Here is a 54,398-nt window from a genome sequence, read left to right on the forward strand (position 1 = left end):
ACGTCACGGTGACGCTCGCGCTGCTCGCGCTGCTCTTGTTCGGCGGCCATGCCATCCACAGCTTCACCGCGGTGATGATGTTCGGCGTGGTGCTGGTCGGCACCTACACCTCGATCTTCATTGCAGCACCGATCCTGATCTATCTCGGCGTCGGCGAGCACCGCGAAGACGCGCCCGATACGGCGACGCCGGCGAAGAAAAGCAAGGCATGATCCGAACCTCATGCCCTTGCAGGCGTTTGCGAGGGCAGTAAGCCCATTCGGACGAAGCTCATGGCCGGCGATCCCAACGCTCCGCATTTTCCGCGCTCGGCGCCGATCGATGCCTATGGCAAGGGCGGCTTCGCCTTTGCCGGCATGTCGCATCGGGGCTCGCTGCTCTGTCTGCCCGACGCGATCTGGGCTTGGGACGTGACCGACCCCGCGAAGATCGACCGCTACTCGCTGGATCGGGTGTTCACGGCGGCCAACAGCATCGACACGCTCCTGGTCGGCACTGGAACGGGGCTGTGGCTGCCGCCGCCGGAGCTGCGTCAGGCGCTCAAGGCGGTGAGGGTTGTACTGGACACGATGCAGACCGGCCCGGCCGTGCGTACCTACAACATCATGATCGGCGAACGGCGGCGGGTTGCCGCCGCGCTGATCGCCGTGCCATGAGCAACCCGCCATCCGACTCCGCCGCGTTCTGCGCCGATCTCGTGCGCAGCCACGACTTTCCCCGCTACGCCGCGACCCTGTTCGCGCCGGCCGCCGAGCGCCGCGCGTTACTGGCGATCTATGCCTTCAACGTCGAGATCGTTCGCGTCCGCGACCAGGTGAGCCAGCCCCTGCCCGGCGAGATCCGCCTGCAATGGTGGACCGACATGCTGTCGGGCCACGTCCATGGCAGCGCCGAAGGCAATCCGGTGGCGGCCGAGCTGCTTCGCGCGATCCGCGATTTCGACCTGCCGGTCGAGCCGCTGTCGCTGCTTGCCGAGGAGCATCAGTTCGATCTCTACAACGACCCGATGCCGACGATGGCCGCGCTGGAAGGTTACCTCGCGGCGACCTCATCGGCGCTGTTCGCCCTGGCAGCGCAGGTCTTGGGACCGCCTTCGGAGGCGGCCGAGCATGTCGCCCGCCATGCCGGGCTGGCGCAGGGTATCGTGCAGGTCATCGCCAATCTGCCGCGCGATGCCGCGCACCGGCAATTGTTCGTGCCGCAGCAGGTGCTGGAGCAGCACGATTGCAGCATGGAGGACGTCTTCGCCGGCAAGGAAACACCCAATCTCCATGCGGTGCTTGAGCAACTGGCGGGTGAAGCCCGGCAGCATATGACCGCGGCTTCATCGCTGCTGGCGCAGCTGGCGCCGCCGTTGCGGCCGGCGTTTCTGCCGCTGCGCCAGGCGCAGGCCGATCTTGAGCGCCTGTCGCGCCCGGGACGCAATCCGTTTAGGTTGCAGCCGACCTCGCGGTTGCGCACGCTCTGGACGCTGTGGCGCGCCTCGCGATCGCGTGAATTTACCAAATAGACGCCGGCTTATCGCCTGGCCCGCCCAAATGCTCTATGCTGTCCTATGGCTGACATGTCCCAAAGCTCGTTCGATCTCAGCGGCCTTCCGGTCGCCCCTGAAGACATTCGCGCCGCCGCCAAGACCATCCAAGGCGCCGTTGTCGAGACGCCCTGTAGCCACAGCCGGACGCTGAGCAGCATCTGCGGCTGCGACATCTGGCTCAAATTCGAGAACCTGCAGTTCACCTCCTCGTTCAAGGAGCGCGGCGCGCTCAACCGGCTTACCGCGCTGACGGCGGAGGAGCGCGCGCGGGGCGTGATCGCGATGTCCGCGGGCAACCACGCGCAAGGCGTTGCCTACCATGCCAAGCGGCTCGGCATTCCCGCCACCATCGTGATGCCGATCGGCACGCCCATGGTGAAGATCGAGAACACCCGGCATCACGGCGCCGAGGTGGTGGTCACGGGCGCGACGCTGGAGGAGGCGGCCGCCTTTGCGCGCAGCCACGGTGAAGCGCACGGCATGGTCTTCGTCCATCCTTACGACGATCCGCTCGTCATCGCCGGGCAGGGCACGATCGGGCTGGAAATGCTGAAGGCGGTCCCGGAGCTCGACACGCTGGTCGTCCCGATCGGCGGCGGCGGTTTGATCAGCGGGATTGCCATTGCCGCGAAGTCGATCAAGCCGTCGCTCAGGATACTGGGCGTCGAGGCCTGGCTCTATCCCTCGATGTACAACGCCATTCACGACGGCAATCTGCCGGCGCGCGGCGATACGCTCGCCGAGGGCATCGCGGTGAAATCACCGGGCAAGATCACCACCGAAATCGTTCGGCGCCTCGTCGACGATATTGCGCTCGTCAACGAAGCCGAGCTCGAGCGTGCAGTCGCGACCCTGATCTCGATCGAGAAGACCGTCGTCGAGGGCGCCGGCGCCGCCGGCCTCGCCGCGCTGATGTCCGATCCGTCCCGCTTTGCCGGCGAGAAGGTCGGCCTCGTGCTGAGCGGAGGCAATATCGACACGCGGCTGATCGCCTCCGTGCTCACCCGCGAGCTCGCGCGCGAGGGGCGGCTGACGCAATTGTCGCTCGATATCCCCGACAGGCCGGGGCAGCTCGCCGCGGTAGCGGCACTGCTGGCCGAAGCGGGTGCGAATATCATCGAGGTCTCACACCAGCGGACCTTCTCCGACCTGCCGGCCAAGGCGACGCTGCTGCAGCTTGTCATCGAGACCCGCGATGCCGCCCATCTCAACGAGGTGATGGCCAGGCTCAGCGCATCCGGACTGAGCGCGCGCTGCACCTGAGCACGCGCTAACGTGACGCCAAATCCGCGACGTGGTCGATCAGCCGGTCGATCTCGGCTTGGGTGTTGTAGTAGTGGGGGGAAGCTCGGACGAGCGGCGGCAGCTCGCGGTTCTCGGCATCGATGCGGGTACTCGACGGGTCTGAAGCGCCGATTGTGATGCCCGCCGCCGCGGCGCTGCTGACAATGGCCTCCGCTTCATATCCATCCAAAGTGAAGCTGACGATGGCGCCAGGCTTGCGGCCAAGGTCGTGAATAGTGATGCCACGAATGGAAGCGAGGCCGCTGCGAAGGCGGCCCGCGAGCAGCCGGCAGCGCTCCTCGATGGCATCCATGCCGATGTCGAGCGCATAATCGACGGCAGCGCCGAGCCCAAGCCGGGCGGCGTAATTATTCTCCCATGTCTCGAAGCGGCGGGCATCGTCGCGGAGCCGATATTCATCGCGCGAGACCCAGGGCGCTGCAAAATGGTCGATCATCGGTGGCTCGAGCTGCTGCAGGAGCGCCCCGCGCACATAGAGAAAGCCGGTACCACGCGGTCCCCGCAGGAATTTGCGTCCCGTGGCCGACAGCATGTCGCAGCCGATGGCCTCGACGTCGACCTCCATCTGGCCGACCGCCTGGCAGGCATCGAGCAGATAGGGGATGCCGTGTGCTCGCGCAATTCTGCCGATGGCCGCTGCGGGATTGGTCAGCCCGCCATTGGTCGGAACCCAGGTGATGGCGATCAGCTTCACGCGTTCGTCGATCATACGTTCGAGTGCGCCGACATCGAACTCGCCCGTCGCATCGCTCGGCACCACATCGATGACCGCGCCTGTGCGTTTGGCGGCCTGAAGAAACGCAACATAGTTGGCGGCGTACTCCGCTTCGGCCGTCAGGATCCGGTCGCCCTCTCGAAATGAAAGCGAATAGAACGCCATCTGCCAGGCAACCGTCGCGTTCTCCACCAGGGCGATTTCATCCGGCGATGCGTTCAGGAGCCGGGCCACTGAGCCGTAAACGGCTTCGAGCCGATCTGACGCGCGATCGGCTGCGGCATAGCCGCCGATCTCGCTCTCGAGATCGATATGTCCTTTCATCGCCGCGACGACGGGCGCGGGCATGAGAGCCGCACCGGCATTGTGGAGATACGCGAGCCGGGAGGCAGCAGGCGTGTCGGCACGTATCTGGTTGATGTCGATCACGTCAGAGCCTCCATCTTCAGGTTCCTCGTAGACACAATGACGCACGCGAGCAAGCTCGGGCAAACGACTGTTCCAGCTGGAGCATGCAGATCGGGATGCCTATGCTGATCGGAAGCGCAATCTGGCACGGAATCACAGGGAATACCCAATGGCAAAGAACACGATCTGCCTCTGGTACGACAAGGATGCTGAAGCCGCGGCCCGCTTCTATGCCGAGACGTTTCCCGACAGCGCGGTGAGTGCGGTCCATCGCGCGCCCAGCGACTATCCGTCCGGCAAGGCAGGCGATGTCCTGACCGTCGAGTTCACGGTAGCCGGCGTTGCCTGTCTCGGTCTCAATGGCGGACCCGTCTTCAAGCACAACGAGGCCTTCTCGTTCCAGATCGCCACCGACGATCAGGCGGAGACCGATCGCTACTGGAACGCCATCGTCGGCAATGGCGGGCAGGAGAGTGCGTGCGGCTGGTGCAAGGACAGATGGGGAGTCTCCTGGCAGATCACGCCGCGGGTGCTGACCGAGGCGCTGGCCGCCGGTGGCACGGAGGCCAAGCGCGCCTTCGATGCGATGATGGGGATGACGAAGATCGACGTCGCCGCGATCGAAGCCGCGCGCCGCGGCTGAGACGGTCGCGCCTCAGATGCAGAGGCCGAGCAGCTTGACGTGACAGTTGCCGGACTTCGGCTTGCTCGCGGGCGGTACCTCGCGCTTCACCGCGACGACGGGCTCCTTGTCCTTTTTCTTGCCTTTGCCCTTCTCGTAGTCGCCGGCGATGACCATGGCCCAATAGGTGCGCTTGCCACTCGCATTCTTGGCGCTGGCAATGCCGACGCGGGAGGCATTGTGCAGCAACAGGTTCTTGCGGTGCCCGGAGGAGTCGATCCACTGGCCCAGCGTCTTGTCGAAACTGTCGTAGCCGTAGGCGATGTTCTCTGCGGCGCGGCCCGCGCCGGCCGGTGCGACGCGGCGATTGAATGGGCCGAGTGTGTCGTGGCTGAGGTCGTCCTTCGCCGCCATCGCGCGGGCCTGATCCATGGCGATGCGATCGAGGGTGGCGTCGCGCACGACGCGGGCCTCACCATGCTTGAGACGGAAGCTGGAGATCAGCTCTGCCGGTGAGTCGGCCAGCGCAGGCGCCCCTGCCAGCAGCACAAGGCCGGCGATCGTTCCGCCAACCATACGATGCATCATCGTCCCCCGAGCGCCCATGATCTCTGCCAACCCTTCCTGATCCAAGCGCTTCTCGATCGCCATTGTGGAGGCTTCAAGGCGCAGATTCCGCGCTAGCTCGTCGGGAGCTTCGCCTCGAAATTGAAGCGGTCGCGCAGGTTCTTGCGCTGCTCCAGGATATCCTTGAGGAAGGCGCGATCCTGCTCGTTCTTCATCATCGGCTCGATCAGGTCGAGCTGGTTCATGGCGACCAGTTGCAGGACCTCGATGCGTGGCTTGCCGCTGGCGTTGCGTGGCAGGGCGTGCACGACCTGGATGTGCTCGGGCGGCTTCGGTCCCTTGGAGGCGGCAAGCTCGCTGCGGAGCTGGCCCTCGAGCGCGGCCTGATCGGCTTCGACGAAGGCGTAAAGCCCGACACCGGAGCGACGGTCGGCAAAGGCGACGATGGCGGCGTCGCGCACGGCGGGATTCCGGCGGATCAGCTCGGCCAGCACCGGCGCGTCGTTGACGAGCCGACGGCCGCCGCCCTCGCGATCGGTGAAGTTGAACAGGCCGCGGGTGATGGCGCGATAGACCTTCTTGCCGGTGGCGAGCCATAGGCTCGCGGCGAACGACTTCCTCGCCAGGATCTTTCGCTCTCGCGGCGTCAGCGCCTCAGGCGCGTAGGAGCGCTTGTGCTTGAGCAGATGCCGGAGGTCCTCATAGGCGAGGATGCGATAGAGCCGGCCGCGGCGCTTGAAGCACGCGGCGAGCTGGAAGTCGGTGACATAGGCGCGGCCGTCGCGGCCGACCAGCCAGTTCTGCTCCTTGGCGAGATCGTTGTGGCAGATGCCGGCGCGGCGCAGCCGACGCAGTGCGGCCTTGGCGGAGCGGAAATAGGCGACATCGCCATGGGGCTTTGCCAGGTGCAGCGCGACGCCGTCGACGAAGCCGCGCACCAGAGCGCGGCGCCCGGCCCAGAGCAGCTCGGGGCCGACGTCGAGGCCTTTGGCCCGCACCAAGGCCTGCTTCTCGCGGGCGAACAGGTGGCGTGCCAGCAGAAACGACCACCATGGCACCTCGTCGAGCCGGCGCAGCACCGCGTCGATCTCGCCGCTTTCGCTGCGGAAACGGCCGCGCTCGACGGTCGAGAACACGTCGCGCTTGAGCATCACGCCTTCGGTCCAGCGCGCCGACAGCTCTGCCGCGTCGTCTTTGGGCAAGCTCATTGCAAACTCACGCGGCGGCGGCAATGCGCAGGTGATCGGCGATCCAGCGATCGAGATCGGCGAGCGCCCGTGCGCTCAGCGCCTGCTTCTTGGCCACCGTCTTCTCGTTGCCGCGCAGCCGCGTGCCGTCGGGCTTCTTCGTTGGCACGCTCGTGAGCGGTGGAAACAGGCCGAAATTGATGTTCATCGGCTGGAACGAGCGCGTGCCCGGCTCGATGGTCTCGATATGGCCGCCGGTGATGTGACCGAGCAGCGATCCCAGTGCGGTCGTAGCCGGCGGGCTGACAAGCGTCTCGCCGCGCGCTTCCGCGGCTGCATAGAGACCCGCGATCAAGCCGACGCTGGCGGATTCCACATAGCCTTCGCAGCCCGTCATCTGGCCGGCGAAGCGCAGCCGCGTCTGTGCGCGCAGCCGCAGCTGGCCGTCGAGCAGCTTCGGCGAGTTCAAGAAGGTGTTGCGATGCAGGCCGCCGAGGCGGGCGAATTCGGCGTTCTCCAACCCCGGAATGGTGCGGAAGATGCGCTGCTGCTCGCCATACTTCAGCTTGGTCTGGAAGCCGACGATGTTGTAGAGCGTGCCGAGCTTGTTGTCCTGGCGCAGTTGCACGATCGCGTACGGTTTCGTGGTGGGATCGTGCGGGTTGGTGAGGCCGACCGGCTTCATGGGACCATGGCGCAGCGTCTCGGGGCCACGTTCAGCCATCACCTCGATCGGCAGGCAGCCGTCGAAATAGGGCGTGTTGGTCTCCCATTCCTTGAACTCGGTCTTCTCGCCGGCGATCAGCGCGGCGACGAAGCCCTCATACTGCTCCTTGGTCATGGGGCAGTTGATGTAGTCGGCACCGTTGCCGCCGGGGCCGACCTTGTCGTAGCGCGATTGGAACCAGGCCACCGACATGTCGATGGACTCGCGGTGCACGATCGGCGCGATGGCGTCGAAGAAGGCGAGCGCGTTCTCGTCGGTGAGCTCGCGGATGGCGTCGGCCAGCGGCGCGGAGGTGAGGGGGCCGGTGGCGACGATGACGTTGCTCCACGCGGCCGGCGGCAGGCCCGCGATCTCGCCGCGCGCGATCTCGATCAGGGGATGATCGTTCAGCGCCTTGGTGACGGCCGCCGAGAAGCCGTCGCGATCGACCGCGAGTGCGCCGCCGGCGGGCACCTGGTTGGCGTCGGCCGCGCGCATGATCAGCGAGCCGAGGCGGCGCATCTCCGCATGCAGCAGGCCGACGGCGTTGTTGGCGGCGTCATCCGAGCGGAACGAGTTGGAGCAGACGAGCTCGGCAAGTCCGTCGGTGCGGTGCGCGTCGGTCATGCGGGTCGGCCGCATCTCGTGCAGCACCACGGGCACGCCGGACTTCGCAATCTGCCAGGCAGCTTCCGAACCGGCGAGGCCGGCACCGATCACGTGGACGAGGTTGGATTGGGGTCCTGTCATGGGGCGGACAGGTAGCGCTTTTCGGCGGAGAGTGGAATCGCCGAGATCGAGTTTTCTGCCACCAGATGCGACAACGCCCGCACGAGGCGGGCGCTATCGGTCCGTTCTAGTGAAGGGCTGAAGGGTATCAGCCCTGATACTGACCGGCGGCAACGCGCGGGATGTCCGAGCGATCGAGGCCGATATCGGCCAATTCGCGATCGCTGAGCTGGGACAGCTCGGCAACATTGCGCTGATAGTCCCGGAAGGCCTGGATCATGCGGATGAGCGAGAGCAGCATTGGTAGTCTCCTGTAGTTCGATTCAGCCTTTGCTTGAGGCCTCATCGTTGAAATGAATATAGGTGAGAGTGGTGCAGTGCGAAAGTTCCGATGTTGCGATGCAGCTAAGCGCTATGTGCATGGCATACGTAACGGATGCTTAACCGGAAGGCGCTCCCGCCCAGAGCTTGGCCAAGGTCGTCCGGTGTCGACGATAAGTACCCGTGAAATAACGGGTTTATGTCAAAGATTGATCTGGGTCATCGCGGAAATAGGTGGCCTATAAGCGGCCAGCAAGTTCAACCCAGCAGCTTATAGACTCAAGTCATGCCTGCCTGATTCGCATAGGACGCGACGCTATTATATGAATATAGATTCACTTTAAGATCCATTGAATACCGAAAATGCGCCCATGAGCGATGCGCTGGCGCCGCTACAGCGAGGCCCGCTTGCCGGGGTTCGGCAGCGGCGATTCGGCGCGCTTCGGCTGGGCTGAGATCTAAGGGGCGCGTGCGAGCTGGGCGGCAAAATAGGCCACGGTCTTGGAGTAGACCTCGCTCTTGTTCCACTGCTTGAGCACCTCAAAGTTCGGGCTGCCCGGCTGCCAGTCCTTGCCCTTCTGCCAGCCATAGCCGACCAGATAATTGGCCGTGGAGGCGAGCACGTCGGGCACGTTATGCAGAAGATCGCGCTTGCCGTTGCCGTCGAAGTCGATGGCATATTTCATCCAGGATGACGGCATGAACTGGGTCTGGCCGAGCTCGCCGGCCCAGGCGCCTTTCATGTCGGCAGGCGCAAGATCGCCGCGCTGGACGATGCGCAGCGCATCCAACAGCTCGGCGCGAAACTGCTCGGAGCGACGGCAATCGTAAGCGAGCGTTGCAAGCGAGCGGAACGTTGCAAACTTGCCGGTGTTGACGCCGAAATCGGTCTCCAGGCCCCAGATCGCGACCAGGACTTCGCCCGGCACGCCGTAAGCCTGCTCGATGCGCGACAGCACCGAGCCGTATTGCTTCATCCTGTTGGAGCCGCGCTCCAAGCGTGGCGGCACCATGCGGCCGGAGAACTCCTCGAAGCTCTGGGTGAAGACCTTTTGCGAGCGGTCGCGGTTGAGCACGCTCTGATCCAGTGTGACGCCGGCAAGCCCGGCAGTGATGGTCTGCTGCGAGATGCCCTTCGCCGCAGCGTCGGTTTTGAAATCAGCCAGCCAAGCGTCGAAATTGCCCGAGTCGCAGGCAACCGCGGCGGGCGCTGGCTGGACTGAGAGAAGGGACGCGGAGACGGCCAAGGCTGCGAGAGCAAGACGAGAAATCGTCGGAGTCATCAGATGAAATGGATTTCCGTGAATTGACCTGACCGGCAGCATAATCTCGGCTGTAACCGCGGCCAAAGCAAGGCGCGCGGCCCTGTCCGAACCGGCCAGGGCCGCACGTCACGAGATTGTCAGACGTCAGTCCGATTCCGCCACGGGAAAAGGTTGGCCGGGAAGTCGGCGGCCGGCTTGCGCGGCCGATGCGGCGGAGGGGGGACCGGACGTGCGCCCGGATCCGACGCGATCACCTTGCGGTAAAGGTGCCACGTGGCGTGCCCGAGCAGCGGGACCACAACGGCGAGGCCGAGGAAGGCCGGGATCGTGCCAAGCGCGAGCAGCACCGCCACGATCAGGCCCCAGGCCGCCATCGGCACCGGGTTTTTCGCGACCACGCGCAGCGAGGTGCTCATCGCCTCGAACGCACCGGCATGGCGGTCCAGCATCAAGGGGAACGACACGGCACTGAGACAGAGCGCGGCGAGCGCGAACAGGAATCCGGTGCCGCAGCCAACCACGATCAGCCACCAGCCTTGCTGCGTCGTCAGCACGCGCATCATGAAGTCCGAGAATCCGGTGACGCCCTCGTAGCCGAACGCCGCGATATAGATCGCCTGCGCGGTCGCCACCCAGGTGACGAACAGGGCGAGCAGCAACGTACCGAGGCCGAGCATCGCGCCGAACGACGGCGATCGCAGCACCTCCATGGCATCCCAGGCGCTGGCCGGTTCATAGCGCTCGCGCCGGCTGGAAAGCTCGTAGAGCCCGAGCGCAGCGAAAGGTCCGATCAGCGCGAAGCCCGCGGCGAGCGGAAACAGCAGCGGCAGCACCGAATAGCCCATCACCACACGGGCGAGCACGAGGCCGAGCACCGGGTAGATCACGCAGAGGATGATGGCGTGGCTCGGAACGGCCTTGAAATCCTCCCAGCCGCGCCTGAGCGCGTCGTGCAGATCGGACAATTGAATGGTTCGGATCACCGGTCCAGCCGCATCCGTGGGCTGGGCCATCGTGGGGACATTGCCCTGGTAGAGTGTGGCCATGGTCGCTAGCTCCCTTGCCAAGCGGCTGCATCCGGCGCCGGCAAACGGCGCAAGCGGCCGCCCATTCTCTTGAAATCCCACGATTCCGACCAGACGCGAATTCCGGATGGATCGCGAGCTGAACGGCAAGCATACTCCCAAGTCCGAGTCCTGTCCCTCACGCTGGGTGAAATTTCGATGCCGCGACGCAATCAATGCGGCGTCATTCTGTCGTCATTTCGCCGCAGATAAGCTGATGCTGCTGTCCGTTCGCGCAACTTCGCGGGCGCGGCGCACCAACTTCGTCTATAAGTGCCACGCAAGGCCCTTCCAACGGATTCCTTTTCGGGGAGCAGACATGAGCATTTTCGGGAAAATCATCAGCGCGATCTTCGGCGGCCAGCCGGCCTCCGCTGCGCCGGCCGGCGGCGCCGCTTCGCCGGGCGCCCCCGCAGGGTCGGCAAGTTCTTCGGCGCCGGCCGCCGCGCCCATGGCCGCGGTCGACGTGGCGGCGATCGTCGACAAGGCGGCCGCCGCGCACAAGGGCGAGAAGCTGGAATGGCGTACCTCCATCGTCGACCTCATGAAGGCGCTCGACATCGATTCCAGCCTCGCTGCGCGCAAGGATCTCGCCAAGGAGCTGGGCTACAGCGGCGACATGAACGACTCGGCGAGCATGAACGTCTGGCTGCACAAGCAGGTGATGTCCAAGCTCGCCGCTAATGGCGGCAAGCTGCCGCCGGAGATCAAGCACTGACCGGACCTGGGGTAGTGCCGCAGGGGCCCGCGATCGCCGCGGGCCCTTTTGCATTCAGGCGACCAGATCCGCATCCTCCGGATGCCGATCGAGATAGTCGACGACGAAGCCGCAGCCGGCGATCACCTTCTTGCCGTCGCGCCGGATCAGGTCGAGCGCGCCCTTGACCAGCTCGGAGCCGATGCCGCGCCCGCGCAACGCGCGCGGCGTCTCGGTGTGGGTGATGATTACGGCCGACGGCGTCAGCCGGTAATTGGCGAAGGCGATGTCGTCGCCGACATCGAGCTCGAAGCGGCTCCTGTCCTTGTTGTCGCGTACCGAAGCCGCCATGCGGGGTCCCTCCGAACTGCAGGTGCCTCCTGATCTAGGAGGCTGACACGGCCCTTGCCAAGGTGAGACCAGGGGGAGATTGCGCAGATGAGATATCTGCAAATGCGCGCCGCCCTGACCGCACTGCGGTATGGCCATGGCGCCCGGCGAGCATGGTCCCGCGACTCCGCAAATAATTCCCGATACCGCTCTTGCAAGCCGGAGTTCGGTTCCCACGTCCTGGAAAGGACATACGCCCGAATGCGGCCGGCAGGGTCGCCAGATATTCGGAGTGTCATGATCGCCAGCCGCAGACGTATGCCTCTTTTGCAGGAGGGTACGATGTCGGATTCTGGTTTTTTGAAGACTCATCGAACGTGGGAAGACTGGTGTGGGATGCTGCTGGGCGCGTTGATCGTGGCCTCGCCGTGGTTCCCGATCCAGGATCAGGCGATCTCCGGTCACCAGACGGCCATCCTGAACACCGTTGCGATCGGTCTCGTCGTATTTGGCATCAGCCAGCTCGAATATGTCGCCTTGCAGCGCTGGCAGGAGGTGATGACGATCCTGGCCGGACTGTGGCTCATCGCCTCGCCATACGTGATCGGCTATTCCGGTGAGGGATTTCTCCGCATCTATCACACGACCCTCGGTGCGGTGGTGGTGCTGCTCGGCATTCTCCAGCTATGGCAGGACTGGGATATGAATGACCAGGACTTGCTCAAGCACGGACAATAGACCGTAAGTACGGCAGGCCCGCCGGCCACGAGCGGCGGGCCTGTGCACTCACCGTGTCACGAGATCCGCATAGTCCGGGTGCTTGTCGATCCACGCCTTCACGAACGGGCATTGCGGGATTAGCTTCAATCCGTCGGCGCGGACCTGGTCGAGCGCGCCTTGCACCAGCTTCGAGCCAATGCCCTTGCCGCCAAGCTCCTTCGGCACGTCGGTGTGCTCGAAGGTGATGACACCGCCGTCGAGCCGGTAGTGCTCGGTCGCAAGATGACCCTCCACGTCGAGCTCATAGCGGTGATGGGCCTTGTTGTTGATGACGTCGCTCATATCATTGCCTTGCAGCTGCCGGCCTCGCGCACGAGATCGTAACGCGCGGTCCGGCCGGGGTTTCCAATCCGAAGCTGTTCCGTTCAATCGGTCGCTTTGGCGAGCCTGGAATCTTCGGCTTGTGGCTGCGGGCGGAGGCAGCCCTGGCAGATGACCAGGGAGCGGCTGACCCTGGCGTCCTGTTCGGCCTCGATGCCATCCTGCGCCTGCCACCGTTCCTTCGAATGGGGCTGAGCGTCGGCTTGCAACCTGTTGCGCTCGGAGCGGCTGGAGGTTCGTGTCGGCTGCGAGGCGGCGCGGGGCCGGTTGGGATCCTCGCCGGCGCCATCCCAGGCATAACGCGCAGGCTTGACGGCGAGATCGGATGCCAGATGCGCTTGCGGAGTCGCGGCACATCCGGCGAGCGCCAGTGACAACAGAAGGAGGGCAGGCGCTTTGACCATGATGCGGCACTCTGTACGCGAGAACTGAGCGAGGTTGCGTCGATCATGTTTAAGACTTCCTGAACGATATCGTTTGTGGTTGCGACCAACACCAATGCGATATCTGATCCTCCTGCTCAGCTTGCTCGTGACCGGCGCGCGTGCCGACGACGCAAAGCCGTTCAATCCGGCCGATTATCCGCCCGGCGTGCAGAAGGCTGTGCGCTTTGCCAATGAGGAATGCGAGAGCCAGCAAGGCGGCGAGGTGACCTTCGCGCATGATACGGTGCGCAGGATCGACCTGACCGGCGATGGTCGTGAGGACTACATCGTCGATTTCCAGGACACCAAATGCGGCGATCGCGAGACGACCTATTGCGGAACCGGCGGTTGCGTCATGAAGATCCTGGTGACGCTGCCGGACGGCAGCGTGCGCGAGGTGTTCGACGGCTACGTTCTTCGCTACAAGATCATGGCAGCGCCGGTGAAGCGCGGCGCCGCGCGCACCATCCGCTTCGATCTGCATGGCAGTTTCTGCGGCGGCTTTGGTCCGCAAGCCTGCTGGAAGACCAAGGCCATCACGGCGACGCCTTTTGCGTTCAAGCAGTAGGCCAAGTCCGCGGCAGCCGGCCTTGCAGGGCCGCTGGCGTTGGCGATAAATGGGCTGCAATGAACGGACGGCTTGCGTGCCGCCCGTCGTCGAAGAGGAAGCCCGATGCAGCCCCTGCGCATGTCCCGCCGCGTCATGAATCTCGCCTATATGCTGACCCAGAATGCGCGGCGGCATGGCGCGCGTCCCGGCTTCGTCTGGGGGGACAAGTCCTGGACCTGGCGCGAGATCGATGCGCAGGTCTCCGCCCTGGCCGCGGCGCTCGCCGCGCGGGGCATAGCCAAGGGCGACCGCATCCTCGTCCATTCCAAGAATGGCGATGAGATGTTTGTCTCGATGTTCGCCGCGTTTCGGCTCGGCGCGGTCTGGGTGCCCACCAATTTCCGTCTGATGCCGGATGAGGTCAGCTATCTCGCGCAGGCCTCCGGCGCCAAGGCGTTCCTGTGCCATGTCGATTTCCCCGAGCACGCCGCGGCGGTGAAGGACGGTGCGCTGGAGTTCACCTGGAGCGTCGACGGCAAGGCCGCGTTCGGCGAGCGCTCGGTGGCCGATGCGATCGCCTCGCATGCGGGCGCCGTTGTGGAGAATGTCGCGGTCGAGCATGACGATCCCTGCTGGTTCTTCTTCACCTCCGGCACCACCGGACGCTCCAAGGCGGCCGTGCTCACCCACGGCCAGATGGGATTCGTCGTTACCAATCATCTCGCCGATCTGACGCCCGGCACGACCGAGCAGGATGCCTCGCTGGTGGTGGCACCGTTGTCGCACGGCGCCGGCGTCCACCAATTGATGCAGACCGCGCGCGGCGCGCGCACCGTGCTGCTGCCGACCGAGAAATTCGACATCAACGAGGCGCTCCGCCTGATCGAGGCGCATCGCGTCAGCAATCTCTTCACCGTGCCGACCATCCTGAAGATGATGGTCGAGCATCCCGCCGCCGACAAATACGACCATTCCTCGCTGCGCTACGTCATCTATGCGGGCGCGCCGATGTATCGCGAGGACCAGAAGGCGGCGTTGAAGAAGCTCGGCAAGGTGATCGTGCAGTATTTCGGCCTCGGCGAGGTCACCGGCAACATCACCGTGCTGCCGGCGGCGCTGCACGACCCGGAGGACGGCCCGCACGCCAGGATCGGCACCTGCGGCTTCGAGCGCACCGGCATGCAGGTGTCGATTCAGGACGATGAGGGCCGCGAGCTCAAGGCTAACCAGAGCGGTGAGATCTGCGTGATCGGGCCTGCCGTGTTCGCCGGCTATTACAACAACCCCGAAGCCAATGCGAAGGCGTTCCGCAATGGCTGGTTCCGCACCGGCGACCTCGGCCACATGGACGAGGAGGGTTTTGTGTACATCACAGGACGTGCGTCGGACATGTACATCTCCGGCGGCTCCAATATCTATCCGCGCGAGATCGAGGAGAAGATCCTGACCCATCCCGGGATCGGCGAGGTCGCCGTGCTCGGCGTGCCCGACGCGACCTGGGGCGAGGTCGGCGTCGCCGTCTGCGTCGTCCGAGAAGGCGCGAAGGCGGTGACCGAAGCGGAGATGGCGGCGTTCTTGTCGCCGAAAGTGCCGCGCTACAAGATGCCGAAGCGCTTCTTCTTCTGGGACGCGCTGCCGAAATCGGGCTACGGCAAGGTGCCGAAGCGCATGGTGCGCGACGAGCTCGAAGCGCGCGGGCTGCTCGACCTCGACAAGGCGAGCTGAGCGCACCACATGCGGAGCATCAAGCAGCCGGGCGCGCCGCTTCCCGAACGCATTCAATGGGTGGAGGCGAGGGGACGCGCTTTCTCGTTCACACTTCAGGCCGGTCTGCCGCTGCTGGAGGCCGCGCGGCGCGGCTTTGCCGCGGAGGGCTTCGCCGGCGGCGTGCTGAACTTCCGCCGCGGCGCGCTCGGGCCGTTCGCCTATGTCATGCCGGCGCTGTCGAAGACCGGTGAGAATGCGGCGTTCTACAGCGATACGTTCCGGCCCGCCGGCGTGACGCGTTTGAGGCTCGGCAGCATGACGCTCGGCACGCGCGACGCTGCGCCGTTCTTTCATTGCCACGGACTGTGGACGGAGGCTGACGGCAAGACGAGCGGCGGCCACATGATGCCGGACGAGACCGTCGTCGCCGAGCCGTTCGAGGTCGGAGCCTTCGGTCTGAACGGTGCGGTGTTCACGGCCGAGCCTGATGCGGAGACCAACTTCAAGCTGTTCGGACCGGTCGCGGCTGCAAGCACCGGCGTGCTCACGACGAGCCGCGCCTTCGCGCTCCGCCTGCGCCCGAACCAGGATTTTGCCGGCGCACTCGAAGCGTTCTGCCGCACGAACGGCATCGCCCGCGCGAAGATCCATGGCGGCGTCGGATCGACCATCGGCGCGCGCTTCAGCCATGGCGGCGTGACCGAGCCGTTTGCGACGGAGCTGGCAATCACGGCAGGGACAATCGCGCCCGGCGCCTCCGGCGCGCTGGAAGCTGCGCTCGATGTCGCCCTGATCGACTATACCGGCGGCGTTGCGGAGGGGCGTCTGATCCGTGGCGACAATCCGGTGCTGATGACGATGGAGCTGGTGCTGGAGGAAGGGGATTAGCTCGTGAGCCGTGACGTGGCAGGTGCAAGATAGCGCTTTTGCAATCCGGATGTTCCTGTCATGTTCCGTTGCGGATACGAGTAGCGGCAGGACGTCATGGCACGAAGAGGCAATCGAACGATCAACCTTCCAGCGCCGTATCTGAAGCGGGTATGGCTCGACCCGTCGCAGGTTCGCGACCGCGAAGCCTATCCGTTTTGCTTGCCCATCTTCCCTGATGATTTCGAGCTTAGCTTCGACAGCCCCATCACGATCATCGTTGGAGAGAACGGCACCGGGAAGTCGACCATCCTCGAAGGCATCGCAGCGCTCGCCGGATATGACGATGCCGGAGGCGGCAAGGGCTACAGGCCGGTCGATCATTCCGAAGCGCGCGAGGAGATGGGCGGCCAACTCTCCAAGGCGCTGCGCGCAAGCTGGCTGCCGAAGATCACCAACGGCTGGTTCTTTCGTGCGGAGAGCTTTTTCTCGGTCGCGCGATATCTGGACAAGGCTGCGCGGGATGCCGGCCAGGTCGGCCCCGATTTCCTGTCGCACTCCCATGGCGAAGGCTTCCTGCGTTTCTTCGAGGAGCGTTGCCAGCGCCAGGGCATCTTCATCTTCGACGAGCCGGAATCGGCGTTGTCGCCGGCGCGCCAGATCGAATTCCTCAAGCTGCTGCGGCGCATGGAAGACTCCCGCATCTGCCAGGTCATCATGGCAACGCATTCGCCGATGCTCATGGCCTATCCCAACGCGCGGCTGCTGCGGCTCGGCAAATATGGCCTGGAGCCTGTCACGGTGGAGCAGACCGACCATTACCGGCTGATGCGCGAGTTTTGTGTCGATCCGCGCGGGTTCGTGGAGGCGACGCTGGGGGAGTAGGTAAGGGAATCCCCTAACACCAGCTCTCTCTGTCGTCGTTGCGAGCGCAGCGAAGCAATCCAGAATCTTTCCGCGGCAGCAGTCTGGATTGCTTCGCTGCGCTCGCAATGACGGAGTGTGGAGCAGCAGTGCGCCAACTCCCGTGTCCCGGACAAGCTGCAACGCGTGAGCATTGCGGCGCAGAGCCGGGACTCAGAAAGCCGCAGCATCGCGGATGCATGGGCTCCGGTTCTGCAGCGCATCACCATAGCGTCGAAGACGCGCGTGAACGCGCTTATGGTGCTGCGCAGCGTCTGTGGCACGAGACCGTTATCAATTCGCTGGCGCGGTTTCGCATCCTCGCGGCGGATTCCGCCCGAGCTTTGCTGCATTCGCCACCCTCGAGAGTGCCGAGGGCGCAGGGAAGGCCGGGTGCCGGCTGGCACCCGCGGTCCACTGTGCGAAGCGTGTGCTTGAAAAAGCTGCACAGCGGCATACAGGTGAAGCCAAACATCCGGCCTTCCCTGCGCAGTGGGTTGACGGCTTATGTCGTGCTCTCCCCGGGGAGCGATGCACTATTGCCCCCGTCGCCTTGCGGATGACTGACGGTGCGGGCCCGGTCGGCCCGCAACGTCACCGCAAGCCTTTGGCGCACAGACCCCGGGCGCCAGGACCACACGATTTTGCCGTACGCAGACTGCGCCCGTCGTGTGCGCGCCTCGCCTGCTCACGGAGTGATCCGCCCTGCAAACCGCCAGCGCGCGACGCTGCCTGCGTCCACCACCTCCCATCCCGCGTTCGTGACGATCGCGATGCGCCCCTCGGCCCGGGTTGGGGTAGGCGCAACATGCGATAATTCCGAATTCGAGTAAAGCGAATTATTTCGACTTGGCATGATTGACCCCGGTCTGGTGTTTTACCCGTCCGCCAACCCAATCAATGGTGTGCATTGGCTTTGCCACCGCCGTGCCACGAACGGGTCTCCCCATGGCCCAAAAATGCGCTAGCATGACCTCAGCGCGCGTTCCAAGTCGCGCAGATTGAGAAACGAGGAAACGAGATGAGGATGAGAAGCGGACCGGCGATCGCCGGGGTGGCGGCGCTGGCGGTGGCGGGGATGGCTCTGATGACCGCCTTCGAGCCGGTTTGGGCCCATGGGCCGACGCGGCAGAAGGTGCGGGAATCCATCGAGATCAACGCGGCCCCCGCCAAGGTGTGGGCGGTGATCGGCAATTTCCAGGACATGAGCTGGCTCCAGCCGGTCACCAAGACCGAAGGCGAGAAGGGCAACGAGATCGGCGCGACGCGCAAGCTGACCCTGACGGGCGGCGGGACGGTCGAGGAGGAGCTCTACAAATACGAGCCCGACATGCAGAGCTATTCGTACCGGATCACCAAGGTCGACGTGAAGGTGCTGCCTGTGACCAATTATTCCTCGACGCTGACGGTCTCGCCCGCGCCTGATGGCAAGGCCAAGCTGGAATGGGCCGGCGCGTTCTATCGCGGCTATCCCAACAACGACCCGCCGCCGGAGCTGAGCGACGAGGCCGCGATCAAGGCCGTGAGCGGGCTGTACAAGGCCGGGCTCGAGGCGCTCAAGAAGAAGATCGAGAGCGGCAGCTGATCGTGCGAGCGCTGGTTCTGGCGGCGCTCGCCGCCAGCCTTTGTTACGCCGGCTTTGGAGGCGCGCGCGCCGACGAGGCGTTCGTCACCAACCAGCTCAGCGAAGATCTGATGGTGGTGGATCTCGCTGGCGCGCGCGGCGTTGCGACCATCCCAATCGGCGGCAAGCCGGCCGGCGTCGCCGTCAGCGCCGACGGGCGCTTTGCCTATGTCACGAGCCCGGATGCCAAGGCGGTGACGGTGGTCGACGCTGCCACGCGGCAGGTCGCCGGCCGCGTCGAGGTCGGCGGCGGGCCGCTCGGCATTGCCGTGGCGCCCGATGGCAAGACGGTCTATGTCGCCGATTGGTACGCGGCCGCGGTGCGGGTGATCGATACGGCCTCGCGCAGCGTTGTCGCCAGCATCGCGGTCGGCGCCTCGCCGTCGGGTCTTGCGGTGACGCCCGACGGCAAGCTGCTGCTCTCGGCGGACCGCGACGACGACAGCGTCTCGGTGGTGGAAACGGCAACGCGCCAACGCAAGGCCGTGATCAAGGTCGGCACCCGCCCGTTCGGCGTCACCATCGATGCCGAGGGCAAGCGCGCCTACACCGCCAATGTCGGCTCCGACGATGTCTCCATGATCGATATCGCGGAAGGCCGCGAGATCGGCCGCGTGCCGGTCGGCATGCGCCCATATGCGGTGGCGCTGACGCTAGGCCGAGGCTTCGTCACCGACCAATATGGCGGCACCGTCAGCGTGTTCGACCTGGCGAGCCTCAAGCCGGTCAAGCGCATCCATGTCGGCGACTATCCCGAAGGCATTGCGGCGACTGCCGACGGCAAGCGCGTCATTGTCGCCTGCTGGGAAAGCAACACGCTAAGCATCATCGATGCGGCCGAGCTCAAGGTGATCGGCGAGATCAAGACCGGCGACGGCCCAAGGGCGTTCGGGGCGTTCCTGCGCAGGACGGAGTAGTTCGTCACAACCCGAGGCCGCTTGCTCCGGCCGGCCGAATTCAAGCGGCCATTCCGCCAGAGCTCAATTGACGTTCTGCGCTTCCAAGATTGTGTTCTCCGGCGCGCCTCGGTCGGTCCAGTCCGGCGGCAGCCCGATTCTTTCTCCGGCCAGGCCTGCCAATCCTGGCGCCCGGCCGAATGTTTCGCAGATCGCTTCCTTGGGCGCACCACCGAGAGAGGCGCTCAATCTGTCGACGGAAGGCGGCGTGGGGACCTTCCCGAACGGGCTCTCCGCGGCAACGAGAAACCTCCCGAAATCGCTTCCGAAAGCCTCGGCCAGGTCATAGGCGTCGCCATCGCTCGATACACGCGGAGCGCTGGTGAAGGAGTTCGCTCCGCGCGCCCAGATCATGGCCGCCTGTTGGTTGCCGCTGCGGTCACGGGCCTCGGCCTCGACGGACAGGCTTCCCAGTCCGATCGGAAGGCGCGGCACCGGAATGGGCACGCCGGGAGCGACGATGGACGGCACGACGCTCGCGACCTTGGAGACGCCGGCTGCCGCCGCATCGGTCGGCGCAATCTGTGTGATGACGGCGCGAACATTCAAGTCCGCAGCCTCCGTGGGAGCTACGATCCGGAAGCGCTCGCTGAGCGCAAGACACATCGCTCTGTTGATTGCGTTCTTGATCAGCCTGCGCTGCTGCGGCGTGAACGGCTGGCTGGCTGCGGTCGCCGTGAACGCGGTCGGCTCGATGCGAGCGGTCTTCGCGGCGAGAACATCAGCCTTGCTGATCCGGAGCTGCGACTTGGTCAAGAGACCATCGGACGGCGTGAGATCGTCGTAGGAGGCCAGCGACCCCGCTCGTTCCAGCGGAGCCGCCGCGCAACCGGCGGCCATCGAGCTCAAGACCGCAACTGCGAGCCACCTCATGGCGAGGGAACGAGACCGGTCGCCACTCCCTGGGCCACGCGCCGGGACTGCGCGACGGGCAGGGGAGAAGGGGCGGCGCCCGGCGCCGAGGCGAGCATGGGCTGCCAGGTCACGTTCCAGCGCGCCAGCGTGGCACCGTTGCCATCGAAAACCAGGTCGAGAAAGGCCAGGGTGAGCTCGGCCGTCGCGAGCTTCACCTTCGGGTTGAGCGCCGGACCACCGGTGAACGAGCGATCGGTGAAGATGCTGTGCGAGCCGCCTTCGAACACGGCAAGCAGCTTGCGCGGTGTGGCAATGGCGTTGAAGACCTCCAGCCGGTCGGCAGCGGGTGAGTAATATCCGGGGATCTGGATGACGTCCTTCGTCGCCGTCACGTGCAGGGTTGGAACGGTGATCCTGCTCAACACCGAGGCAAGATCGGGTTCGCCATAGAATGGAGGGGCCGAAATGACGATGGCGGCGGCAAAGCGCGGGTCGCGCGCCTCGACCCACTTGCCGTCGCGCATCACGCGGGCGCCAACCGCAACAAGCGCCGTGTTCGCCCCATAGGAATGCCCCGCCGCCATGATGCGCCGGCGGTCTACATGGGCACCATGGGGACTCGACAGCATGCGATCCAGGGCAAAGCGCAGATCCAGGGCTCGCGCCAGCGCCTCGCTCTCGTGAGCGGCACGCTGCAGGCGGTCCACGACGGCGAGGGGATTGCCCGCCCAGAGCGAGGAATCGCTGCCGGCATGCTGAACATGCAGGCTGGCGACGCCGCGGGCCGACCAATATCGCCCCAGATAGCTGTAGCCCCGGCGAGAGCCGCCGAGCCCATGGGAGAACACGATGAGCGGCACGCGCGATCCCGGCGCAACATCCGCCGGCCAGTGCAGGCGCGCCGGAACGGGCCGCGAACGCGCCGGATCGACCCAGTCGAAGTCGACGACCGCGGGGGGCGCGGACTGCGCCCGGGCTGGAGGCGCGGCGAGCGTGGCCGTGACGGCGACCGCCAGCAGCGCGGCACCGAACCGCCGTCGGGTCAGGCTTGTCGCTCCGCTCGCACCGTCCGCGCCATTCGCGTGCGCGGATCGCACATGCCGAGAGGAAGTGTCGCTCAACCCGTTCACCATGAAGGCACCTTGTATGAAGTCGCACCGAGTGTAATCGACGTATTGCACTTAGTGTAATTTTGCAAACTGGTCGATTTCATGGCAAAACAGGTCATGAAAAGTTCATCCCGGAAGGAGGAAGGCCTGCGCGAGCGGAAGCGGCGCGAAACGCTGCATCGTATCGCCGAGCAGGGCCTTAAACTGTTTCTGACCAGGGGCTATGATGCCACCACGCTCGACGCGATCGCGGAGGCGGCGGGGATCTCGCGGCGGACGTTCTTCTACTACTTCAAGTCCAAGGAAGAGATCCTCCTGGCGTGGCAGGATGGTGGTTTCAGCGAGACCTTGCGTGCCGCCGTGCTCGAGCAAACGACCAAGCAGTCGCCGCTCGATGCCGCAAGGAACGGCCTGCTGGAGCTGACAGCCCGCTTCCCGGTCGATTACAAGCAAACAAAAGTGATCGAGCGCCTGATGTCCGCGAACGAGTCGCTTCGCATCCGGCAGCAGGCGAAATACGTCGAGAAGGAAGCTGCCGTGTTCGCGGCGCTGTCCCAGATGTGGCCGCAGCCGCATCGGCAGGCTGCGCTGCGCGTGGTCGCCATGATGTCGGTCGGAGCCTTGCGGCTTGCGATGGACAGTTGGAATCGCGACCAGGGCAAGCGGCCCTTGGCCGTCTACGTGAAAGAGGCTTTTGCGTGCCTGAACCGGGAGATCGGAGCGGGAGCCTCGCGCAAGGCTGCCGGTCGATCCGGCGAGTGAGTGAGGGCCGGCCCGGGCTCTCGATGGAAAAGCAATACGGCCGCGCGGTGGTGTTAAGCCCGCATCGGAGCTGTGACGCCGATCAGCGCCGGCGCGATGTCACGGATGTGCTCGAACACATGGTCGGGCCGAAGCGCCGTTAGCGCCGCCGGTGCCGCATAGCCCCAGCACACCGCGCCGCAGGCGATCCCGACCGCCCGCGCCGCGTCGATGTCGCGGACCTCGTCGCCGATCGAGATCACCCTGCTAGGCGCGACGCCGGCGCGGCGGATGACCCGGCGGAATTTCGCGGCCTTGCCGAACAGCGACGCTGCGCAGTCGAAATGCGAGAACAGCGCTGCGGCGTCCCCGAGCTTCTCGCGCGCATTGGCCTCGCTGTCGGACGTCACCAGCGCCAGCTGCACGCCGTTCTCGGCCAGCGTTCGCAGCATCGTCTCGACGTCTGCGAACAGCGAAATCTCGGAAGCCGCCTCCGCCTTCAGACGCCGCGCATGCCGCGCGATCGCCGGCAGCTTCCACATGGGCACTTCGAGCTTGGCGAGGATCTCGCGCGACGAGGCGTGGCGCAGCTCCTCGACATCCTCGTCCTTTACGCGGCGAAAGCCGAAGCGGTCCGCGACGTCGTTGATGGTGCGCAGGAACCACGGGAAGCTGTCGGCGAGGGTACCGTCGAGATCGAATATGGCGAGGGAATAGGGCATGAGGCCGGATTTTGAGCTCGCTGACAAGCGTGAGGTCGCGTGCTAATATTCGTGGAGTTCGAGGACAGCCATGCGACACGAGCGGATCGAAATCAACCCTGCGATCGGCCGTTACGTCGTGATCGACGGGGTTCGATTCCGATCTCGACCCCTGTAGCTCTCTCACCGCAACTTACGAACATCGACATTGATGTCGAGATCGATCTTCGCCACGCAGGTCTGGGTGCTCTTATGCGAGCCGCCTTCATGCCAGCGGCCATCCCGCGCCCGGGCACCACTGACATTGGCCAGCTTCAGGCAGCGCCATTGCGGCAGCGCCTGCTGCTTTCGCCTGCAAACTGCCAGGCCAGCACGGCTTCGTCACCGGACTTGTCGGTGCCGATGATATGCGGACAGAGCTCGCGACGGCGACCCTCGTAGACGCAAGTCACCTGTTGCTCGGCGAGGATCGCGTTCCGAAATAGCGTATAGGTTCGACTGGCTCATTGCTCCCTCCAGATCGATCATCTGGCCTTGCCAACCACTTGAGTGTAGTGATGCGGGACTGGAAGGGTAACCATGCCGATCAATGACACCCAGCTCAGCAAATTTCTGAGCCTGGTCCTGCGCCACCAGCCGGAAACGATCGGGTTGGTGCTGGATTCGCACGGGTGGGCCAGCATCGACGACCTGATCGCCAAGGCAAATGCCGCCGGCACAAAGTTTGGCCGCGATGATCTGCTGCGCGTCGTCGCAGAGAGCGACAAGAAGCGTTTCTCGCTATCCCCTGGAACTGATCGCATTCGCGCCGCGCAAGGACATTCCGTCTCGGTTGAACTTGGCTTGGCGCCGCAGGAGCCGCCGTCGATCCTGTATCATGGCACGGCGACACGGTTTGTCGAGGCGATCCTGTCCGAGGGCCTGAAGCCGCAGGCGCGCCAGCAGGTGCATCTGTCCTCCGATGAGGCAACTGCGCAGCGTGTCGGTCAGCGCCACGGCAAGCCGCACATCTTCAAGGTCGATGCCGGCAGCATGCATGCCAAGGGATTCAAGTTTTTTCGCGCAGAGAACGGTGTGTGGCTGACCGACCATGTGCCGCCGGAGTTCCTGGCGTAGCTTACGTCCTGGATTTCCAAACGGTCTCCTCGGTCCAGCCGAGTTCGGCGAATTCGGCGGCTCGCAGCGGCGCTTCGCCTTCCGCGAAGAACTCGTCGAGCTGCGGGGGCGCGACATCCGTTTCGCACAGCATGGCATGCGCCTGTCCGCGATGATGAACTTGATGCTGGAAGAGATGCATGAGCAGCCGGTCGCAGCGCTCGGTTTGAACGCTCGTATCGCGGTTGATCCGGACGAAGGCGTCGAGCCGTTCAGTTGTCAGCGCATCGCAGATCGCAATCAGGCGGTTGTCCATTGCGGCCTGGGCAGCTTTGAGCTCGGCTAACGAGGGGTACGGCACCTCGTTCTTCCAGGCTGCCGGTCCGAGCCAGCCCCCTTCAAGCGCATCGATGTAGAAGAAGTCGATGATGTAGATGTGGTTCAGCGTACGCTGCAGGCTTGGAAAGAAGCCGGTGCGGGGGGCTTCGAATTCAGATTGGGATAGCGCAGCGCAGGCGGCGAGCAGGCGATGGTTCGCCCAAGCGTTGTTGTGGGCGAAGGCGCGGTAGGTTTGTACGAGTCCAGCGGACATGTCGGTTCTTTCCCGATCGAATAGTGGCTGATTACGCTCCGCTAATCCGCCCTACAGCCCTGTGGCTTCGATGCAGCGCAATCTACTCCGCCGCCTCGCTCGCCGCACGCCTCCGCTTCGGCTTCCGCGCCTTCTCCAGCACGGGAGCCAAAAATTTGCCCGTATAGCTTCGCGGCGCCTTCGCAATGTCTTCCGGAGGTCCCCACGCCACGATCTCGCCGCCGCCGTCGCCGCCTTCGGGGCCGAGATCGATGACCCAGTCGGCGGTCTTGATGACTTCGAGATTGTGCTCGATGACGACGACCGTGTTGCCCTGCGCGACCAGCTCGTGCAGCACCTCCAGCAGCTTCTTGACGTCGTGGAAGTGCAGGCCGGTGGTGGGCTCGTCCAGGATGTAGAGCGTGCGGCCGGTGGCGCGCTTTGACAATTCTTTTGCCAGCTTGACGCGCTGGGCTTCGCCGCCCGAGAGCGTCGTCGCTTGCTGGCCGACATGGATGTAGTCGAGGCCGACGCGGTGCAATGTCTGAAAAGTCTCGCGCACGCGCGGCACCGCCTTGAAGAACTCGGCAGCTTCCTCGACAGTCATGTCGAGCACGTCGGCGATGCTCTTGCCCTTGAACAGCACCTCCAGCGTCTCGCGGTTGTAGCGCTTGCCCTTGCAGACGTCGCAGGTGACGTAGACGTCGGGCAGGAAGTGCATCTCGATCTTGATGACGCCGTCGCCCTGGCAGGCCTCGCAGCGGCCGCCCTTGACGTTGAAGGAGAAGCGGCCGGGCTCGTAGCCACGTGCTTTCGCTTCCGGCAGGCCGGCGAACCATTCGCGGATCGGCGTGAACGCGCCGGTATAGGTCGCCGGATTCGAGCGCGGCGTGCGGCCGATCGGCGACTGGTCGATGTCGATGATCTTGTCGATGTGCTCGAGGCCCTCGATGCGGTCGTGCGGGGCGGCGCCCTCGCTGGCATTGTTCAGCTTGCGGGCGATGGCGCGGTAGAGGGTATCGATCAGCAGCGTCGACTTGCCGCCGCCGGAGACGCCGGTGACGCAGGTGAACAGGCCGAGCGGAATTTCCGCCGTGACGTTCTTGAGGTTATTGCCGCGCGCGTTCACCACCTTGATGGTGCGGCGATGGTTCGGCGGACGCCGCTCCGGCACCTCGACCTCGAGCTCGCCGGTCAGGTATTTGCCGGTCAGCGATTTCGGGTTGCGCATGATCTCGGCGGGCGTGCCTTCGGCGACGATGTTGCCGCCATGCATGCCGGCGCCTGGGCCGATGTCGAGCACGTAGTCCGCAAGGCGGATGGCGTCCTCATCATGCTCGACCACGACCACGGTGTTGCCGAGGTCGCGCAGCCGCTTCAGCGTATCGAGCAGGCGGGCGTTGTCGCGCTGGTGCAGGCCGATCGAAGGCTCGTCCAGCACGTAGAGCACGCCTGTGAGCCCCGAGCCGATCTGCGAGGCGAGGCGGATGCGCTGGCTCTCGCCGCCGGACAGCGTGCCGGAGGAGCGGGACAGCGTCAGATAATTGAGGCCGACGTCGAGCAGGAAGGTGAGGCGCTCGCGGATCTCCTTCAGGATGCGGCCCGCGATCTCGTTCTGCTGCGCGTTCAGCGCCTCCGGCACGGTCTCGAACCATGCGCCGGCGCCCTTCACGGACAGCTCCGAGATTTCGCCGATATGCTTGCCGCCGACCTTGACGCAGAGCGCCTCGGGCTTGAGCCGAAAGCCCTTGCAGCCCTCGCAGGGGACGTCGTGGAAATATTTCGCCAGCTCCTCGCGGGCCCACTCGCTCTCGGTCTCGCGGTAGCGGCGGTTGATGTTGGTGATGACGCCTTCGAACGGCTTCTTGGTGTCGTAGGAGCGCACCCCGTCCTCGTAGGAGAACTTGATCTCGTCCTCGCCCGAGCCGTAGAGAATCGCGTTTTGCGTCTTCTTCGGCAGATCCTTCCACTTGGTGTCGAGCGTGAACTTGTAGTGCTTGCCGAGCGCGGTCAGCGTCTGCACGTAATAGGGCGACGACGACTTGGCCCAGGGCGCGATCGCGCCCTTGCGCAGCGTCAGATCCTTCTCAGGGATGACGAGGTCTTCGTCGACATGCTGCTCGACGCCGAGGCCGCCGCAGGCGGGGCAGGCGCCGTAGGGATTGTTGAAGGAGAACAGGCGCGGCTCGATCTCGGGGATGGTGAAGCCGGAGACCGGGCAGGCGAACTTTTCCGAGAACAGGATGCGCTCGGGCCCGCTCTTGTCGTGGATTTTCGCGGTCTTCTTCTTTTCCTCCGCAGGCGCAGCCGCCGCGGGCGCATCGGCGAACTCGACGACGGCAAGGCCTTCGGCGAGCTTCAGCGCGGTCTCAAAGCTCTCGGCGAGGCGCTGGCCGATATCGGCACGCACCACGATGCGATCGACCACCACGTCGATGTCGTGCGGGAATTTCTTGTCGAGGCTAGGGGCTTCCGCCAGCTCATGGAAGGTGCCGTCGATCTTGACGCGCTGAAAGCCCTTCTTGAGCCATTCGGCGAGCTCCTTCCTGTACTCGCCCTTGCGGCCTCGCACGACGGGGGCGAGCAGATAGAGGCGGGTGCCCTCGGGCAGCGCCAGCACGCGGTCGACCATCTGCGAGACGGTCTGGCTCTCGATCGGCAGGCCCGTGGCCGGCGAATAGGGCACGCCGACGCGGGCCCAGAGCAGGCGCATGTAGTCGTAGATCTCGGTGACGGTGCCGACGGTGGAGCGCGGGTTCTTCGACGTCGTCTTCTGCTCGATCGAGATCGCCGGCGACAGGCCGTCGATCTGGTCGACGTCGGGCTTCTGCATCATCTCCAGGAACTGGCGGGCATAGGCCGACAGCGATTCGACGTAGCGGCGCTGGCCCTCGGCATAGATGGTGTCGAAGGCGAGCGAGGATTTGCCGGAGCCGGATAGCCCGGTGAACACCACCAGCTTGTCGCGGGGAATCTCGACGTCGATATTCTTGAGGTTGTGCTCGCGCGCGCCGCGGATCGTAATTGCGCGCAGGCTGGAGCCCGCGTTCTGTTGTTGGCGCTTCGCCTTGATCACTTCATCCATCCGAGTTGCCCTCAAGGAAGCCCAAAGGTGCGCGATCGCGCCAACAAAAAAGGCGCGCTGCGCCCGGAACCGGGATCGGCGCCGATGGGTATGGCAGCGAACGTAGGAAGAACGGCGGCGGATTTCCAGTGGGACTTGCGAATCGTCAACGGATTGTTGGCGTGCTGGCGGGATCTGGCAGCAGGAACGCGCGGAACCGCTCGCGGAGCACCCAGCCAAAACAAAAAGGCCGGCGCGAGGCCGGCCTTTCGTGACGATGTGACCTCGGCAGGGAAGTTCAGTACTTCGCGACCACCGGGCCACCGAAGGTGTAGTTGAGTCGAACGGTAGCCATGTCCACGTCCTGCTTGATGCTGTCGGTGCGAGTGGTCACGCCGAGGAAGGTGAAGGTCTCGTTGTGCCTGCCCATGAACAGGTGGTTGTATTCGACAGCGACCGACCAGTTCGGGGCGAAGCCGAATTCTATGCCGGTGCCGACGGTACCGCCCCAGCGCGTTTCGTTCGCGGTGTCGAGCGTAACGCCGCCAAAACTGCCAGTGTACTTGTTGTGAGTGACGGCAGCGCCGCCCTTCACGTACCAAAGCACGTTGTTCCAGGCATAACCGACCTGGCCAGTGAAGAGGCCAATGGCGTCGATCCTGGTCTCGTTCACCAGCGGCGCGAGCGCGGCAGGCGAGCTGATGTTCGAACCCTTCAGGTCAGCCCAGTCCCCCTGGGCTTCGAGACCGAATACCCAGTTGGCGGACTGCCAGCGATAACCGATCTGGCCGCCGACGAGTGCGCCGGTCGCATTGTGACAACCTTCGGCCACCGCCGGAGCGACCACGAAGGGGCCGACACTGGTGAGATCCCAACAGTTGCGGCTCCAGCCACCGCCGGCGTTGGCGCCGAGGTAGAAACCGCTCCAGTTGTACACCGCGATCGGTGCCACCGGAGCCTTGGTGTAGGGGCGGGCTGCCAAATCGGCCGCCGAGGCCGGTGCCAACGCGCTGAGTGCGAACAAGCTGGCCGAAGCCAGCAAAAGCTTCTTCATATCCATTCCCCACTTCCATTTCTCATTCCGGTCTTCCGGAGAGCGGAAGAGCAGCGGACCTTATGACTCAAGCAACGTCATTGCTTTTACACCATTGAAGCCAAAGGTTGTGTCACCCAGCGGCCACACCCCTTCGAAAAGCGCGAGCGAACGGGCGGCCGCAACAAACAAAAAGGCCGGCGCGAGGCCGGCCTTTCGTGACGATGATGCGTCAGAGACGAAGCTCAGTACTTGGCGACGACCGGGCCGCCGAAGTGGTAGTTCACGCCGACCTGCACGGTGTGGAGGTCGAGAGTGCCGGTGTTGACCGGGAAGACGCCCGAGAAGTAGGTCTCGCCGCCCAGGCTGCGATAGAGGTACTCGCCCTTGACCGACCAGTTCGGAGCAAACATCGCCTCGACGCCCGCGCCGACCGTCCAGCCCGAATGGAACTGGCTCTCCGAGAGGCTCAGAACAGGGGGCGCGCTGACGCTGATCTTGTTGTTGATCCAGGCGTAACCACCCGTGGCGTACAGCAGGACGCTCGGGGAAGCGAGCCAGCCGATGCGACCACGCACGGTGCCGAGCGCGTCGATACGCGAACTGACCGTCGTGGGAACGAGGGCGCCACCAAAATCAACAAGACCGGTCGCCGAGGCGTTTACGTCAGCCCACGCGCCATCAGCTTCGATGCCGAACACGACGTTGGAGGTCTGCCAGTTGTAGCCAACGGTGCCGCCGACGAAACCGCCCTGCATGCGCGGATCATCGGAGCTGTTTTCCCAGGCGCCGCCACCGACGATACCCAGGTAAAAGCCGGTCCAGTTGTAGACCGAGGCAACAGGCGCAGGCGCCTTGGTGTAGGGGCGGGCTGCCAGATCAGCAGCCGAAGCGGGGGCCGCGAGAGCGAACAAACAGGCCGAAGCCAACAAAACCTTCTTCATTTTCAACTTAATCCCAGTCCCAGTTTCTGTTGTTGCCTTCCGTGGCGGAAGGGCAGCGGACTCAAACGGCCCAACTGACGCCGTCTTTACACCACCAAAGCCGCAAGTTGTGTCTCCGAAAAGCCACAACAGTCCAAAAGGTGATGGTTACTGACTTATTTACGTCCAGGCATGTGCCGAAAAAAAGAAGGGCCGGCGCAGGGCCGGCCCTTCCATTTGCTCGCGAAATGAGAGGGATATCAGTACCTCGCGACCAACGGGCCGCCGAAGCGATAATTCAGGCGGACTAGACCCATGTCGACGTCCTGACTGATGCGATCGCTCCCGAAGGCAACGCCCGCAGGCGTCGTGAAGGCGATCGTACGGTCGCCGAGGAAGATGTGGTTGTACTCGACGCCGAGCGTCCAGTTCGGAGCAAATCCGAATTCCAGGCCGGCGCCAACGGTGCCGCCCCAGCGGGTCTCGCGAGCCGACGCCAGCAGCGTGCCGGCGCCAGGCGTGCCAGGCGCGGCATAGACGTCGTACTTGTCCCCGACTACGGCGGCGCCGCCCTTCACATAGAGCAGCACGTTGTTCCAGGCATAACCGACCTGGCCCGTGATCAGGCCAAAAGCATCGATGTGAGAGCGGTTACGATCACCGGTGACCAAAGCGCTTCCAGGGAAGAGGAGGCTGACGTTGTCCCCCGAGAAGTCAGCCCAGTTGCCCTGGCCCTCGAGGCCGAACACCCAATTGGTCGACTGCCAGCGGTAGCCGATCTGACCACCGACCGTGCCGCCGGTCGCATCGTGACAGCCTTCAGCCACCAGAACGCCCGTGACCGGGGTCACGAAGTCCCAGCACTTGCGGCTCGTGCCGCCGCCGCCGTTGACGCCGATGTAGAAGCCGCTCCAGTCGTAAACCGCGGCGACCGCCGGGGCCGGAGCCTTGGTGTAGGGACGCGCAGCCATATCCGCCGCGCTTGCCGGAGCCGACAGCCCCATTGCCATTGCACTGATTACGCCGAAAAGAATCTTATTCATTGCAGTCTCCCCAAGTTTCGTCCGCTTCATGAAAGTCCCCGAAGCGGCTGATCAGACGCGACACCCATATGAATCAATTCCAAGGCAAAGGTAGCCTAAGGAAAGGGCAGAGTCCGTCTCCGGAATGCCACACTTGCGGATTGATTGAATGGGTTCCAACTTGATGAATGTTAAATGGTTTTTGCCATACTCGGGAACCCAAAAAGGTTCCATTCGAGGGCTGTCCTTTTTTGTGGCATGAGAGGACATGCGGGAAATTTCCGCTCGCTCGTGCCGAAGAACAAATCTGGAACAAACGTGCGCGCGATGCTATATGTGGGGATAACCTTGGGGGTGGCAGGCTGATCGGTGCCCGCAAGCGTATAGGGTCGCCCTAGCGGGCGCAGAGGAACGCGGGCAGCGGATTCGCCCTTTTGAAATTCAGTGGCATTCGGAGTGGAGAGCGGCGATGGCGGGAAGCGTCAACAAGGTCATTCTGGTTGGAAATCTCGGCAAGGATCCCGAAATCCGCCGCACCCAGGACGGGCGGCCGATCGCGAATTTGAGCATCGCGACCTCGGAGACCTGGCGCGACAAGAACACCGGCGAGCGCAAGGAGAAGACCGAGTGGCATCGCGTCGTGATCTTCTCTGAGCCGCTTTGCAAGATCGTCGAACAGTATCTGAAGAAGGGCGCAAAGGTTTACATCGAAGGCGCGCTCCAGACCCGCAAGTACACCGACCAGAGCGGCGTCGAGAAATACTCGACCGAGGTCGTGCTGCAGGGCTTCAACTCAACGCTGACGATGCTGGACGGCCGCGGTGGCGGCGGCGGAGGTGGCAGCTTCGGCGACGAGCCGGGCGGCGACTTCGGCTCCTCCGGACCCGTCAGCAGCGCGCCGCGCCGTCCCGTTGCCGCCGGCGGCGGCCGCAACAGCGACATGGACGACGATATCCCGTTCTGAGAGGGCGGGATTACTCGACGGAGATGCGGCGGCAACCTCGGCGCCGCTTGCGCCTCCCCGTCAGGAGACATTCCTAATTGACTGAACGGGCTCGGATTTTCCGGGCGCGCTTCATGTGTGGGGTGAGGTTCGTATCAAGCCGGGCAAAACGGGTTGACCGGAGGCCCCTTGACGCGTGTTCAGGCCGGCGTTGCGGGCGTTCATGAAGGACCGATTCCGGGGGCGTGCAGGGCGCTGTTCCGAAGCCGTAAGTTATTGGAAGAATAAGCGGAAAAAGGACTTTCCGAGGGCGGTCAGGGTGGTTATCCGACCCCGGATGCGCTATATGATTCCCAGACAAACCCTCACCGGATTCCCCCTTGGCTGACGACGATAACAAGCCCGGCGACCAGCCGGCGCACCCCTCGGACATTCGCCCCGTTTCGATCTACGAGGAGATGAAGAAGTCCTACCTCGATTACGCCATGAGCGTGATCGTGGCGCGTGCGCTGCCCGATGCCCGCGACGGGTTGAAGCCGGTCCATCGCCGCATCCTGTTCGCGATGAACAATCGCGGCGATACCCCGGATAAGAAGCACAAGAAGTCCGCCGGTGCCGTCGGCGAGGTCATGGGTAAGTACCATCCGCATGGCGACCAGGCGATCTACGACGCCTTGGTGCGCATGGCGCAGGACTTCTCGATGCGCGCGCCCTTGATCGACGGGCAGGGCAATTTCGGCTCGGTCGACGGCGATCCCCCGGCGGCGATGCGCTACACCGAGTCGCGCCTGACCAAGATCGCGCTGAAGCTGCTCGAGGACATCGACGACGATACGGTCGACTTCCAGGACAATTACGACGGCTCCGAAAGGGAGCCGGTGGTGCTGCCCGCCCGGTTCCCGAACCTCCTGGTCAACGGCGCCGGTGGCATCGCGGTCGGCATGGCCACCAATATCCCGCCGCACAATCTCGGCGAGGTGATCGACGCCTGCGTCGCGCTGATCGACAATCCGGCGCTGACGATCGACGAGCTCAACGCCATCATCCCGGGGCCTGATTTCCCGACCGGCGGCATCATTCTCGGACGCCAGGGCATCCGCAGCGCCTATCATCTCGGCCGCGGCTCCATCGTGATGCGCGGCAAGGTCACCTTCGAGACGCTCCGGAAAGAACGCGAGGCGATCGTCATCACCGAGATCCCGTATCAGGTGAACAAGGCGACGATGGTCGAGCGCATCGCCGAGCTCTACAAGGAAAAGAAGATCGAAGGCATCTCCGACCTGCGCGACGAGTCCGACCGCGACGGCTACCGCGTCGTCGTCGAGCTCAAGCGCGATGCCGTGCCCGACGTGGTACTGAACCAGCTCTACAAGTTCACGCCGCTGCAAACGAGCTTCGGCGTCAACGCCGTCGCGCTCGATTCCGGCCGTCCGCAGACCATGAACCTGAAGGACATGCTGACGATCTTCGTCGGCTTCCGCGAGCAGGTCGTGACCCGCCGGACCAAATACAAGCTGCGCAAGGCGCGCGAGCGCGCGCACGAGCAGGTCGGCCTCGCCATCGCGGTCGCCAATATCGACGAGATCATCAAGGTGATCCGGCACTCGCCGACGCCGGCCGCCGCCCGCGAGACCCTGATGACCCGCGACTGGGCCGCGCGCGATGTCGAGGACATTATCACGCTGATCGACGATCCCCGTCACCGCATCAACGAAGACGGGACGATCCGCCTCTCGCTGGAGCAGGCGAGGGCGATCCTGGAGCTGCGCCTGGCACGCCTCACCGCGCTCGGCCGCGACGAGATCGGCGAGGAGCTGTCCAAGCTCGCCGGCGAGATCAGCGATTATCTCGACATCCTGCGCTCGCGCGGGCGCATCCTCGACATCATCAAGACCGAGCTTGCCGAGGTGAAGGCCGAGTTCGCAACGCCCCGCCGCACCGTGATCATGGAGCAGGAGGGCGAGGTCGAGGACGAGGACCTGATCCAGCGCGAGGACATGGTCGTCACGGTCTCGCACGCCGGCTACGTCAAGCGCGTGCCGCTGTCGGCCTACCGGGCGCAGCGCCGCGGCGGCAAGGGCCGCTCCGGCATGCAGACCCGCGACGAGGACTTCGTCAGCCGGCTCTTTGTCGCCTCGACCCATACTCCGGTGCTGTTCTTCTCCTCGCGCGGCCAGGTCTACAAGGAAAAGGTCTGGCGGCTGCCGATGGCCGCGCCGAACGCGCGCGGCAAGGCCATGATCAACATCCTGCCGCTGGAGCAGGGCGAGCGCATCACCACCATCATGCCGCTGCCGGAGGATGAATCGACCTGGGGCCAGCTCGACGTGATGTTCGCGACCACGGGCGGCAACGTCCGGCGCAACAAGCTGTCCGACTTCGTCGACGTCCGCCGCTCCGGCATCATCGCCATGAAGCTCGACGACAACGAGGCGATCGTCGACGTGCAGATCTGCACCGAGCGCGACGACGTGCTGCTGACCGCTGCGGGCGGCCAGTGCATTCGCTTCCCCGTCACCGATGTGCGCGTATTCACCGGGCGCACCTCGATGGGCGTGCGCGGCATTGCGCTCGGCGAAGGCGACAAGGTGATTTCGCTGGCGATCCTGCGCCACGTCGACACCACCTCGGACGAGCGCTCGGCCTATTTGAAGATGCGCCGCGCGGTCGCGGGCGAAGCCGCCGCAGACGAGGCGCCGGCCGATGCCGAGGCCGAGGAGACCTCGGGCAGCTTCCAGCTCCCGCAGGAGCGCTATGTCGAGATGTCGGCGCAGGAGCAGGTCGTGCTGACCGTCTCCGTCAACGGCTACGGCAAGCGGACCTCGTCCTACGAGTACCGCACCACCGGCCGCGGCGGCAAAGGCATCGTCGCTATGAGCGTCAACCACCGCAACGGCAATCTCGTCGCCTCGTTCCCCGTGGAGGAGGCGGATCAAATCATGCTGGTCACCGACAAGGGCCAGCTGATCCGCTGCCCGGTCGAAGGCATCCGCATCGCCGGCCGCTCGACGCAAGGCGTGATCGTGTTCGACACCGCCGAGGACGAGCACGTGGTGTCAGTCGAGCACATCACGGAAGAGGCCGAGAACGGGAATGGAGCGAACGGGGAATAGAGGCTGGCGAATCGGGACTCATCCACCCGCCGTTCCTCGCAGCCGATAGTGCCCCCTGAACGAGATCGCGCCCGTCGGGCCATTCCGACGGGCGCGAGCGTCGCGTAGTCTGCGACGAGACGTCACAGAAATTCCTGGGGTCTTGAGAGACCCGCCCGACGCGAACCTGACAGATCCGATTACGGCGTGCGGTTGGCGGTCACGAGGCGGGCCTCGCGGACGTTGGCCTTGGTGCCGGCGCTACGCAGGCAGGACGCTTCGAAGTTCGGCCAGGCCTGCTGCGAGCAGTCACGGCCGATGCTGCGGATGTCGAGCCGGTCGCTCTTGGCCAGCGGCTGCGGCACGCTGGCTTCGACCTTCGGGGCAAAGCCGGGCAGGAGGGTGAGGGCCGCGGCAACACACGCAGACAGAGCGATCGCTGAAATGGTCTTGATCATGACAGTCCCCTGTGATGCGGCCGCCTACGCCCAGTACGCGGCCCGTCATTCGTTGGCCGGATTAGTAACCATGGCCAGTTTCCGGACGTCTTCGCCGATGTGGGAAATGGTTTCGTTCGCGCTCCGTTTTGTTTCGTGGCCGCCCGAGGACGAAACAAACCGGCTGCCGCTGACGCCCAACGGGACATTTTCGGAGGGGCTGGACCGGAAACGAGCTAGGAACCTGCCCGGCTTGCCGGCTCGGGCGGGGCGCGGTAGGACGGGGCCATGCCGCGCATCGCCTTCTACCCAGGTTCCTTCGACCCCATCACCAACGGCCATCTGGACGTGGTCCGGCACAGCGTTTCCTTGTGCGACAGGCTCGTGGTCGCGATCGGGGTGCATCCCGGCAAGAAGCCGCTGTTCTCGACCGAGGAGCGCCTCAAGATGCTCGAGGAGGTCTGCGGTCCGATTGCGGCGCAGGCCGGCTGCGTGCTGGAGGCAACGACGTTCGACGATCTGTCGGTGACCGCGGCGCGCAAGCACGGCGCGACCATCATGATCCGGGGCCTGCGCGACGGCACCGACCTCGATTACGAGATGCAGCTCGCCGGCATGAACGAGGCCATGGCGCCGGAGGTGCATACGGTCTTCCTGCCGGCCTCTCCCATGGTCCGCCCGATCACCGCCACTTTGGTGCGCCAGATCGCCGGCATGGGCGGGGACGTCTCGGCCTTCGTCCCGCCGCAGGTCGCGGCACAGCTCAAGGCCAAATTCGCCTGAAAACGGCGCGCTTCCTCTTCTCTCTGATCCGGAGTTGTCATGATCCGAATTCTCGCAGTTCTTGCCGCGCTTCTGTTCGCGGCGCCGGCGGTGGCGCAGCAATTGCCGGCAAATCTCGACAAGGCCAACGCCATCGTCATCGACAGCACCAAGGGCCGCATCGTCATCAAGCTCAGGACCGACATCGCGCCGCAGCATGCCGAACGCATCAAGCAGCTGGCGCGCGAAGGCTTCTACAACAACGTGCCGTTCCACCGCGTCATGGACGGCTTCATGGCGCAGACCGGCGACGGCCAGAACGGCAACGGCACCGGCGGCTCGAAATACCCGAACCTGAAGCAGGAATTCTCCAAGGTGCATTTTGCCCGCGGCATCGTCGGCATGGCCCGGCGCGGCGACAGCGTCGACAGCGCCAACTCGCAGTTCTTCATCATGTTCGCCGACGGCGGCAGCCTCGACGGCCAGTACACCGTGATCGGCGAGGTGGTGCAGGGCATGGACGTCGTCGACAAGCTGAAGAAGGCGCCCCCCGGCTCGCCCGGCGGCTCCGTCACCGATCCCGACAAGATGGTGAAGGTGCAGGTCGCCTCAGACATCAAATAGGCGCGGCCATGGCGCGCCGCGGTGGCAGGCTCCTGCTGGTTGCCGCGGTGCTGTTGCTCGCCACCTCCCGTGCGGCCGTGGAGGCCGCCCAGGTCGACACGATCCAGGACATCTTCCGGCACCTGCGCACCTGCTGGAGACCGCCGTCGCCGGCGAGGGCCCGCCCACTCGACATCACCGTCCTGGTGAGCTTTAACCGGGCCGGAAACATTCTGGGCCATCCGAGGATTACCTATGAATCCGCGGAGGCCTCTGACAACGACCGGCTGCAATACCGGATCGCGGTGATGGAGGCGTTGCAACGCTGCACGCCGGTGCCATTTACCGATGCAATGGCCGGCGCCGCCGCGGGACGTCCATTCGCGATCCAGTTCCGCAGCCGCAAGACGTCACCCGACAAGACTTCACCCCCAACGCAAGAGAGACGAGCATGAGCGTCACCGAAAACACCCTGATCCTCGAGACCACGCAGGGCCCCGTCACCATCGAGATGCGCCCCGACCTCGCGCCCGGCCATGTCGCGCGTATCAAGGAGCTGGTCCGTGAGGGCTTCTACGACGGCATCGTGTTTCACCGCGTGATCGAGGGCTTCATGGCGCAGACCGGCTGCCCGCACGGCACCGGCACCGGCGGCTCCGGCAAGAAGCTGAAGGCCGAGTTCAACAAGGAGCCGCATGTGCGCGGCACCGCCTCGATGGCCCGCGCCGCCAATCCCGATTCCGGCGACAGCCAGTTCTTCATCTGCTTCGACGACGCCCGCTTCCTCGACAACCAGTACACGGTGTGGGGCAAGGTCACCGAGGGCATGGAGAACGTCGACAAGATCAAGCGCGGCGAGCCGGTGCAGAACCCCGACAAGATCGTCAAGGCGCGGATGGCCGCGGACAAGGAATAGTCACTCGATCCTCATCCTGAGGAGCGCGGAACGCGCGTCTCGAAGGATGAAGGCCCCACTGCTGCAACCCGGCCTTCATGGTTCGAGACGGCGCTAAGCGCCTCCTCACCATGAGGGTCTGGCTGTGTCGCGCCAAGCCTGCTCATGCGCACCGATCTCTTCGATTTCGATCTGCCGCCCGAGCGCATCGCGCTGCGCCCGGCGAGCCCGCGCGATTCCGCGAGGATGCTGGTCGTCGAGAATGGCGCGCTGCGCGATCAGATCATTTCCGACCTGCCGCAATGGCTGAGGCCCGGCGACCAGCTCGTCGTCAACGACACCAAGGTGATTGCGGCGCAATTGAAGGGCCGCCGCATCGGCCGCGACACCGAGCCGAAGATCGAGGCGACGCTGATCAAGCGCCTCGACGGCTCGCGCTGGCAGGCGCTGGTGAAGCCGGCCAAGAAGCTCGCCCCCGGCGACCGCATCCGCTTCGGCAACGAAGGCAAGGTCTGCCTGCTCGGTCATCTCGACGCCGAGGTCGAGGCCAAGGGCACCGAGGGCGAGGTGACGCTGGCGTTTTCGTTCCACGGCCCGGCGCTGGACCAGGCCATCGCCGATCTCGGCAGCCCGCCGCTGCCGCCCTATATCGCCTCCAAGCGCACGCCAGACGATCAGGACCTCGCTGACTACCAGACCATGTTCGCGGCGAATGAAGGCGCAGTTGCAGCGCCGACCGCGGGGCTGCATTTCACGCCCGCGCTGGAGCAGGCGCTGCGCGACCGCGGCGTCGGCCTCAACCGCGTGACGCTGCATGTCGGGGCAGGGACGTTCCTGCCGGTGAAGGTCGACGACACCGAAGCCCACAAGATGCACGCCGAGTGGGGCACGATCTCGGCCGCAACGGCGGAGCGGCTCAACGCCGCGCGGAAGACCGGCGGCCGTATCGTTGCCGTCGGCACAACGTCATTGCGGCTGCTCGAAAGCGCAGCGCGCGAGGACGGCACAATCCAGCCATTCGCCGCCGAGACGTCGATCTTCATCACGCCCGGCTATCGCTTCCGCGCAGTCGATATTCTGATGACGAATTTCCATTTGCCGAAGTCGACGCTGTTCATGCTGGTGTCGGCCTTCTCCGGGCTCGCGACGATGAAGCAGGCCTATGCGCACGCGATCGCGAGCGGATACCGGTTCTATTCGTATGGCGATGCGTGTTTGCTGTTTCGAGCGGTCCCGTAGGGTGGATTAGCCGTCAGGCGTAATCCACCGCTTCTGTTTCCGCGGATATGAAAGAGGTGGGTTACGCCCAGCGGCCGCGCTTCGCGCATCCGCTAGGCTAACCCACCCTACGCACCTCCCGTTACGCCATCACCTTCTGCGGCAACAGCTCGGCGATCTGCACGGCGTTCAGCGCCGCGCCCTTGAGCAGCTGATCGGCTGCCACGAACATCGAGATCGAATGGCCTGAGGGGTCGCTGAGATCCTTGCGGATGCGGCCGACCAGAACGTCGTCCTGGCCCGAGGCGTCGATCGGCATCGGGAAGTAGTTCTTGGCGCGGTCGTCGACCACCTTGACGCCGGGCGCGCGCGCCATGATGGCACGGACCTGGTCCTCGCTGATCGGCTTCTCGCATTCGAAGGTGATGGCTTCGCAATGGGCGCGCAGCACCGGCACGCGCACGCAGGTGACGCCGACGGCGATGCTGTCGTCCTCGAAGATCTTGCGGGTCTCCTTGATGACCTTGGTCTCTTCGTCGTTGTAGCCGGTCTCGGGGTCGATGGCGGTGTTGTGGTTGAACAGGTTGAAGGCGTAGGGGTGTGGCATCACCTTCGGCGTATAGACCTGCCCGTTGAGGTTGGCGCGGGTGGATTCGACGAGCTCCTCCATCGCGGCGGCGCCGGCGCCGCTGGCCGCCTGATAGGTCGAGATGATCACGCGCTTGATGCGGTTCTGCTGGTGGATCGGCCACAGCGGCACCAGCGCGGTGATCGCGGCGCAGTTCGGGTTGGCGATGATGCCCTTGTGGTCGCGGATGCGGCTCGCGTTGATCTCGGGGATCACCAGCGGCACGTTTGGGTCCATGCGGAAGGCCGAGGAATTGTCGACCACGACGGCGCCGGCCTTCACCGCGATCGGTGCATACTTCCTGGAGATGCTGCCGCCGGCGGAGAACAGCGCGATGTCGACGCCGTCGAAGGAGCGCTCGGTCAACTCCTCGATGGCCACGCTCTGCCCGCGGAACGACACCGTCTTGCCGGCCGAGCGGGCGCTCGCCAGTGCCTTGAGCTTGCCGACGCGAAAGCCGCGCTTGTCCATGGTGGCGATGAATTCGGCGCCCACCGCACCGGTGACGCCGACAATCGCGACGACGGGATCGTTACTCACTTTGTCCTCCGTTGCATTGAGAATTTAGACAACAAAAAAGCCCCGGACCATCGAGGGCGGGGCTTGCCGTAGAGCTGATGCGTTTAAGTCGACGACCTACGCGCGCACGCCTCCCCGGGCCCCTTCGGCCGTGGTGGTTTTGGTCGTGCGTTTGGTGGTCGTGAACATGGCGGCGACTTATGCGGGAGAGTCTTGCGGCCGTCAATGGCTTTTCGGCCCGGCCGATGCCGGGGGCAGCCTGCCGCTATTTGGCACCCGCTATTTCCCCTTGGCGCCAGGCGGCTCCAGGGTGACCTCCTTGAGGTCGTCGCCGCTGACGACGACGATCGAGAAGTTCAGCCGGCCGCGCTCGCGGACCAGCCCGCCGCTGATGGCCTTGCCTGCGGCGGCGCGCTCGGCGACGCGTACGGCATCGGAGAGGCGGTGCCTGATCGCACCCAGCGCTGCGAGGTTGCTGCGGTCCTCGCGGTCGAGCTCGGTGAGGGGTAGGGCCGCTTCCCCGCCGACCAGTTCGCCGGTCGAAGCATTAATGGTGTGGCGCCAGATCCGGTCGTTGTGCAGGGTCTTCACGCGGTAGACCGGCACGCCCGAGCCGCCATCGAAGCTCACATCGGCGGTGGTGGCGCCGGCATGGCGGGCTTCGGCAATCGCCATGGCCTGGCTGATCGTGATCGAGGAGCGGCGGAACCGCTCTATTTCGCGGCTGACTGCCTGGCGGTTCGCTTCGGCATCACCATCTGTGTCGCTGTGAAGCGCGGTCGGCGTGCTCGCGGTCACGATGGCCTGTGCCGGTGCGGCGATGAGCAGCGCGGGCAATGCGATCGCAAGCAGGTGCGAGGTCCATCGTTGGGCAGTCGTCATGCTCGAAACCCTCGGCCAGCGAGTGTGCCGGATGATCGTAAAGAATTCGCGGCCGGCCTTGGGCATCGGCCGGCCGCGGAGCGCCGCGGCAGGCTGTACCCGCCGCGGCGATCGAAGCGGGTCCGGACCTCTTTGGGGCTGGTGAAAAAGCGGCCCGAACCGACTGTAATGAAACCATACGGTATCGTTTTATTTCGGTCAATGACGCCGCATCGTCGCCCCCTGGGGAAAGCACGCAAGCTCACGGAATTGTCAGCGCGAGGAGCGGCGCCGTGGCGCGAGTTTCGAGGTGTCCTGGACGCGGTCGGCAGGTCCCAGCGCGCCGGCCAGGAACAGCTTGATCGCCGCGCGCATGCGCTTCTCGGCAGCCTTCAGCTCCAGCGCCGTTCCGAACGTCGCCATACGATGGGTGTGGCCGACGACGACGTCGAGGAACACCTCGGCTGCGATGGTGGTGTCGTCGACATCGAGCGCGCCTTGCGCCACCAGATGGTCGAAGAAGCGCGCCGTGGTGGCGACGGCCTTCAGCCAGCCTTCCTCCTTGCCGAGCTTGGCGACGTCGGGGAAGTTGATGGCCTGTGCCGTCATCATGCGGCTAAAGGCGACGGCATCCGGGCCGCAGGTGAAGGTCAGCATCTCGCGTCCGATCTCGACCAGCCGCTGCTCGACCGGGATGTTCGAGGCGCTTGAGAGCTGCGTCTCCGCCGCCGCCGACAGCGGCGCAAGCCAGCGCTCGATCTCGCGCCTCAGCACGGCCGCGAACAGACCGCGCTTGTCGCCATAGCGGGAATAGACGGTGGGCTTGCTGACCCGCGCAGCTTCCGCGACCGCATCGAGAGAAGTCGCATCGAAGCCGCGATCAAGGAACAGGCGGGTGGCGACCTCGATCAGCCGCAGATCGCGCTCGATCGCAGCGGTCTTCGTCGGCCGGCCACCACGCGATTTCGGCACCTCGCGCCGTGGCGCTGCCGGTCTTGTCCTGGTCGCAGTCAATCCCATGCCCAATGATTCCTGCGCGGTCGTGATATCGGTCATTCGCTCTATATCGCGCAGGAGCGGAGGCGTCATCGCGAATCTGGCCGAATTGGCCATATCGTCAACGGTTTCGGTATTGCCTCGTTCCGTCACGAGGGATCACGGCAGCGTCGAGGTCCAGGCCTGGCCGGATGCAGCCTTCTCGTATCCGTACTGGTAGAGCGCCCGCATATAGGTTGTGTCGAACCCTTCCGACGGCGGCGCGGGATAGCCGCGCGCGATGTAGGAGAGATGGAAGCCCAGCCGGTTGCGCTTAGCGAAATCGTAGGTCGAGAAGATGATCGAGCGCGTCTGCGATTGGGTGATCGCCGACAGGCTGCGCGAGGCGACGTCGATGGTGCCGTTGGAGACGAGCTCGAAGTTGCGTTCGATCTTCTTGTTGACGAGGATGTAGATGTCCACCTTCGCATTGCCGGGCAGACGGCCACTCTGGAACAGCAGAGCTTCGGGCAAGGTCAGCACCGGCGCGGTCACGCCGCCGTCGACATGCATCTCCTGAAACTTGCGGCCCCCGCCTTCGGCATCGATCATGATGGGCGGAAACACCAGGGGAATGCTGGCGGAGGCCGCCATCACGTCGCGAAACAGCTTGAGTGCCTCGGGCGTTCCGACCGCGGCAATCTTGCCCATGTCCCAGATCGCGGTGCGTTGCGTGTCGAGGTCGGTCGTCACCACGAGCAGCCTGCGGCCCTTGGCGTGCTCGCGCGCGACTTGCGCCATGATCTCGGGCCCGACATAGCGTGCAACGAGCTCGCGCAGCCGCGTGTTGCCGAACAGGCCGGATCCGAACAGCACGCGCATGATGCTGGGATCGTTCAGGAGGCTCTCCGCGATGCCGCTGGTGTAGACCTCCTTCAGCGTGTCGTCATATTGCGGTCCGAGAAACGCGAACGGCGCGATCAGGCCGCCGGTGCTGACGCCCGAGACGACCGAGAAGGTGGGGCGGGTTCGGGCCGCGGTCCAGCCGTTGAGCACGCCGACGCCATAGGCGCCGTCAGCGCCGCCGCCGGACAGCGCCAGATAGGTTCTCGTCGCAGTGCTGTTGTCTTTATCGAAGCTGAACTTGGTGACCGGCTCGTCGGCGTAACGCCGGAGGCCGTCGATATCCAGCACGCGCGAGGCGCTGGCTTCAGCGGCTGTGTAGGGCGTGCGGGGCAGGGCGGTGCAGGCGCCGAGCGCCAGGCTGCAGATCAGGACCACCGATCCGATCAGGCCGACGCCAGTCTGCCTGATCCGGTCACGCGAGGAGACGGATGCGTCGGTCGAACACGGAGGGTACGGCATTGTCGGTGGCTGGCGATCACGCATCTACCGCCGCCGGCAAGTTCGCCGCGGCATCTCGTCCAGCCCTGCGCACAAAACTATACTGTATCGTTTCGTTTGACAAGGGCGCGGGCACACTCATCCTTGTGTGGGTCGGTGTCCCAGTCTGATGCACAAACCGGCCCGAGCGCGGTCGGCGGGTTGATCAGCCTGCTCCGACACGCAATAAGCACCGCCATGAATCCCGACAATGACCTTCCCAATCACTTTGAGTTGCTCGCCACCGACGGGGCCGCGCGTACCGGGCGCCTGACCACCCCGCATGGCGTGGTGCGGACCCCTGCCTTCATGCCGGTCGGCACCGCCGGTGCCATGAAGGGCATGCACTGGCGCGAGGTGCGCGATGCCGGCGCCGACATCGTGCTCGGCAACACCTACCATCTGATGCTGCGTCCAAGCGCCGAGCGGATCGCGGCGCTCGGCGGCCTGCAGACGTTCACAGGCTGGAACGGACCGATGTTGACCGATTCCGGCGGCTTCCAGGTGATGTCGCTGGCGGATTTGCGCAAGGTCAGCGAGCACGCCGTCACGTTCCGCTCGCACATCGACGGCGCCAAGGTCGAGCTGTCGCCGGAGCGGTCGATCGAGGTGCAGCGTTTGCTCGGCTCCGACATCGCCATGCAGATGGATGAATGCGTACGATTGCCTGCCGAGCGCGCCGACATCGAGCGCGCGATGCAATTGTCGCTGCGCTGGGCGGAGAGAAGCAAGCGCGCCTTCGCGAGCGCCCCGGATGGCTACATGCTGTTCGGCATCGTGCAGGGCGGCGACGTGCCCGAGCTGCGCCATGCGAGCGCGCAAGGCCTGGTCGGGATCGGCTTCCATGGCTATGCGATCGGCGGGCTCGCCGTCGGCGAACCGCAGGCGGTCATGCTGGCGATGATCGACGAGACCGCGCCGCTGCTGCCGAAGCAGCGGCCACGCTATCTGATGGGCGTCGGCACGCCCGACGACATCCTCGAGGCGGTGAAGCGCGGCATCGACATGTTCGACTGCGTGATGCCGACCCGCAACGGCCGGCACGGCGTCGCCTTCACGCGCTACGGCCAGGTCAATTTGCGCAACGCGCGCCATGCCGACGATCCACGCCCGCTCGATGAAGAGAGCTCATGGCCGTCGACGCGGAACTGCGCGCGCGCCTATCTGCATCATCTCGTCAAGGCCGGCGAGACGCTGGGCGCGATGCTGCTGTCCGAGATCAATGTCGCGTACTACCAGTCCCTGATGCAGGGCATCAGGGACGCGATCGCGCAAGGAAATTTCGAGGAGTTCTATCAGCGTACGCGCGCGGACTGGGCGAGGGGCGATATCGCCCCGCGCTAGCTCAACAGTCCAAACTCAGTTGCACACGAGCCGCCGCTTCACGGCATGCTTGGTCACGAAGCCGTAGCCGCAATTGTCGCAAGTCCAGAGGTAGCTGATGATGTGGTCCGAGACGTAGGCAGATGCTTCAGCGGCGACCATGGAGTCGGCGCAGACGGGACAGGTCGGCAACTCGCTGCAACGCGGATCACGCCTTAGCGCTACGGTCGACATCACTTCAGCAACCGCTGACATCGTGGTGACCTCCCTGCTTTGAGACCTAAGTCTAACATAAGCAGAATCAGTTGACGAGGTCGCAACACAAATACGTTGGTTTTCTGCTAATTAAAGCTCACGCGATTTTGCGATGCAGCGTATTTAACATGTGCTGCATAGCCGCTTGCGTGTCGCCGCAAGCTGTCCGTAACTGCGCAGGGCCGCGACAGACGTGCAGATCGTCGCCACAGGGAGTTCATCATGGACGTATCGTCCAACACGGGTGCAGCGCACCAACCCGGCCGTGGCCGGATCTATGACTCGATCGTCGATGCCTTCGGCAACACGCCCATCGTGCGCTTGCGCCGGCTGCCCGGCATGCACGACGTGAACGCGACCATTTTGGCAAAACTAGAATATTTCAATCCTGCCGCGAGCGTGAAGGACCGCATCGGCGCGGCCATGATCATCGCGATGGAGAAGGCGGGCATCGTCAAGCCGGACACCGTGCTGATCGAGCCGACCTCCGGCAATACCGGCATTGCGCTCGCCTTCGTCGCGGCCTCCCGCGGCTACCGGCTCAAGCTGGTGATGCCGGAATCGATGTCGATCGAGCGACGCAAGATGCTGGCCTTTCTCGGCGCGGAGCTGGTGCTGACGCCGGCGGCGCAGGGCATGAAGGGCGCCATCGCGGCCGCCGAGGAGCTCTTGAAGACGACGCCGAATTCGGTGATGCCGCAGCAGTTCAAGAACCTCGCCAATCCGGAGGTGCACCGCCGCACCACCGCGGAGGAGATCTGGAACGACACCGGCGGCAGCATCGACTTCTTCGTGGCCGGCGTCGGCACCGGCGGCACGATCACCGGCGTCGGCCAGGTACTCAAGCCGCGCAAGCCGGGCTTGCGTGTGGTCGCGGTCGAGCCGGAGGAGAGCCCGGTGCTCTCGGGGGGACAGCATACTCCGCACAAGATCCAAGGCATTGGTGCCGGCTTCGTCCCTGACATCCTCGACCGCTCCGTGATCGATGAGATCGTGAAGATCAACTCGACCACGGCGATCGAGACCTCGCGCGCGCTGGCGCGGCATGAGGGCATTCCGGGCGGCATCTCGTCGGGCGCCGCGATCGCCGCCGCACTCGAGATCGGCAAGCGGCCGGAAGCTTCCGGAAAGACCATCCTGGCGATCGTGCCGTCCTTCTCCGAGCGGTATCTTTCGACGGCTCTGTTTGAGGGAATCTAGGACATGGCGGATCAACCGAGACGGCCGCGCACGCTGGGCGATGCCAGGACCGAGGCCGAGGCGGCGTTCAAGAAGGTGACGGCCAAGGTCGCCACGGCGCCGCCCAAGCAAAACGCCGTGCCCGGCATCAAGGAGCAGGTCACGCTGCGCATCGACCAGGACGTGCTGGAGTTCTTCCAGGAGGGCGGTCCTGGCTGGCAGGATCGCATCAACGAGGCGCTGCGCAAGGTGGCAGGGAAGTAGACTTCGCGGATGGGCTGTAGCTCCTCATCCTGAGGAGCTTGCGAAGCAAGCGTCTCGAAGGATGAAGGCCCCGCTGGTCGAGGCGCGCCTTCATAGTTCGAGACGGCGCTTCGCGCCTCCTCACCATGAGGATCACAAACGAAAAAGCCCGGCGCGAGCCGGGCTTCTGTCGTCTGGGATCCGTCTCGCTCTCAGCGGCGGAACATGCCGCCCATCATGCCGCCGACGACGCCACCGACGAAGGCCGCACCGGCAGCATCGCCGGGATTGCTGCGTGGCTGGGGAGCCGGTGCCGGCGCGCTGCTCTGAGCCGGGGCGGTGGCGGCGCGCCGAGCCGGCTTCTGGCTGCCGTCGCTCGCCGTTGCCGGGGCAGCCACGATTTCCGAGAGCAGGGCCTTGTGCTGGTTCTTGTTGAGATAACCCGACGAGGGATAGCCGCGCGCAGTCTGCCAGCGCTTGAGCACGGACCGCGTTTCGTCGTTGAAGACGCCGGTCTGGTTGGTGTCGAAGCCGAGCGCCGTGAGTCGACGCTGCACGTCGCGACGCTTGTTCTTGTCGAGACCGATTTGGTCCTCGGTCACTTGGGTAGCCTCATCCGTGAAGGTGGCGGGATCGACGCCGGCATTGAGCGTGCGGGTCGCGGTCGAGGGGCCGCTCTTGATCGCCGCTAGCCGCGCCAGCGCCAGCGCCTTGAACTGGCCGTTCGGGTAAGCGGTGAGGTAGGCATTGAGCTCCTCGGCCTTGTTGGACTCCTTAACGGAGCGCCAGTATTCGAGCTCGACACCGTCCGAGCTTCCGGTCGCCGCCGGCACAATGCCGGTCGCGGTCGGGGCCGCAGCGGCGACCTGGGTGGTCGGCGCCTGATTGAGATAGACGGAGCCGGTCAGGTTGGTGTGGCCCCAGGGCAGCTGGCCCTTGCGGGTCTCTTCATTGACCTGAGCGCGCACCGACGTCATGGCCTGCTGGATCTCGACGCCGGGCTTGGTGATGTTGTCAATCAACGCCCGCGTGAACGGGCTGTTGTTGCCTTCCTGGCCGTCGAGTGCGGTCTGGCCCGGGCCGGTGGCGAACGCGATCAGCGTGCCTTCGCCGGACTTCATCTCGGCGAGGCCGCTCTGGACGTTGACGCTGCGGGTCGCCGAATTCGACTTGATCTTCGCGGCGAACGGATTGTCCCGGCAGGCGTCGAGGAAGACGAGCTTGACCTTGGCATCGCCCATGGTCTGCTCGAGCGTCAGGTCGATGTTGATGGCGGCGCCCAGCTTGACGTCCATCTCCGACTTGATGTCGGCATCGACGGGCAGCAGGTAATTGGTGCCGCTGACGGCGATGCCGTGGCCGGCATAATAGAACAGCGCGATATCGGAGCCTTGCGCCTTGCGGCCGAAATCAAGCAGCTTCTCGGTCATCTGGTCGCGGCTGAGATTGGAGCCTTCGATCACCTCGAAGCCGACATTGCGCAGCGTGGCCGCCATCGCCTTGGCGTCGATCGGCGGGTTCGGCAATTGCGCGACGTTCTTGTAGGAGCCGTTGCCGACGACGAAGGCGACGCGGCGGTCAGCCTTGGCGGCACTGATCGACAGCGCCATGCACATCAGCGAAGCGAGGAGGGTGAGATAGCGCATTCTGAAATCCCCAGAATCGAATTGCAGGCAGCAACAAATCGGCCACGAACCTACACGAAGTGCCCGACTTCGCGCCACCAAAACGGCAGTCCGTTGCGTTCAACCCGCTGCTGTGTGGCCGAATGTGCACGATGGAGTGTCGCTCCAACGTGATCCAAATCACACGGCCACTTGGTTTTGTCGCGCGAGACGGCGCGAGGTTCACCTGGCCCGGGCGGGAACCGACGAAGCGGGCTTCAAATTGAGTAAATTGCCGAACAGGATCAGCGCGGCGCCGAGCACGGTCCAGGCGTCGAGCCGCTCGGAATACAACAGCCAACCGGCAGTTGCAGTCAGTGGAACCCGCAGGAAGTCCATCGGAACCACGACCGTCGCGTCAGCGTAGCGCATCGCACTGGCCAGGCAATAATGTGAGAACGTGCCGCAGACGGCGATCACGCCGACCCAGCCCCAGACATAGAGCGACGGCCACGTCCAGACCAACAGCGTCGGAATGAAGCCCGCAACCGACTGCACCACCAGCATCCAGAACAGGATCGAGAGCGCACTCTCGGTGCGGGTCAGCGATTTGACCAGCGCCATCGCGACGCCAAATCCCATGGCGGCGCCCAGCGCAATGAGCTGCCCCGGATTGATCTCCCCGGTCGAGGGGCGGACAATGACGATAACGCCGACGAGGCCGAGCACGATGGCGGCGATCTTCCATGGCGTCATCCGCTCGGACAGGAAGCTCGCCGCGAGGACGGCCGTCCAGATCGGCATGGTGAACTCGATTGCCACCACCTGGCCGATCGGGATCAGTGTCAGTGCGAAGAACCAGCCGAGTTGGGCAACATAGTGCACCAAATTGCGGCCGACATGCTGCGGCAGGCGCGATGTCTTGAGCACCTTCCAGCCGCCGGCGCGGTAGATAATCGGTGAGAGCAAGACGAAGCCGGCGAGCGACCTCATTTCCATGATCTGAAAAACATTCAGCTCGCGCGTGGTCTCGCGCCCGGCCACCGCCATGATCAGCATCAGCGACAGCCAGCCGGCCATCCACAGTGCAGCCATCATTTTCGACGGTGTGGTGCTCATCTGCGGCGGATACGGAAAGGGATGGACCAAGGAGGGGCGGCCGGTATCGGCGACATTGCCGCCGTTTGCAACGGCCAAATCTGCGGATGCAGCGATGCTGGGCGGCATGCTAAGGCATCAGCGAACAACGACAAAGATCGGGAGACATTGCCCATGCGCATCTTGCAGCCGGCCGAGTGGAAAAAACCGCGCGGCTTTTCCCACGGCGTCGTGACCGAGGGGCCGGGCCGATGGGTGGTACTCGCCGGCCAAACCGGGGGCGACGAGGCCGGCAGTTACGATCCCGACATGGCAGCCCAGGTCGCGACGGCGCTGAAGCGGATCGTCAAGCTGCTGGGCGAGGCCGGTGCCGGCCCCGAGCACATCGTCCGCCTGACCTGGTACCTGACCAGCCGCGCCGAGTACGAAGCGGCAGGTGCCGGCATTGGCGCGGCCTGGAAGGAAACGCTCGGCCGCAATTTTCCGCCCTCGACGCTGCTCTATATCGGAGGCCTCGTGGACGAGCGTGCCAAGGTCGAGATCGAGGTCACGGCGTTCGTGCCCGGCCCATAAAAAATCGATCCGGCGCGGGCGCCGGATCGATTGTCGCGTGAGCTAGCGTCTTATTTCGACATCGAGATGTGCGCGCCGCGGAACTGACTGTCCGCGCGCATCGTGACGTTCTGCTTGTTGCCGGACGTCTTGAGAGAGATGTTGGCGTTGAAGCCCGCGGTGGAGGCCACCAGCTCGTAGCTTCCGCCGCTGCCGCGGCCCTGGAGCGAACCGGAGATGTTGCGGCTGGTCTCGGACCAACTGCCTGCAATGGCGCCGCCTTCGGCCTTCACGTTGGCGCCGAGGTTGAATTTGTAGGCATCGCTGGCGCAGGTCAGCGACATCTCCATGGTCGGTCCGATCGGAGCGTATTTGGCCCGGCAGCGGATCCGCTCGGTCGAGCCGTCATCCAGCGTGACCGTGCCACCGCCGCTCCAGCTGCCCGCCAGTGGGGCGAACGGACCCGACTGGGCACTGCTTTCGGTCGCGGCGATCCCAGCCCCAAACAAAACGGCGGCCGCGATCAGCAGCCGCCGGTTCCGGGCGCGAGCCTCAATTGGTTTATTGGCGCGATGCTTCCCACCGCCCGCTGCACGGTATGCCTGCAGATGCTCCATTCCACTTCCCCGATCCGGCGTTGCCGCTGAGTTGACCGTTGGCATATGCACCATTGATCGAAACTTTCACAAGTCCCCCGCTGCCGATGGTGCCGGAAACGTTAGCGCCGGGCGCGGTGATCTTGCCGCCGGCAACCGTCAGCATCGAGCTTGCGGTCGGCTCGCACGAACCGCTCTTGGTCACGATGGTGACTTGCCAATTGCCGTCATAGGGATTCTGGGCGAAGGCGGGGGCGGCGAGGGTGCCAGCGAGAACTGGGGCGGCACAGAACACCGCAATGCGACCAAAACGCATGAATTCGTCCTTGAATGTGTCTGAGTTGTTGACGCTTATTCGGACGAAATGTGACGGAAATTTGTTGCGATGCCAAAGCGAAAATTGTTCCTTTGGGAACAATGGTTTATTTGCGCTTTTGGCTCCAATTTCCGAAGCAGAATCAAGGGCGCCGCACGTTAAGGGTAAACGTCAGGACGACTCGGAAAGAGCTTGCTCCAGGAGACTTCGGCTCCGAGGGCAGGCTCAGAGGGTCTTGGCTCAGGAGAGGCTCGGCGCGGAGGTCGCGAACTGCTCGTCCTGGACTTTGGCGGGTAGCGCCTTGTGGACCTTGGCGTAATCGATCACGTCGGCCAGCAGCTTGAGCCCGAGCGGCGCCAGCGCGCGCTCCCAAAGCTCTCGTGCGGTCTCGCCCTTCTTGACGAAGCACCAGTCCTGGGCGGCGATCGCGCCGGCATCCATGCGGTCGGCGAGATGGTAGATCGTGCCGCCAGCGATGGGGTCGCCTTCCTTGATGGTCCATTCCACCGCGGCCTTGCCGCGGTGGCGCGGCAGCAGCGAGGGATGATAGCCGATCCCGCCGAGCCTGGCGGCGGCGAGCGCATCCTTGCCGATCCTGGCATGGCTGTGCGCGGTGATGATCAGATCGGTGTCCGGGGCGATCTCGGAGGCCACCACCAGCTTGGGATTGGCTTGCACCTGCACCTCGATGCCCGCCGCCTTGGCCGCCGCGGCGAGGCGGTCGTCGGCGTCCGCCACCACGACCCGGACGACCGAGACGCTGTGCTCCCGGAGCATGTTCAGGGTGGTCACGCCAAAATGGCGGGAGCCGACGAGGGTAATTCGCATGGGTGTCCGATCCGTCTCGCAACTGCGTCATCCCCCGATAACACGTCCGCATGCCCTGTCACCACCCGCGCAGCGTTTGCGTGGGTTATCAACAATGCGCCGGGTGCCGCTTGCGCGAACGCCGGGATTGCGCCGTCGAGCCGTCCGGCGCCTTCCAAGCGGGCATGACATCGGCTTGGGAGCGAAGGCAATGCGCAGCGTCGGGTTTTTCGCTGTCGCGACACTGCTGGCGGCCACTTCGGCCCAAGCTGGCGGGCCTTCCCGGCGGTCCCGACCGGCGTTGCGCCATCAGGTGGCGCCGATCTCGGACGCCTACCGTTGCCTGGGGCCCTGCGTCGTCGATGAGAGCCTGTAGCGGTTCCTGTGTTTCGTTTTTAACAGAGATGCCTCGGATTGGCTGATAAGGGTGCGCCAACCGGGGCTGGCGACATTTTCAACCCGCATCCGTTTTCGACCCCGGCTTTTGGCCGCCGGCGGCCTTTCATGCCCACGACTGACGAAATCATCGAACGGTAACACGATCTCAACCAGCTTGGCGTATCGACGAATCCGTCGCGGATTTGTATTGCGTACCGCGACACCGAAATCGTCCGCCGGCGTGGGCGCGCCGCCGGGCCTTTTCGCCGGGACAGATCTCATGCCGAACGCGATCGAGCAGATCGTCGACGCCTATGTGCGTCTGAAGAACCGCCGTGGACTGGACGAGCTGATGATGCACAGGCAGCGGCTCGCGGTCGATCTGAAGAGCCGGTCCGGCTATGATTTCAGCCTGCCGATCGGTCAGATCGACGAGGAGATCGCGATCATCGAGGCGGGGCTCAGCCGGCTCAAGTCGGATAAGTCCACGATCTAGACGTCGGCATCGTGCGCGATGCCTGGCGTTGACGCATTGTCGCAGTCCGAGCCCGGTTCATGCGGGGTTCAGGCCAGCCATGCGTCAATTGCCATGTCGTTTCGTGGGACGCGAATCCTGATAGGCTTGTCCCGTGTTTTGAAGGAATCGTCATGATCGAACTTGCGCTGGCCGGCCTGCTTGCGCTTGCAACCGTGCCTGCGGCGCCGACAGCGCCCATGGTGGAGCAGGTTCAGTTCAGGGGCGGTCCGGGCGGGCAATGTCCACACGGCTACGATTACAACCACTCGAACGGCCGCTGCTATCCCAACGACCGTCACTCGCCGGGTGTCTACACCGGGGGCCGCGGCTCGGGCTATGGGCGCCGTGGTGGCCTGTGCCCGCACGGTTACGACTATAATTACTCGACAGGCGAGTGCTACCCGAATCGTACGCACGCGCCCGGCGCTTACGGTCGCCCTCAATATTACGGACGACGCGGCGGGCTCTGTCCGGACGGCTATGATTACAATTACTCGCAGGAACAGTGCTACCCGCACGGGGCACGTGCGCCGGGCATGTATGGGCGGTAGTCATCGCCGTGCTGAGGCGGGCGCTCAGTCGCGCCGGCCGCCGTCGATCACCGTGAACAGCGGCCGCGCCGGGGTGGGTTCGACCAGCAGCTCCTCCACCAGTGCGGTTGCGGCATCGACATATTTTCGGGTCGGCTTGTCGAGAGAGCGCTTGGCCTCGTCGTCGAGCGCGACTTTTGCGGCCTCGACCAGCTTGCGCATGCGCGCGGCATGGTCGTCGCCCGCGGTCAATGTCGCGCGCGCCAGCGAGCGCAGCACGAACAGCTCGCCCTCGAGGCGAAGCAGACGGTCGTTGAGCCTGGTCAGGACGGCGTTGAGGTCGGCCATGGCGTTCGAAGCGGAGGATCCGTCCTGATCTAGCCGCGATCGGTGAACGGAGTGCAAACGGCGCCGGCGCAATTCGGCGGATCCGGCGTCACCGCAGGCGGCTTACCATTCGACGCCGGCCCAGCGCCGCCCGAACACCGGTGGCCTCGTCTTCACGGCCTGCCAGCCGAAGAAGTGGTGCTTGCCGGACCAGGCATGCACGATGCCGCTGCAGATGCCGCATTTGAAGTTGCCGCTGTGAGCCTCGCTGTGCTCCTCTCTGGTCGCGGTGTAGTTCATGCCGCAACCGGTGCAGGTGAATTCTTCGATCGTCCAGATGCTGTTGGCCATGACCCAGAATGCGTTTCGGTGACTACGAAGAAAGGTAGTCACCAGCATTTGCAGGGGCGTAAACCGGCGCGGGGAAATCCGGTTAACCCGCGTTAGCCAAGCCGGGTTGGGGGCGGGCGATGTGGTATCCGGCAGCCGGTCGTCTTGACGCCAGATACGTTGCTGGCAATAACGGCTGAGCCCGCAAGCGCGGAAGTTGCGTTCATGCCGCAAGGAAAGCTGTGCCCGTGAAAAGCCTCCGTCAGTTGCTGACGGGCGAGGACGTCATCCAGCTCGTGATCCGCCTCGGCCTGCTCGCCCTGCTGATCATCTGGACCTTCCTGATCATCCGCCCATTCGTGCCAATCCTGGCCTGGAGCGGCGTGCTGGCGGTCGCGTTCTATCCGGCATTCAGCTGGGTCGCCAAGATCCTGGGCGGCCGACCCAAAACCGCAGCAATAATCCTGACCCTGATCACGCTGGGTATCGTCATCGGCCCGGCGACCTGGCTCGGCATCAGCGCGGTGGACGGCGTGCGTGAGCTGGCGCACCAGCTCGGCACCGGCGACCTCGTGCTCCAATCGGCTCCGGAGCAGCTTAAGTCCTGGCCGCTGGTCGGCCCCTGGCTCTACGAGCTCTGGGATCAGGCCTACAACAACGTTCGGACGGCGGTGCGCGAGGTGGCGCCGTATCTTCAGCCGCTGGCCGGCCCGCTGCTCTCGCTCGCGGGCGACGCCGGCCTTGGCACGCTCCAGTTTCTCGTCTCCGTGTTCGTGGCCGGCTTCCTGTTTCCGCATGGGCCGCGCCTGGTCGCGGCCGGCCGCAACTTCCTGTTTCGCATCGTGCCGGAGCAAAGCGAGCATTTCCTCTCGCTCGCCGGTGCGACCATCCGCGCCGTGGCGCAGGGCGTCATTGGCGTGGCGATCGTCCAGGCGCTGCTCGCCGGAATCGGCTTCAAGCTCGCCTCGGTGCCGAGCGCGGGCCTTCTTGCCTTCATCGTGCTGCTGCTCTCGATCGTGCAGATCGGTGCTTTCCTGGTGCTGCTGCCAGTGATCATCTGGATCTGGACCGCTAAGGACGTCACCACCGCGCTGCTGCTCACCGTGTTCTTCGTCCTGGTCGGCTTCATCGACACCATGCTGAAGCCGCTGGTCATGGGCCGTGGCCTGACCACCCCGACCATCGTGATCTTCGTCGGCGTGATCGGCGGTACGCTGGCCCACGGCATCGTCGGACTGTTCATCGGACCGATCATCCTGTCGGTGGCCTGGGAAATGATGATGGCCTGGATCAGGACCGAGGACCGGGCGGAGACGGGGAAGGGGTGATC

General features: G+C 64.7%; 59 protein-coding genes (1 of these 59 running past the window's edge). 28 read left to right on the forward strand and 31 right to left on the reverse strand.

All coding sequences use genetic code 11. From position 1 onward, the window contains the following. The 4 genes in view from secF to I6F20_RS05010 are tightly spaced (at most 60 nt apart) and all read left to right on the forward strand, a layout consistent with a single transcriptional unit that may run on beyond the window. A protein-coding gene (gene secF, locus I6F20_RS04995; protein ID WP_036012746.1) for a protein translocase subunit SecF crosses the window boundary here: on the forward strand, nt 1–212 show its 3' portion. 808 nt of this gene lie to the left of the window's left edge; the window shows 212 of its 1,020 coding nt (coding positions 809–1,020); its start codon lies off the left edge, out of view; the stop codon is at nt 210–212. Nucleotides 213–272: 60 nt separating this feature from the next. Continuing rightward, on the forward strand, nt 273–656 hold the full coding sequence (locus tag I6F20_RS05000; RefSeq protein ID WP_028179505.1) for an Mth938-like domain-containing protein: 384 nt from the start codon (nt 273–275) through the stop codon (nt 654–656). Then, complete coding sequence (locus tag I6F20_RS05005; protein WP_225125281.1) at nt 653–1,510, forward strand: phytoene/squalene synthase family protein; 858 nt, start codon at nt 653–655, stop codon at nt 1,508–1,510. Before I6F20_RS05000 ends, I6F20_RS05005 begins: the two co-directional genes overlap by 4 nt. 45 nt (nt 1,511–1,555) lie before the next feature. Beyond that, entirely contained in the window at nt 1,556–2,797 is a 1,242-nt protein-coding gene (locus I6F20_RS05010; protein ID WP_225125282.1) for a threonine ammonia-lyase, read from the forward strand. A gap of 7 nt (nt 2,798–2,804) precedes the next feature. Here I6F20_RS05010 and I6F20_RS05015 read toward each other — a convergent pair whose 3' ends face one another. After that, entirely contained in the window at nt 2,805–3,983 is a 1,179-nt protein-coding gene (locus I6F20_RS05015; RefSeq protein ID WP_036028214.1) for an aminotransferase class V-fold PLP-dependent enzyme, read from the reverse strand. Nucleotides 3,984–4,131: 148 nt separating this feature from the next. Here I6F20_RS05015 and I6F20_RS05020 point away from each other — a divergent pair, with 148 nt between their 5' ends. Continuing rightward, nucleotides 4,132–4,605 (forward strand): VOC family protein, encoded by a 474-nt coding sequence (locus tag I6F20_RS05020; protein WP_008547150.1) that lies wholly within the window; start codon nt 4,132–4,134, stop codon nt 4,603–4,605. A gap of 12 nt (nt 4,606–4,617) precedes the next feature. Here the strand turns inward: I6F20_RS05020 and I6F20_RS05025 are convergent, their stop codons facing one another. The 6 genes from I6F20_RS05025 to I6F20_RS05050 form a co-directional block, all read right to left on the reverse strand. Further along, entirely contained in the window at nt 4,618–5,169 is a 552-nt protein-coding gene (locus tag I6F20_RS05025; RefSeq protein WP_036028219.1) for a CAP domain-containing protein, read from the reverse strand. A gap of 95 nt (nt 5,170–5,264) precedes the next feature. After that, entirely contained in the window at nt 5,265–6,359 is a 1,095-nt protein-coding gene (locus I6F20_RS05030; protein WP_109145786.1) for an AMP-binding enzyme, read from the reverse strand. A 7-nt stretch (nt 6,360–6,366) separates the two neighbouring features. Continuing rightward, nucleotides 6,367–7,794, reverse strand: coding sequence for a methylenetetrahydrofolate--tRNA-(uracil(54)-C(5))-methyltransferase (FADH(2)-oxidizing) TrmFO (gene trmFO / locus I6F20_RS05035; RefSeq protein WP_036028202.1), 1,428 nt, complete (start codon nt 7,792–7,794; stop codon nt 6,367–6,369). A 127-nt stretch (nt 7,795–7,921) separates the two neighbouring features. Beyond that, nucleotides 7,922–8,074 (reverse strand): DUF1127 domain-containing protein, encoded by a 153-nt coding sequence (locus I6F20_RS05040; protein ID WP_007590701.1) that lies wholly within the window; start codon nt 8,072–8,074, stop codon nt 7,922–7,924. Between the two features lie 478 nt (nt 8,075–8,552). Then, nucleotides 8,553–9,377, reverse strand: coding sequence for a lytic murein transglycosylase (locus tag I6F20_RS05045; protein WP_225125283.1), 825 nt, complete (start codon nt 9,375–9,377; stop codon nt 8,553–8,555). Nucleotides 9,378–9,496: 119 nt separating this feature from the next. After that, nucleotides 9,497–10,405, reverse strand: a complete 909-nt coding sequence (locus I6F20_RS05050) for a DUF2189 domain-containing protein (RefSeq protein WP_036044220.1) — start codon at nt 10,403–10,405, stop codon at nt 9,497–9,499. A 337-nt stretch (nt 10,406–10,742) separates the two neighbouring features. Between I6F20_RS05050 and I6F20_RS05055 the strand changes: the two genes are divergently transcribed. Continuing rightward, entirely contained in the window at nt 10,743–11,141 is a 399-nt protein-coding gene (locus I6F20_RS05055) for a DUF3597 domain-containing protein (RefSeq protein WP_225125284.1), read from the forward strand. A 54-nt stretch (nt 11,142–11,195) separates the two neighbouring features. Here the strand turns inward: I6F20_RS05055 and I6F20_RS05060 are convergent, their stop codons facing one another. Next, entirely contained in the window at nt 11,196–11,471 is a 276-nt protein-coding gene (locus I6F20_RS05060) for a GNAT family N-acetyltransferase (RefSeq protein WP_036044205.1), read from the reverse strand. A 321-nt stretch (nt 11,472–11,792) separates the two neighbouring features. Between I6F20_RS05060 and I6F20_RS05065 the strand changes: the two genes are divergently transcribed. After that, nucleotides 11,793–12,188: an SPW repeat protein gene (locus I6F20_RS05065; RefSeq protein WP_225125285.1), complete on the forward strand. Its 396-nt coding sequence runs from the start codon at nt 11,793–11,795 to the stop codon at nt 12,186–12,188. Between the two features lie 48 nt (nt 12,189–12,236). Here I6F20_RS05065 and I6F20_RS05070 read toward each other — a convergent pair whose 3' ends face one another. Both I6F20_RS05070 and I6F20_RS05075 read right to left on the reverse strand, forming a co-directional pair. Beyond that, a complete protein-coding gene (locus I6F20_RS05070) occupies nt 12,237–12,512 on the reverse strand; it encodes a GNAT family N-acetyltransferase (protein WP_036028195.1) in 276 nt (91 codons plus the stop codon). 83 nt (nt 12,513–12,595) lie between these two features. Then, complete coding sequence (locus I6F20_RS05075) at nt 12,596–12,955, reverse strand: hypothetical protein (protein WP_109143671.1); 360 nt, start codon at nt 12,953–12,955, stop codon at nt 12,596–12,598. A 94-nt stretch (nt 12,956–13,049) separates the two neighbouring features. Between I6F20_RS05075 and I6F20_RS05080 the strand changes: the two genes are divergently transcribed. The 6 genes from I6F20_RS05080 to I6F20_RS05105 all read left to right on the forward strand — a co-directional run bounded on the left by I6F20_RS05080 (nt 13,050) and on the right by I6F20_RS05105 (nt 19,544). Next, the gene (locus I6F20_RS05080; protein ID WP_225125286.1) at nt 13,050–13,544 is read left to right on the forward strand and encodes a hypothetical protein; all 495 of its coding nucleotides are present in this window, start codon (nt 13,050–13,052) and stop codon (nt 13,542–13,544) included. 105 nt (nt 13,545–13,649) lie between these two features. Then, nucleotides 13,650–15,251: an acyl-CoA synthetase gene (locus I6F20_RS05085; protein WP_225125287.1), complete on the forward strand. Its 1,602-nt coding sequence runs from the start codon at nt 13,650–13,652 to the stop codon at nt 15,249–15,251. A 9-nt stretch (nt 15,252–15,260) separates the two neighbouring features. Then, on the forward strand, nt 15,261–16,121 hold the full coding sequence (locus I6F20_RS05090; protein ID WP_225125290.1) for a PCC domain-containing protein: 861 nt from the start codon (nt 15,261–15,263) through the stop codon (nt 16,119–16,121). A gap of 96 nt (nt 16,122–16,217) precedes the next feature. Continuing rightward, a complete protein-coding gene (locus I6F20_RS05095; protein ID WP_225125292.1) occupies nt 16,218–16,985 on the forward strand; it encodes an AAA family ATPase in 768 nt (255 codons plus the stop codon). Between the two features lie 1,039 nt (nt 16,986–18,024). Next, nucleotides 18,025–18,588, forward strand: a complete 564-nt coding sequence (locus I6F20_RS05100) for an SRPBCC family protein (RefSeq protein ID WP_036044199.1) — start codon at nt 18,025–18,027, stop codon at nt 18,586–18,588. 2 nt (nt 18,589–18,590) lie between these two features. Beyond that, a complete protein-coding gene (locus tag I6F20_RS05105; RefSeq protein ID WP_225125294.1) occupies nt 18,591–19,544 on the forward strand; it encodes a YVTN family beta-propeller repeat protein in 954 nt (317 codons plus the stop codon). A gap of 63 nt (nt 19,545–19,607) precedes the next feature. On the opposite strand, the gene I6F20_RS05110 is transcribed toward I6F20_RS05105, so the two are convergent. Next, nucleotides 19,608–20,423 carry a DUF3313 domain-containing protein gene (locus tag I6F20_RS05110; RefSeq protein WP_306469099.1) on the reverse strand — a complete coding sequence of 272 codons (816 nt, stop codon included), beginning with the start codon at nt 20,421–20,423 and terminating at the stop codon, nt 19,608–19,610. Between the two features lie 29 nt (nt 20,424–20,452). After that, complete coding sequence (locus I6F20_RS05115; RefSeq protein WP_225125296.1) at nt 20,453–21,559, reverse strand: alpha/beta hydrolase family protein; 1,107 nt, start codon at nt 21,557–21,559, stop codon at nt 20,453–20,455. 105 nt (nt 21,560–21,664) lie between these two features. On the opposite strand from I6F20_RS05115, the gene I6F20_RS05120 reads away from it, so the two are divergent. Next, nucleotides 21,665–22,309: a TetR/AcrR family transcriptional regulator gene (locus I6F20_RS05120; protein WP_036028176.1), complete on the forward strand. Its 645-nt coding sequence runs from the start codon at nt 21,665–21,667 to the stop codon at nt 22,307–22,309. Nucleotides 22,310–22,362: 53 nt separating this feature from the next. Here the strand turns inward: I6F20_RS05120 and I6F20_RS05125 are convergent, their stop codons facing one another. Continuing rightward, the gene (locus I6F20_RS05125; RefSeq protein WP_036012680.1) at nt 22,363–23,010 is read right to left on the reverse strand and encodes an HAD-IA family hydrolase; all 648 of its coding nucleotides are present in this window, start codon (nt 23,008–23,010) and stop codon (nt 22,363–22,365) included. A 558-nt stretch (nt 23,011–23,568) separates the two neighbouring features. Between I6F20_RS05125 and I6F20_RS05130 the strand changes: the two genes are divergently transcribed. Beyond that, nucleotides 23,569–24,105: an RNA 2'-phosphotransferase gene (locus I6F20_RS05130; protein ID WP_036028168.1), complete on the forward strand. Its 537-nt coding sequence runs from the start codon at nt 23,569–23,571 to the stop codon at nt 24,103–24,105. A gap of 1 nt (nt 24,106) precedes the next feature. Here the strand turns inward: I6F20_RS05130 and I6F20_RS05135 are convergent, their stop codons facing one another. From I6F20_RS05135 to I6F20_RS05155, 5 genes are all read right to left on the reverse strand, one after another. Beyond that, entirely contained in the window at nt 24,107–24,676 is a 570-nt protein-coding gene (locus tag I6F20_RS05135; RefSeq protein ID WP_225125297.1) for a DinB family protein, read from the reverse strand. 82 nt (nt 24,677–24,758) lie between these two features. Beyond that, nucleotides 24,759–27,740 (reverse strand): excinuclease ABC subunit UvrA, encoded by a 2,982-nt coding sequence (uvrA, locus tag I6F20_RS05140; protein WP_057029260.1) that lies wholly within the window; start codon nt 27,738–27,740, stop codon nt 24,759–24,761. 277 nt (nt 27,741–28,017) lie between these two features. Continuing rightward, a complete protein-coding gene (locus tag I6F20_RS05145; protein ID WP_036028173.1) occupies nt 28,018–28,773 on the reverse strand; it encodes an outer membrane protein in 756 nt (251 codons plus the stop codon). A gap of 224 nt (nt 28,774–28,997) precedes the next feature. After that, the gene (locus tag I6F20_RS05150; RefSeq protein WP_157286061.1) at nt 28,998–29,696 is read right to left on the reverse strand and encodes an outer membrane protein; all 699 of its coding nucleotides are present in this window, start codon (nt 29,694–29,696) and stop codon (nt 28,998–29,000) included. A gap of 239 nt (nt 29,697–29,935) precedes the next feature. Further along, nucleotides 29,936–30,718, reverse strand: coding sequence for an outer membrane protein (locus I6F20_RS05155; protein WP_225125298.1), 783 nt, complete (start codon nt 30,716–30,718; stop codon nt 29,936–29,938). A 448-nt stretch (nt 30,719–31,166) separates the two neighbouring features. Here I6F20_RS05155 and I6F20_RS05160 point away from each other — a divergent pair, with 448 nt between their 5' ends. Next, complete coding sequence (locus I6F20_RS05160) at nt 31,167–31,661, forward strand: single-stranded DNA-binding protein (RefSeq protein WP_025036423.1); 495 nt, start codon at nt 31,167–31,169, stop codon at nt 31,659–31,661. A 359-nt stretch (nt 31,662–32,020) separates the two neighbouring features. Then, nucleotides 32,021–34,753, forward strand: a complete 2,733-nt coding sequence (gyrA, locus tag I6F20_RS05165; protein WP_225125299.1) for a DNA gyrase subunit A — start codon at nt 32,021–32,023, stop codon at nt 34,751–34,753. A 179-nt stretch (nt 34,754–34,932) separates the two neighbouring features. Here the strand turns inward: gyrA and I6F20_RS05170 are convergent, their stop codons facing one another. Next, nucleotides 34,933–35,190 (reverse strand): hypothetical protein, encoded by a 258-nt coding sequence (locus I6F20_RS05170; protein ID WP_036012649.1) that lies wholly within the window; start codon nt 35,188–35,190, stop codon nt 34,933–34,935. Nucleotides 35,191–35,457: 267 nt separating this feature from the next. Between I6F20_RS05170 and coaD the strand changes: the two genes are divergently transcribed. The 5 genes from coaD (at nt 35,458) to queA (ending at nt 38,668) form a co-directional block, all read left to right on the forward strand. Then, a complete protein-coding gene (gene coaD / locus I6F20_RS05175) occupies nt 35,458–35,952 on the forward strand; it encodes a pantetheine-phosphate adenylyltransferase (protein WP_036012646.1) in 495 nt (164 codons plus the stop codon). 39 nt (nt 35,953–35,991) lie between these two features. Then, nucleotides 35,992–36,555, forward strand: coding sequence for a peptidylprolyl isomerase (locus I6F20_RS05180; RefSeq protein ID WP_036012644.1), 564 nt, complete (start codon nt 35,992–35,994; stop codon nt 36,553–36,555). Nucleotides 36,556–36,563: 8 nt separating this feature from the next. Next, the gene (locus tag I6F20_RS05185; protein WP_036028153.1) at nt 36,564–36,989 is read left to right on the forward strand and encodes a UCP034077 family protein; all 426 of its coding nucleotides are present in this window, start codon (nt 36,564–36,566) and stop codon (nt 36,987–36,989) included. After that, nucleotides 36,986–37,450, forward strand: coding sequence for a peptidylprolyl isomerase (locus I6F20_RS05190; protein ID WP_018642141.1), 465 nt, complete (start codon nt 36,986–36,988; stop codon nt 37,448–37,450). The genes I6F20_RS05185 and I6F20_RS05190 overlap by 4 nt, the downstream gene beginning before the upstream one ends. A gap of 144 nt (nt 37,451–37,594) precedes the next feature. Beyond that, nucleotides 37,595–38,668: a tRNA preQ1(34) S-adenosylmethionine ribosyltransferase-isomerase QueA gene (gene queA, locus I6F20_RS05195; protein ID WP_225125300.1), complete on the forward strand. Its 1,074-nt coding sequence runs from the start codon at nt 37,595–37,597 to the stop codon at nt 38,666–38,668. Nucleotides 38,669–38,789: 121 nt separating this feature from the next. Here the strand turns inward: queA and I6F20_RS05200 are convergent, their stop codons facing one another. From I6F20_RS05200 to I6F20_RS05215, 4 genes are all read right to left on the reverse strand, one after another. After that, nucleotides 38,790–39,815 carry an aspartate-semialdehyde dehydrogenase gene (locus tag I6F20_RS05200; RefSeq protein ID WP_225125301.1) on the reverse strand — a complete coding sequence of 342 codons (1,026 nt, stop codon included), beginning with the start codon at nt 39,813–39,815 and terminating at the stop codon, nt 38,790–38,792. Nucleotides 39,816–40,073: 258 nt separating this feature from the next. Next, nucleotides 40,074–40,676 carry a PepSY domain-containing protein gene (locus I6F20_RS05205; RefSeq protein WP_225125302.1) on the reverse strand — a complete coding sequence of 201 codons (603 nt, stop codon included), beginning with the start codon at nt 40,674–40,676 and terminating at the stop codon, nt 40,074–40,076. Nucleotides 40,677–40,928: 252 nt separating this feature from the next. Then, on the reverse strand, nt 40,929–41,675 hold the full coding sequence (locus I6F20_RS05210; protein WP_036012628.1) for a TetR/AcrR family transcriptional regulator: 747 nt from the start codon (nt 41,673–41,675) through the stop codon (nt 40,929–40,931). Nucleotides 41,676–41,810: 135 nt separating this feature from the next. Continuing rightward, nucleotides 41,811–42,995, reverse strand: a complete 1,185-nt coding sequence (locus I6F20_RS05215) for a patatin-like phospholipase family protein (RefSeq protein ID WP_225125303.1) — start codon at nt 42,993–42,995, stop codon at nt 41,811–41,813. A 216-nt stretch (nt 42,996–43,211) separates the two neighbouring features. On the opposite strand from I6F20_RS05215, the gene tgt reads away from it, so the two are divergent. Continuing rightward, complete coding sequence (gene tgt, locus I6F20_RS05220; RefSeq protein WP_036028145.1) at nt 43,212–44,357, forward strand: tRNA guanosine(34) transglycosylase Tgt; 1,146 nt, start codon at nt 43,212–43,214, stop codon at nt 44,355–44,357. A 15-nt stretch (nt 44,358–44,372) separates the two neighbouring features. On the opposite strand, the gene I6F20_RS05225 is transcribed toward tgt, so the two are convergent. After that, nucleotides 44,373–44,591 (reverse strand): hypothetical protein, encoded by a 219-nt coding sequence (locus I6F20_RS05225; protein WP_036028144.1) that lies wholly within the window; start codon nt 44,589–44,591, stop codon nt 44,373–44,375. Between the two features lie 222 nt (nt 44,592–44,813). Here I6F20_RS05225 and cysK point away from each other — a divergent pair, with 222 nt between their 5' ends. Next, entirely contained in the window at nt 44,814–45,791 is a 978-nt protein-coding gene (cysK, locus tag I6F20_RS05230) for a cysteine synthase A (RefSeq protein ID WP_036012610.1), read from the forward strand. Between the two features lie 3 nt (nt 45,792–45,794). Continuing rightward, on the forward strand, nt 45,795–46,034 hold the full coding sequence (locus tag I6F20_RS05235) for a BrnA antitoxin family protein (protein WP_036012607.1): 240 nt from the start codon (nt 45,795–45,797) through the stop codon (nt 46,032–46,034). A gap of 191 nt (nt 46,035–46,225) precedes the next feature. Here I6F20_RS05235 and I6F20_RS05240 read toward each other — a convergent pair whose 3' ends face one another. Both I6F20_RS05240 and I6F20_RS05245 read right to left on the reverse strand, forming a co-directional pair. Next, on the reverse strand, nt 46,226–47,659 hold the full coding sequence (locus I6F20_RS05240) for a caspase family protein (protein ID WP_057029251.1): 1,434 nt from the start codon (nt 47,657–47,659) through the stop codon (nt 46,226–46,228). A gap of 201 nt (nt 47,660–47,860) precedes the next feature. Next, nucleotides 47,861–48,736: a DMT family transporter gene (locus tag I6F20_RS05245; protein ID WP_036012600.1), complete on the reverse strand. Its 876-nt coding sequence runs from the start codon at nt 48,734–48,736 to the stop codon at nt 47,861–47,863. A 153-nt stretch (nt 48,737–48,889) separates the two neighbouring features. Between I6F20_RS05245 and I6F20_RS05250 the strand changes: the two genes are divergently transcribed. Beyond that, the gene (locus I6F20_RS05250; protein ID WP_036039759.1) at nt 48,890–49,288 is read left to right on the forward strand and encodes a RidA family protein; all 399 of its coding nucleotides are present in this window, start codon (nt 48,890–48,892) and stop codon (nt 49,286–49,288) included. 50 nt (nt 49,289–49,338) lie between these two features. Here the strand turns inward: I6F20_RS05250 and I6F20_RS05255 are convergent, their stop codons facing one another. The 3 genes from I6F20_RS05255 to I6F20_RS05265 all read right to left on the reverse strand — a co-directional run bounded on the left by I6F20_RS05255 (nt 49,339) and on the right by I6F20_RS05265 (nt 51,007). Further along, nucleotides 49,339–49,884, reverse strand: a complete 546-nt coding sequence (locus tag I6F20_RS05255; protein ID WP_036012583.1) for a hypothetical protein — start codon at nt 49,882–49,884, stop codon at nt 49,339–49,341. After that, nucleotides 49,829–50,179: a hypothetical protein gene (locus tag I6F20_RS05260; protein ID WP_036012597.1), complete on the reverse strand. Its 351-nt coding sequence runs from the start codon at nt 50,177–50,179 to the stop codon at nt 49,829–49,831. The genes I6F20_RS05255 and I6F20_RS05260 overlap by 56 nt, the downstream gene beginning before the upstream one ends. Before the next feature lie 240 nt (nt 50,180–50,419). Then, nucleotides 50,420–51,007: a formyltransferase family protein gene (locus I6F20_RS05265; protein ID WP_036012580.1), complete on the reverse strand. Its 588-nt coding sequence runs from the start codon at nt 51,005–51,007 to the stop codon at nt 50,420–50,422. 637 nt (nt 51,008–51,644) lie between these two features. Here I6F20_RS05265 and I6F20_RS05270 point away from each other — a divergent pair. After that, complete coding sequence (locus tag I6F20_RS05270; RefSeq protein ID WP_036012594.1) at nt 51,645–51,860, forward strand: hypothetical protein; 216 nt, start codon at nt 51,645–51,647, stop codon at nt 51,858–51,860. 596 nt (nt 51,861–52,456) lie between these two features. On the opposite strand, the gene I6F20_RS05275 is transcribed toward I6F20_RS05270, so the two are convergent. Both I6F20_RS05275 and I6F20_RS05280 read right to left on the reverse strand, forming a co-directional pair. Further along, nucleotides 52,457–52,759 carry a hypothetical protein gene (locus tag I6F20_RS05275; RefSeq protein ID WP_036012577.1) on the reverse strand — a complete coding sequence of 101 codons (303 nt, stop codon included), beginning with the start codon at nt 52,757–52,759 and terminating at the stop codon, nt 52,457–52,459. 102 nt (nt 52,760–52,861) lie between these two features. After that, nucleotides 52,862–53,089 (reverse strand): hypothetical protein, encoded by a 228-nt coding sequence (locus I6F20_RS05280; RefSeq protein WP_036012574.1) that lies wholly within the window; start codon nt 53,087–53,089, stop codon nt 52,862–52,864. A gap of 227 nt (nt 53,090–53,316) precedes the next feature. Between I6F20_RS05280 and I6F20_RS05285 the strand changes: the two genes are divergently transcribed. Beyond that, nucleotides 53,317–54,396, forward strand: a complete 1,080-nt coding sequence (locus tag I6F20_RS05285; RefSeq protein ID WP_370107652.1) for an AI-2E family transporter — start codon at nt 53,317–53,319, stop codon at nt 54,394–54,396. Nucleotides 54,397–54,398 lie beyond the last annotated feature (2 nt).

It is taken from the genome of Bradyrhizobium sp. IC3123, assembly GCF_020193625.1.
In the GTDB taxonomy this organism is placed as follows: Bacteria; Pseudomonadota; Alphaproteobacteria; order Rhizobiales; family Xanthobacteraceae; genus Bradyrhizobium; species Bradyrhizobium yuanmingense.

Bases quoted from the DNA above. Each gene is read 5' to 3' on its own strand.
- I6F20_RS05210 (WP_036012628.1), bottom strand. From the start codon at position 41,675: ATGGGATTGACTGCGACCAGGACAAGACCGGCAGCGCCACGGCGCGAG.
- I6F20_RS05170 (WP_036012649.1), bottom strand. From the start codon at position 35,190: ATGATCAAGACCATTTCAGCGATCGCTCTGTCTGCGTGTGTTGCCGCG.
- I6F20_RS05190 (WP_018642141.1), top strand. From the start codon at position 36,986: ATGAGCGTCACCGAAAACACCCTGATCCTCGAGACCACGCAGGGCCCC.
- I6F20_RS05045 (WP_225125283.1), bottom strand. From the start codon at position 9,377: ATGACTCCGACGATTTCTCGTCTTGCTCTCGCAGCCTTGGCCGTCTCC.
- I6F20_RS05020 (WP_008547150.1), top strand. From the start codon at position 4,132: ATGGCAAAGAACACGATCTGCCTCTGGTACGACAAGGATGCTGAAGCC.
- uvrA (WP_057029260.1), bottom strand. From the start codon at position 27,740: ATGGATGAAGTGATCAAGGCGAAGCGCCAACAACAGAACGCGGGCTCC.
- I6F20_RS05275 (WP_036012577.1), bottom strand. From the start codon at position 52,759: ATGGCCGACCTCAACGCCGTCCTGACCAGGCTCAACGACCGTCTGCTT.
- I6F20_RS05050 (WP_036044220.1), bottom strand. From the start codon at position 10,405: ATGGCCACACTCTACCAGGGCAATGTCCCCACGATGGCCCAGCCCACG.
- I6F20_RS05265 (WP_036012580.1), bottom strand. From the start codon at position 51,007: ATGCGAATTACCCTCGTCGGCTCCCGCCATTTTGGCGTGACCACCCTG.
- I6F20_RS05070 (WP_036028195.1), bottom strand. From the start codon at position 12,512: ATGAGCGACGTCATCAACAACAAGGCCCATCACCGCTATGAGCTCGAC.
- I6F20_RS05245 (WP_036012600.1), bottom strand. From the start codon at position 48,736: ATGAGCACCACACCGTCGAAAATGATGGCTGCACTGTGGATGGCCGGC.
- I6F20_RS05065 (WP_225125285.1), top strand. From the start codon at position 11,793: ATGTCGGATTCTGGTTTTTTGAAGACTCATCGAACGTGGGAAGACTGG.
- I6F20_RS05260 (WP_036012597.1), bottom strand. From the start codon at position 50,179: ATGCGTTTTGGTCGCATTGCGGTGTTCTGTGCCGCCCCAGTTCTCGCT.
- I6F20_RS05270 (WP_036012594.1), top strand. From the start codon at position 51,645: ATGCCGAACGCGATCGAGCAGATCGTCGACGCCTATGTGCGTCTGAAG.
- I6F20_RS05095 (WP_225125292.1), top strand. From the start codon at position 16,218: ATGGCACGAAGAGGCAATCGAACGATCAACCTTCCAGCGCCGTATCTG.
- I6F20_RS05255 (WP_036012583.1), bottom strand. From the start codon at position 49,884: ATGGAGCATCTGCAGGCATACCGTGCAGCGGGCGGTGGGAAGCATCGC.
- I6F20_RS05100 (WP_036044199.1), top strand. From the start codon at position 18,025: ATGAGGATGAGAAGCGGACCGGCGATCGCCGGGGTGGCGGCGCTGGCG.
- I6F20_RS05185 (WP_036028153.1), top strand. From the start codon at position 36,564: ATGGCGCGCCGCGGTGGCAGGCTCCTGCTGGTTGCCGCGGTGCTGTTG.
- I6F20_RS05205 (WP_225125302.1), bottom strand. From the start codon at position 40,676: ATGACGACTGCCCAACGATGGACCTCGCACCTGCTTGCGATCGCATTG.
- I6F20_RS05225 (WP_036028144.1), bottom strand. From the start codon at position 44,591: ATGTCAGCGGTTGCTGAAGTGATGTCGACCGTAGCGCTAAGGCGTGAT.
- cysK (WP_036012610.1), top strand. From the start codon at position 44,814: ATGGACGTATCGTCCAACACGGGTGCAGCGCACCAACCCGGCCGTGGC.
- I6F20_RS05120 (WP_036028176.1), top strand. From the start codon at position 21,665: ATGAAAAGTTCATCCCGGAAGGAGGAAGGCCTGCGCGAGCGGAAGCGG.
- I6F20_RS05145 (WP_036028173.1), bottom strand. From the start codon at position 28,773: ATGAAGAAGCTTTTGCTGGCTTCGGCCAGCTTGTTCGCACTCAGCGCG.
- I6F20_RS05160 (WP_025036423.1), top strand. From the start codon at position 31,167: ATGGCGGGAAGCGTCAACAAGGTCATTCTGGTTGGAAATCTCGGCAAG.
- I6F20_RS05085 (WP_225125287.1), top strand. From the start codon at position 13,650: ATGCAGCCCCTGCGCATGTCCCGCCGCGTCATGAATCTCGCCTATATG.
- I6F20_RS05130 (WP_036028168.1), top strand. From the start codon at position 23,569: ATGCCGATCAATGACACCCAGCTCAGCAAATTTCTGAGCCTGGTCCTG.
- I6F20_RS05090 (WP_225125290.1), top strand. From the start codon at position 15,261: ATGCGGAGCATCAAGCAGCCGGGCGCGCCGCTTCCCGAACGCATTCAA.
- I6F20_RS05135 (WP_225125297.1), bottom strand. From the start codon at position 24,676: ATGTCCGCTGGACTCGTACAAACCTACCGCGCCTTCGCCCACAACAAC.
- I6F20_RS05025 (WP_036028219.1), bottom strand. From the start codon at position 5,169: ATGCATCGTATGGTTGGCGGAACGATCGCCGGCCTTGTGCTGCTGGCA.
- I6F20_RS05075 (WP_109143671.1), bottom strand. From the start codon at position 12,955: ATGGTCAAAGCGCCTGCCCTCCTTCTGTTGTCACTGGCGCTCGCCGGA.
- I6F20_RS05235 (WP_036012607.1), top strand. From the start codon at position 45,795: ATGGCGGATCAACCGAGACGGCCGCGCACGCTGGGCGATGCCAGGACC.
- I6F20_RS05250 (WP_036039759.1), top strand. From the start codon at position 48,890: ATGCGCATCTTGCAGCCGGCCGAGTGGAAAAAACCGCGCGGCTTTTCC.
- I6F20_RS05055 (WP_225125284.1), top strand. From the start codon at position 10,743: ATGAGCATTTTCGGGAAAATCATCAGCGCGATCTTCGGCGGCCAGCCG.
- I6F20_RS05125 (WP_036012680.1), bottom strand. From the start codon at position 23,010: ATGCCCTATTCCCTCGCCATATTCGATCTCGACGGTACCCTCGCCGAC.
- I6F20_RS05000 (WP_028179505.1), top strand. From the start codon at position 273: ATGGCCGGCGATCCCAACGCTCCGCATTTTCCGCGCTCGGCGCCGATC.
- I6F20_RS05240 (WP_057029251.1), bottom strand. From the start codon at position 47,659: ATGCGCTATCTCACCCTCCTCGCTTCGCTGATGTGCATGGCGCTGTCG.
- I6F20_RS05080 (WP_225125286.1), top strand. From the start codon at position 13,050: ATGCGATATCTGATCCTCCTGCTCAGCTTGCTCGTGACCGGCGCGCGT.
- I6F20_RS05180 (WP_036012644.1), top strand. From the start codon at position 35,992: ATGATCCGAATTCTCGCAGTTCTTGCCGCGCTTCTGTTCGCGGCGCCG.
- queA (WP_225125300.1), top strand. From the start codon at position 37,595: ATGCGCACCGATCTCTTCGATTTCGATCTGCCGCCCGAGCGCATCGCG.
- trmFO (WP_036028202.1), bottom strand. From the start codon at position 7,794: ATGACAGGACCCCAATCCAACCTCGTCCACGTGATCGGTGCCGGCCTC.
- I6F20_RS05040 (WP_007590701.1), bottom strand. From the start codon at position 8,074: ATGCTGCTCTCGCTCATCCGCATGATCCAGGCCTTCCGGGACTATCAG.
- I6F20_RS05030 (WP_109145786.1), bottom strand. From the start codon at position 6,359: ATGAGCTTGCCCAAAGACGACGCGGCAGAGCTGTCGGCGCGCTGGACC.
- I6F20_RS05110 (WP_306469099.1), bottom strand. From the start codon at position 20,423: ATGGCCGCCGGTTGCGCGGCGGCTCCGCTGGAACGAGCGGGGTCGCTG.
- I6F20_RS05010 (WP_225125282.1), top strand. From the start codon at position 1,556: ATGGCTGACATGTCCCAAAGCTCGTTCGATCTCAGCGGCCTTCCGGTC.
- I6F20_RS05215 (WP_225125303.1), bottom strand. From the start codon at position 42,995: ATGCCGTACCCTCCGTGTTCGACCGACGCATCCGTCTCCTCGCGTGAC.
- I6F20_RS05155 (WP_225125298.1), bottom strand. From the start codon at position 30,718: ATGAATAAGATTCTTTTCGGCGTAATCAGTGCAATGGCAATGGGGCTG.
- I6F20_RS05005 (WP_225125281.1), top strand. From the start codon at position 653: ATGAGCAACCCGCCATCCGACTCCGCCGCGTTCTGCGCCGATCTCGTG.
- I6F20_RS05280 (WP_036012574.1), bottom strand. From the start codon at position 53,089: ATGGCCAACAGCATCTGGACGATCGAAGAATTCACCTGCACCGGTTGC.
- I6F20_RS05060 (WP_036044205.1), bottom strand. From the start codon at position 11,471: ATGGCGGCTTCGGTACGCGACAACAAGGACAGGAGCCGCTTCGAGCTC.
- tgt (WP_036028145.1), top strand. From the start codon at position 43,212: ATGAATCCCGACAATGACCTTCCCAATCACTTTGAGTTGCTCGCCACC.
- I6F20_RS05150 (WP_157286061.1), bottom strand. From the start codon at position 29,696: ATGAAGAAGGTTTTGTTGGCTTCGGCCTGTTTGTTCGCTCTCGCGGCC.
- coaD (WP_036012646.1), top strand. From the start codon at position 35,458: ATGCCGCGCATCGCCTTCTACCCAGGTTCCTTCGACCCCATCACCAAC.